At 72.7% G+C, this 56,180-nt stretch carries 48 protein-coding genes, 1 tRNA gene and 1 pseudogene (2 of these 50 cut by a window edge); 28 read left to right on the top strand and 22 right to left on the bottom strand.

Features of this window, described 5'->3' with window-relative positions; genetic code table 11:
• Together galE and idi are read left to right on the top strand one after the other, a co-directional pair.
• Window positions 1–722: the 3' portion of a UDP-glucose 4-epimerase GalE gene (gene galE / locus AAC944_RS30865; protein WP_030620750.1), read on the top strand. The gene continues 289 nt to the left of window position 1, outside the view; the window shows 722 of its 1,011 coding nt (coding positions 290–1,011); its start codon lies beyond the left edge, outside the window; the stop codon is at window positions 720–722.
• A 124-nt stretch (window positions 723–846) separates the two neighbouring features.
• On the top strand, window positions 847–1,458 hold the full coding sequence (gene idi, locus AAC944_RS30860) for an isopentenyl-diphosphate Delta-isomerase (protein ID WP_030620747.1): 612 nt from the start codon (window positions 847–849) through the stop codon (window positions 1,456–1,458).
• Here the strand turns inward: idi and AAC944_RS30855 are convergent.
• The 3 genes from AAC944_RS30855 to AAC944_RS30845 all read right to left on the bottom strand — a co-directional run bounded on the left by AAC944_RS30855 (window position 1,433) and on the right by AAC944_RS30845 (window position 4,007).
• The gene (locus AAC944_RS30855) at window positions 1,433–1,930 is read right to left on the bottom strand and encodes an ATP-binding protein (RefSeq protein WP_030620746.1); all 498 of its coding nucleotides are present in this window, start codon (window positions 1,928–1,930) and stop codon (window positions 1,433–1,435) included. The two genes, idi and AAC944_RS30855, sit on opposite strands and share 26 nt — an antisense overlap.
• A 278-nt stretch (window positions 1,931–2,208) precedes the next feature.
• Window positions 2,209–2,282, bottom strand: a tRNA-Met gene (locus tag AAC944_RS30850).
• A 72-nt stretch (window positions 2,283–2,354) separates the two neighbouring features.
• Window positions 2,355–4,007 (bottom strand): ABC-F family ATP-binding cassette domain-containing protein, encoded by a 1,653-nt coding sequence (locus AAC944_RS30845; RefSeq protein ID WP_030620744.1) that lies wholly within the window; start codon window positions 4,005–4,007, stop codon window positions 2,355–2,357.
• Window positions 4,008–4,166: 159 nt separating this feature from the next.
• Here AAC944_RS30845 and AAC944_RS30840 point away from each other — a divergent pair, with 159 nt between their 5' ends.
• Entirely contained in the window at window positions 4,167–4,934 is a 768-nt protein-coding gene (locus AAC944_RS30840) for an enoyl-CoA hydratase/isomerase family protein (protein ID WP_030620742.1), read from the top strand.
• A gap of 54 nt (window positions 4,935–4,988) precedes the next feature.
• On the opposite strand, the gene AAC944_RS30835 is transcribed toward AAC944_RS30840, so the two are convergent.
• Window positions 4,989–5,633 (bottom strand): DJ-1/PfpI family protein, encoded by a 645-nt coding sequence (locus AAC944_RS30835; RefSeq protein ID WP_030620739.1) that lies wholly within the window; start codon window positions 5,631–5,633, stop codon window positions 4,989–4,991.
• A gap of 14 nt (window positions 5,634–5,647) precedes the next feature.
• Window positions 5,648–6,631: a GlxA family transcriptional regulator gene (locus tag AAC944_RS30830; protein WP_030620736.1), complete on the bottom strand. Its 984-nt coding sequence runs from the start codon at window positions 6,629–6,631 to the stop codon at window positions 5,648–5,650.
• Between the two features lie 141 nt (window positions 6,632–6,772).
• On the opposite strand from AAC944_RS30830, the gene AAC944_RS30825 reads away from it, so the two are divergent.
• Both AAC944_RS30825 and AAC944_RS30820 read left to right on the top strand, forming a co-directional pair.
• Complete coding sequence (locus tag AAC944_RS30825; RefSeq protein WP_030620733.1) at window positions 6,773–7,657, top strand: SCO6745 family protein; 885 nt, start codon at window positions 6,773–6,775, stop codon at window positions 7,655–7,657.
• Between the two features lie 216 nt (window positions 7,658–7,873).
• On the top strand, window positions 7,874–10,276 hold the full coding sequence (locus AAC944_RS30820; RefSeq protein ID WP_037772915.1) for a Tex family protein: 2,403 nt from the start codon (window positions 7,874–7,876) through the stop codon (window positions 10,274–10,276).
• 200 nt (window positions 10,277–10,476) lie between these two features.
• On the opposite strand, the gene AAC944_RS30815 is transcribed toward AAC944_RS30820, so the two are convergent.
• Window positions 10,477–11,058, bottom strand: a complete 582-nt coding sequence (locus tag AAC944_RS30815) for a MarR family winged helix-turn-helix transcriptional regulator (protein ID WP_030620729.1) — start codon at window positions 11,056–11,058, stop codon at window positions 10,477–10,479.
• Between the two features lie 67 nt (window positions 11,059–11,125).
• On the opposite strand from AAC944_RS30815, the gene AAC944_RS30810 reads away from it, so the two are divergent.
• Complete coding sequence (locus AAC944_RS30810) at window positions 11,126–11,845, top strand: SDR family NAD(P)-dependent oxidoreductase (RefSeq protein ID WP_030620726.1); 720 nt, start codon at window positions 11,126–11,128, stop codon at window positions 11,843–11,845.
• Between the two features lie 227 nt (window positions 11,846–12,072).
• Here AAC944_RS30810 and AAC944_RS30805 read toward each other — a convergent pair whose 3' ends face one another.
• A complete protein-coding gene (locus AAC944_RS30805) occupies window positions 12,073–14,175 on the bottom strand; it encodes an FUSC family protein (RefSeq protein WP_030620723.1) in 2,103 nt (700 codons plus the stop codon).
• Window positions 14,176–14,363: 188 nt separating this feature from the next.
• Here AAC944_RS30805 and AAC944_RS30800 point away from each other — a divergent pair, with 188 nt between their 5' ends.
• Complete coding sequence (locus tag AAC944_RS30800; RefSeq protein WP_030620719.1) at window positions 14,364–15,314, top strand: FAD-dependent oxidoreductase; 951 nt, start codon at window positions 14,364–14,366, stop codon at window positions 15,312–15,314.
• A 97-nt stretch (window positions 15,315–15,411) separates the two neighbouring features.
• On the opposite strand, the gene AAC944_RS30795 is transcribed toward AAC944_RS30800, so the two are convergent.
• From AAC944_RS30795 to AAC944_RS30785, 3 genes are all read right to left on the bottom strand, one after another.
• Complete coding sequence (locus AAC944_RS30795) at window positions 15,412–17,124, bottom strand: BCCT family transporter (RefSeq protein ID WP_030620716.1); 1,713 nt, start codon at window positions 17,122–17,124, stop codon at window positions 15,412–15,414.
• Window positions 17,125–17,226: 102 nt separating this feature from the next.
• Window positions 17,227–18,540 (bottom strand): M14 family metallopeptidase, encoded by a 1,314-nt coding sequence (locus AAC944_RS30790; RefSeq protein ID WP_037772885.1) that lies wholly within the window; start codon window positions 18,538–18,540, stop codon window positions 17,227–17,229.
• Window positions 18,541–18,620: 80 nt separating this feature from the next.
• Window positions 18,621–20,714 (bottom strand): Xaa-Pro dipeptidyl-peptidase, encoded by a 2,094-nt coding sequence (locus tag AAC944_RS30785; protein WP_078888814.1) that lies wholly within the window; start codon window positions 20,712–20,714, stop codon window positions 18,621–18,623.
• Between the two features lie 131 nt (window positions 20,715–20,845).
• Here AAC944_RS30785 and AAC944_RS30780 point away from each other — a divergent pair, with 131 nt between their 5' ends.
• Window positions 20,846–22,372 carry a M1 family metallopeptidase gene (locus AAC944_RS30780; RefSeq protein WP_030620708.1) on the top strand — a complete coding sequence of 509 codons (1,527 nt, stop codon included), beginning with the start codon at window positions 20,846–20,848 and terminating at the stop codon, window positions 22,370–22,372.
• Window positions 22,373–22,464: 92 nt separating this feature from the next.
• Window positions 22,465–23,460, top strand: a complete 996-nt coding sequence (gene sph, locus AAC944_RS30775) for a sphingomyelin phosphodiesterase (RefSeq protein ID WP_030620705.1) — start codon at window positions 22,465–22,467, stop codon at window positions 23,458–23,460.
• 92 nt (window positions 23,461–23,552) lie between these two features.
• Here sph and AAC944_RS30770 read toward each other — a convergent pair whose 3' ends face one another.
• Window positions 23,553–24,950, bottom strand: coding sequence for an amino acid permease (locus tag AAC944_RS30770; protein ID WP_438272840.1), 1,398 nt, complete (start codon window positions 24,948–24,950; stop codon window positions 23,553–23,555).
• Between the two features lie 338 nt (window positions 24,951–25,288).
• Here AAC944_RS30770 and AAC944_RS30765 point away from each other — a divergent pair, with 338 nt between their 5' ends.
• On the top strand, window positions 25,289–26,017 hold the full coding sequence (locus AAC944_RS30765; protein WP_030620699.1) for a MerR family transcriptional regulator: 729 nt from the start codon (window positions 25,289–25,291) through the stop codon (window positions 26,015–26,017).
• 40 nt (window positions 26,018–26,057) lie between these two features.
• Here the strand turns inward: AAC944_RS30765 and AAC944_RS30760 are convergent, their stop codons facing one another.
• From AAC944_RS30760 to AAC944_RS30745, 4 genes and pseudogenes are all read right to left on the bottom strand, one after another.
• On the bottom strand, window positions 26,058–28,229 hold the full coding sequence (locus AAC944_RS30760) for a 3-hydroxyacyl-CoA dehydrogenase NAD-binding domain-containing protein (protein ID WP_030620696.1): 2,172 nt from the start codon (window positions 28,227–28,229) through the stop codon (window positions 26,058–26,060).
• A 33-nt stretch (window positions 28,230–28,262) separates the two neighbouring features.
• Window positions 28,263–29,477, bottom strand: a complete 1,215-nt coding sequence (locus AAC944_RS30755; RefSeq protein ID WP_030620693.1) for an acetyl-CoA C-acetyltransferase — start codon at window positions 29,475–29,477, stop codon at window positions 28,263–28,265.
• A 72-nt stretch (window positions 29,478–29,549) separates the two neighbouring features.
• On the bottom strand, window positions 29,550–30,692 hold the full coding sequence (locus tag AAC944_RS30750) for an acyl-CoA dehydrogenase family protein (protein ID WP_030620691.1): 1,143 nt from the start codon (window positions 30,690–30,692) through the stop codon (window positions 29,550–29,552).
• Between the two features lie 323 nt (window positions 30,693–31,015).
• Window positions 31,016–32,146 (bottom strand): annotated as a pseudogene (locus AAC944_RS30745) (CaiB/BaiF CoA transferase family protein); the annotation flags it as partial.
• A gap of 319 nt (window positions 32,147–32,465) precedes the next feature.
• Between AAC944_RS30745 and AAC944_RS30740 the strand changes: the two are divergent.
• Window positions 32,466–33,209 carry an MgtC/SapB family protein gene (locus AAC944_RS30740; protein WP_030620685.1) on the top strand — a complete coding sequence of 248 codons (744 nt, stop codon included), beginning with the start codon at window positions 32,466–32,468 and terminating at the stop codon, window positions 33,207–33,209.
• A 34-nt stretch (window positions 33,210–33,243) separates the two neighbouring features.
• On the opposite strand, the gene AAC944_RS30735 is transcribed toward AAC944_RS30740, so the two are convergent.
• Complete coding sequence (locus AAC944_RS30735; RefSeq protein ID WP_030620683.1) at window positions 33,244–34,173, bottom strand: dihydrodipicolinate synthase family protein; 930 nt, start codon at window positions 34,171–34,173, stop codon at window positions 33,244–33,246.
• A gap of 168 nt (window positions 34,174–34,341) precedes the next feature.
• Between AAC944_RS30735 and AAC944_RS30730 the strand changes: the two genes are divergently transcribed.
• Window positions 34,342–35,526: a saccharopine dehydrogenase family protein gene (locus tag AAC944_RS30730; protein WP_030620681.1), complete on the top strand. Its 1,185-nt coding sequence runs from the start codon at window positions 34,342–34,344 to the stop codon at window positions 35,524–35,526.
• Between the two features lie 77 nt (window positions 35,527–35,603).
• Here the strand turns inward: AAC944_RS30730 and AAC944_RS30725 are convergent, their stop codons facing one another.
• A complete protein-coding gene (locus AAC944_RS30725) occupies window positions 35,604–36,308 on the bottom strand; it encodes an endonuclease V (protein WP_030620679.1) in 705 nt (234 codons plus the stop codon).
• Window positions 36,309–36,376: 68 nt separating this feature from the next.
• On the opposite strand from AAC944_RS30725, the gene AAC944_RS30720 reads away from it, so the two are divergent.
• A complete protein-coding gene (locus AAC944_RS30720) occupies window positions 36,377–37,777 on the top strand; it encodes a carboxylesterase family protein (protein ID WP_368396537.1) in 1,401 nt (466 codons plus the stop codon).
• 75 nt (window positions 37,778–37,852) lie between these two features.
• On the opposite strand, the gene AAC944_RS30715 is transcribed toward AAC944_RS30720, so the two are convergent.
• Together AAC944_RS30715 and AAC944_RS30710 are read right to left on the bottom strand one after the other, a co-directional pair.
• On the bottom strand, window positions 37,853–39,226 hold the full coding sequence (locus tag AAC944_RS30715) for a cryptochrome/photolyase family protein (RefSeq protein WP_030620674.1): 1,374 nt from the start codon (window positions 39,224–39,226) through the stop codon (window positions 37,853–37,855).
• A gap of 242 nt (window positions 39,227–39,468) precedes the next feature.
• On the bottom strand, window positions 39,469–40,614 hold the full coding sequence (locus AAC944_RS30710; RefSeq protein ID WP_030620671.1) for a DUF5954 family protein: 1,146 nt from the start codon (window positions 40,612–40,614) through the stop codon (window positions 39,469–39,471).
• Between the two features lie 251 nt (window positions 40,615–40,865).
• Here AAC944_RS30710 and AAC944_RS30705 point away from each other — a divergent pair, with 251 nt between their 5' ends.
• A complete protein-coding gene (locus tag AAC944_RS30705; protein WP_051872163.1) occupies window positions 40,866–41,603 on the top strand; it encodes a response regulator in 738 nt (245 codons plus the stop codon).
• 184 nt (window positions 41,604–41,787) lie between these two features.
• On the top strand, window positions 41,788–42,294 hold the full coding sequence (locus AAC944_RS30700) for a flavodoxin domain-containing protein (protein WP_368396534.1): 507 nt from the start codon (window positions 41,788–41,790) through the stop codon (window positions 42,292–42,294).
• Between the two features lie 69 nt (window positions 42,295–42,363).
• Here AAC944_RS30700 and AAC944_RS30695 read toward each other — a convergent pair whose 3' ends face one another.
• Entirely contained in the window at window positions 42,364–42,564 is a 201-nt protein-coding gene (locus AAC944_RS30695) for a hypothetical protein (protein WP_368396532.1), read from the bottom strand.
• A gap of 194 nt (window positions 42,565–42,758) precedes the next feature.
• Here AAC944_RS30695 and AAC944_RS30690 point away from each other — a divergent pair, with 194 nt between their 5' ends.
• From AAC944_RS30690 to AAC944_RS30675, 4 genes are all read left to right on the top strand, one after another.
• Window positions 42,759–43,058, top strand: coding sequence for a YciI family protein (locus AAC944_RS30690; protein ID WP_030620660.1), 300 nt, complete (start codon window positions 42,759–42,761; stop codon window positions 43,056–43,058).
• Between the two features lie 235 nt (window positions 43,059–43,293).
• Window positions 43,294–44,199: an SIS domain-containing protein gene (locus AAC944_RS30685; protein WP_030620658.1), complete on the top strand. Its 906-nt coding sequence runs from the start codon at window positions 43,294–43,296 to the stop codon at window positions 44,197–44,199.
• A 371-nt stretch (window positions 44,200–44,570) separates the two neighbouring features.
• Window positions 44,571–45,452, top strand: a complete 882-nt coding sequence (locus AAC944_RS30680) for a class II fructose-bisphosphate aldolase (RefSeq protein WP_030620655.1) — start codon at window positions 44,571–44,573, stop codon at window positions 45,450–45,452.
• Window positions 45,453–45,498: 46 nt separating this feature from the next.
• On the top strand, window positions 45,499–46,311 hold the full coding sequence (locus tag AAC944_RS30675; RefSeq protein ID WP_030620652.1) for a DeoR/GlpR family DNA-binding transcription regulator: 813 nt from the start codon (window positions 45,499–45,501) through the stop codon (window positions 46,309–46,311).
• A 141-nt stretch (window positions 46,312–46,452) separates the two neighbouring features.
• On the opposite strand, the gene AAC944_RS30670 is transcribed toward AAC944_RS30675, so the two are convergent.
• Window positions 46,453–47,235, bottom strand: coding sequence for an SDR family oxidoreductase (locus tag AAC944_RS30670; protein ID WP_030620649.1), 783 nt, complete (start codon window positions 47,233–47,235; stop codon window positions 46,453–46,455).
• Window positions 47,236–47,468: 233 nt separating this feature from the next.
• Between AAC944_RS30670 and AAC944_RS30665 the strand changes: the two genes are divergently transcribed.
• The 4 genes from AAC944_RS30665 (at window position 47,469) to AAC944_RS30650 (ending at window position 51,515) form a co-directional block, all read left to right on the top strand.
• Window positions 47,469–48,071, top strand: coding sequence for a TetR/AcrR family transcriptional regulator (locus tag AAC944_RS30665; RefSeq protein ID WP_030620646.1), 603 nt, complete (start codon window positions 47,469–47,471; stop codon window positions 48,069–48,071).
• A gap of 295 nt (window positions 48,072–48,366) precedes the next feature.
• Complete coding sequence (locus AAC944_RS30660; RefSeq protein WP_030620644.1) at window positions 48,367–48,687, top strand: hypothetical protein; 321 nt, start codon at window positions 48,367–48,369, stop codon at window positions 48,685–48,687.
• Between the two features lie 326 nt (window positions 48,688–49,013).
• Entirely contained in the window at window positions 49,014–50,792 is a 1,779-nt protein-coding gene (locus AAC944_RS30655; protein ID WP_030620641.1) for an FUSC family protein, read from the top strand.
• A gap of 216 nt (window positions 50,793–51,008) precedes the next feature.
• A complete protein-coding gene (locus AAC944_RS30650) occupies window positions 51,009–51,515 on the top strand; it encodes a MarR family winged helix-turn-helix transcriptional regulator (RefSeq protein WP_030620639.1) in 507 nt (168 codons plus the stop codon).
• A gap of 101 nt (window positions 51,516–51,616) precedes the next feature.
• Here AAC944_RS30650 and AAC944_RS30645 read toward each other — a convergent pair whose 3' ends face one another.
• Entirely contained in the window at window positions 51,617–52,660 is a 1,044-nt protein-coding gene (locus tag AAC944_RS30645) for a WD40/YVTN/BNR-like repeat-containing protein (RefSeq protein WP_368396531.1), read from the bottom strand.
• 325 nt (window positions 52,661–52,985) lie between these two features.
• On the opposite strand from AAC944_RS30645, the gene AAC944_RS30640 reads away from it, so the two are divergent.
• The 5 genes from AAC944_RS30640 to AAC944_RS30620 form a co-directional block, all read left to right on the top strand.
• Entirely contained in the window at window positions 52,986–53,231 is a 246-nt protein-coding gene (locus AAC944_RS30640; RefSeq protein ID WP_030620632.1) for a DUF2630 family protein, read from the top strand.
• A gap of 350 nt (window positions 53,232–53,581) precedes the next feature.
• On the top strand, window positions 53,582–53,995 hold the full coding sequence (ssgD, locus tag AAC944_RS30635; RefSeq protein ID WP_030620630.1) for a spore wall synthesis regulator SsgD: 414 nt from the start codon (window positions 53,582–53,584) through the stop codon (window positions 53,993–53,995).
• A gap of 280 nt (window positions 53,996–54,275) precedes the next feature.
• Window positions 54,276–54,683, top strand: a complete 408-nt coding sequence (gene ssgD, locus AAC944_RS30630; RefSeq protein ID WP_030620627.1) for a spore wall synthesis regulator SsgD — start codon at window positions 54,276–54,278, stop codon at window positions 54,681–54,683.
• Window positions 54,684–54,827: 144 nt separating this feature from the next.
• Complete coding sequence (locus AAC944_RS30625; protein WP_030620624.1) at window positions 54,828–55,535, top strand: response regulator; 708 nt, start codon at window positions 54,828–54,830, stop codon at window positions 55,533–55,535.
• On the top strand, window positions 55,532–56,180 hold the 5' end (the start) of the coding sequence (locus tag AAC944_RS30620) for an ATP-binding protein (protein ID WP_030620621.1). The gene runs 893 nt beyond the window's last position; 649 of the gene's 1,542 nt are visible here — the first part of the coding sequence; its start codon is at window positions 55,532–55,534; its stop codon lies off the right edge, out of view. Before AAC944_RS30625 ends, AAC944_RS30620 begins: the two co-directional genes overlap by 4 nt.

The following is a 56,180-nucleotide window of genomic DNA, read 5'->3' as shown; positions in this document are numbered from 1 at the left end:
TGACCGTGCTGCTGGAGGCGGTGGCGGCGGCCGGCGTGCGCCGCTTCGTCCTCTCCTCCTCGGCCGCGGTGTACGGCATGCCGGATGTGGACCTGGTCACCGAGGACACCCCGTGTCTGCCGATGAACCCGTACGGCGAGACCAAGCTCGCGGGCGAGTGGCTGGTGCGCGCCGCGGGCCGCGCGCACGGCATCTCCACCGCCTGCCTGCGCTATTTCAACGTGGCGGGCGCCGCGGCGCCGGAACTGGCGGACGTGGGCGTCTTCAACATCATTCCGATGATGTTCGAAAAGGTCACCGCCGGTGAGCCGCCGCGGATCTTCGGCGACGACTACGACACCCCCGACGGCACCTGCATCCGCGACTACATCCACGTCGAGGACCTGGCCGAGGCACACCTCGCCGCGGCCCGGCGGCTCACCGGTCAGGAGAACCCCGGGGACCTCACGCTCAACGTCGGCACCGGCCGGGGCGTCTCCGTACGGGAGATGGCCGACCTGGTGCTCGGGGTCAGCGGCCGCGGTGACCTGACGCCCGTCGTCGAGGGGCGGCGGGCCGGTGACCCGGCCCGGGTGGTCGCCTCCTGCGAGCGGGCCACGGAGGAGCTGGGCTGGCGCGCCCGGCACGGCATCGAGGCGATGGTCACCTCTGCCTGGGAGGGCTGGTGCCGGCGCCATCCGGAGGCTCGTGGGGCGGCAGCAGGAGGCGCACGGTCTGCATGAGACGGCGCGCGGCGACTGCTGTGCGCCGCCTGTTCTGCCACGCCGCACACAGGGCGCCACTCTGCCACTGATACGGGCGCTACTAGGGCAGACTGAACGTCGAGACCGACCGAGAAGGATGGGCATGCCGATCACACCTGCTAACGGACAGACCGCCGGAACCACGGCGGTGACCGCGCCGGACGCGGCCGCGGAGCCGATCATGCTGGAGCTGGTGGACGAGGCCGGTAGAACGATCGGTACGGAGGAGAAGCTCACCGCTCATCAGGCGCCCGGGCAGCTGCACCGCGCGTTCTCGGTCTTCCTCTTCGACGAGCAGGGCCGGCTGCTGCTGCAGCGCCGGGCGCTGGGGAAGTACCACTCCCCCGGTGTGTGGTCCAACACCGCCTGCGGGCATCCGTACCCGGGCGAGAAGCCCTTCGCGGCCGCGGCCCGGCGCACCGCCGAGGAGCTGGGCGTCGCCCCGTCGCTCCTCGGCGAGGCCGGCACCGTGCGCTACAACCACCCGGACCCGGAATCCGGGCTGGTCGAGCAGGAGTACAACCACCTCTTCGTGGGCCTGGTCCGGGACACGCCGGAGCCGGACCCCGAGGAGGTCGGGGAGTACGCCTTCGTGACGCCGGACGAGCTGGTCCGGCGCCACTCCGAGGCGCCGTTCTCGGTGTGGTTCATGACCGTCCTGGACGCGGCGCGCCCGGCGATCCGTGAGCTCACAGGGGAGAAGGCGGGCTGGTAGGCGCGGGCACACGGGCGAGCGGCAATTCGGCCCATACGACCTTGCCGCCGCTCGCCGTGTGCTCCACGCCGCTCTTCCCGCCGGCCTCGGCAGTGATCATTTTGATCAGCCAGAGGCCACGGCCGCCGAGGTCCCCCTCGTCGGCCTCCATCGCCTTGGGGCGGTACGGGTGGTTGTCCTCGACGGCGACCCGCACCCAGTCCGCGCCGACCGCCAGCTCGACGGTGATCTGCGGGGAGAGCAGTGCCGCGTGCTGCACCGCGTTGGTGACCAGCTCAGAAGTGATCAGTAGCAGGCCGTCCACGACGTCGGGCCCCGCCGGCACGCGCTGGTCGCCGAGCAGATCCCGTACCGCGTGCCGCGCCTGTGGCACCGACGACTCCAGTGCCGGAGCGGTGAACCTCCAGACACCTTCGTACGCGAGCGGGGCCGTCAGCTCCTCGGGGGGTTCTGCTGGGGGTCCGGAAGGCATCCTCACCCTTCGAGTGTTGGGAATCCTGCTGTCCGGACTGGCCTGCTGACAAAAAGTCAGCACTTATCGACAGCTTCCGACCGCTTTTCTGTGCGTCGATCACCCTGGAGATCGACTCTGACCCCTTTGTTCTTGTTTGAAGAACTGCCGGGAAGAGATGCGTTTCTCCCGCTTCGCCCCGGGTCGGCCGGCCCGGGCGACTTCTCGGGAACCGGCCGCACACACGCCAGAGGCCCCTTCCTGGAGGAAGGGGCCTCTGGCACGCACTGTTGCGTCAGTAGCGGGGACAGGATTTGAACCTGCGACCTCTGGGTTATGAGCCCAGCGAGCTACCGAGCTGCTCCACCCCGCGTCGGTGAACACCACCTTACGGGTTCCGTCCGGCAGGGCCAAATCCATTACCGGCCGGACCGGCGGCTTCCAGTCAGCGCTCGGTGACCCGGCCCGCCGCGACCTCGATCCGCCGGGTGGTGCGCACCGCCTCCAGCAGCCGGCGGTCATGGCTGACCAGCAGCAGCGTGCCGTTGTACGACGCGAGGGCGGACTCCAGCTGCTCGATCGCCGGCAGGTCGAGGTGGTTGGTCGGCTCGTCCAGCACGAGGAGGTTCACGCCGCGGCCCTGCAGGAGGGCGAGCGCCGCCCGGGTCCGCTCACCCGGCGACAGCGTCCCCACCGGGCGCAGCACGTGCCCGGCCTTCAGCCCGAACTTCGCCAGCAGCGTCCGCACGTCCGCGGGCGCCATCCCGGGGACCGCGCGGCGGAAGGCGTCCACGAGCGGTTCACCGGCCGCGTCCGGGTGCTGGAAGAGCTGGCCGCGGGCCTGCTCGATCTCCCCGACGACCACCCCTGGGCCCAGGTACGCCCGGCCCTCGTCCAGCGGGAGCCGGCCGAGCAGCGCGCCGAGGAGGGTGGACTTGCCGGAGCCGTTCGGGCCGGTGATCGCCACCCGGTCCGCCCAGTCGATCTGCAGGTCCACCGGGCCGAAGCGGAAGTCCCCGCGGTCCAGGCGCGCGCCGCGCAGCGTGCCGACCACGGCGCCGGAGCGCGGTGCCGCCGCGATCTCCATCCGCAGCTCCCACTCCTTGCGCGGCTCCTCGACGACCTCCAGCCGGTCGATCATGCGCTGCGTCTGCTTCGCCTTGGCGGCCTGCTTCTCGGTCGCCTCCACGCGGCCCTTGCGGCCGATCTTGTCGTTGTCGGGCGCCTTCCGGCGGGCGTTCCTGACGCCCTTCTCCATCCAGTTGCGCTGGAGGTGGGCGCGGGCCTCCAGGGACGCCTTGGTCTCGGCGTACTCCTCGTACTCCTCGCGGGCGTGCCGCCGCGCCCGCTCGCGCTCCTCCAGATACGCGGCGTACCCGCCGCCGTAGGTGTTCACCTGCTGCTGCGCGAGGTCCAGCTCCACCACCCGGTCCACGGTCCGGGTCAGGAACTCGCGGTCGTGGCTGACCAGGACGGTCCCGGCGCGCAGTCCCGTGACGAAGCGCTCCAGCCGCTCCAGGCCGTCCAGGTCCAGGTCGTTGGTCGGTTCGTCGAGCAGGAACACGTCGTAGCGGGAGAGCAGGAGGGAGGCGAGCGAGGCGCGGGCCGCCTGGCCGCCCGAGAGCGAGGTCATCGGCTGGTCCAGGCCGACCGCCAGGCCCAGCTGGGCGGCGGTCTCCTCGGCCCGCTCGTCCAGGTCGGCGGCGCCGAGCGCGAGCCAGCGCTCCAGGGCGGCGGCGTACGCGTCGTCCGCGCCCGGCTTCTCCTCGACCAGCGCCTGGGTGGCCTCGTCCAGGGCGGCCTGGGCCGCGGCCACGCCGGTGCGGCGGGCGAGGAAGGCACGGACGGACTCGCCCGGGCGGCGCTCGGGCTCCTGCGGGAGGTGGCCGACGGTGGCGGTGGCGGGGCTGAGCCGTACCTCGCCCTCCTGCGGGGCGTCCGTCCCGGCGAACAGCCGCAGCAGCGTGGACTTCCCCGCCCCGTTGGCACCGACCAGCCCGGTCACCTCCCCCGGCGCGACGACGAGGTCGAGCCCGGAGAAGAGCGTGCGCTCTCCGTGCCCGGCGGCGAGATTCTTGGCGACGAGGGTGGCAGACATCAGACCGACGATCGTAGCCGGGGCCGGGTCGGGCGGTCGCGAGAATTTTCGAGGCCGCCGCCCCGGCATGCACGCTTCCGGAACCCCGCGGCCCGCGTGGCCGTGATCACGGGCTCCGGGCCGGGACGCGGCCCTCGGCGCGGTTCTACGATCCCCACCATGAACCCTGGGCTCAGCACGCGTGTCAGCGGCGGTACCGCGACCGTCACGATCAGCAACCCCGCCAAGCGGAACGCCATGACGGGCGACATGTGGCGGGCGGTCCCGGAGCTGGTGGACCGGCTGGCCGCTGACCGGTCCGTACGCGTACTGGTGCTGACCGGCGAGGGGAACACCTTCTGCGCGGGGGCCGACATCGGGTCGCTGCGGGAGTCGGGCGACGAGAACCGCGGGCTCGCACAGGCCGCCGAGGAGGCGCTCGCCGCCTTCCCCAAGCCATCGCTGGCCGCGGTCCGCGGTTACTGCGTGGGCGGCGGCAGCCAGCTGGCGGCCGCCTGCGACCTGCGGTTCGCCGAGGAAGGCGCGCTCTTCGGCATCACGCCGGCGAAGCTGGGGATCGTCTACCCGGCCGCCGCCACCCGGCGCCTGGTCCGGCTCGTGGGCCCGGCGACCGCCAAGTACCTGCTCTTCTCGGGCGAGTTGATCGACTGCGCCCGGGCGCTGCGGACCGGGCTGGTGGACGAGGTACTGCCGGAGGGTGAACTGGACAAGCGGGTCGCCGACTTCTCGGCGGTGCTGGCGAGCCGGTCGCAGCTGACCCAGGCGGCGGCGAAGGAATTCGCCGACAACCTGGCGGACGCGGACACGGACACGGGTGCGGAGCGGAGCGCGTACTGGGAGGAGCAGGCGCGCGGCAGCGGCGACACGGCCGAGGGCGTCGCCGCCTTCCTGGAGCGCCGGGCGCCGCGCTTCGAGTGGACGGTGTGAGTCACCCTCCCGGCGCCGGGCCCACGGAGGGGCGGCGGTCGCCGGGAGGAGCCGTCACGAGGTGCCCTTCAGGAGGGAGCGGCCGCGGTCGCGCAGTGCCGCCACGATCGCTGCGGGCGCCTTCTCCGGCGAGCCGCTGTCGTACGGCGGCTGCGGGTCGTACTCGACGGCCAGCTGCACGGTCTGCGCGAGCTCGTCGCCCTGGAGCCGGCCCAGCAGCGTCAGGCCCATGTCGATGCCGGACGAGACGCCGGCCGCCGTGACGTACTTGCCGTCGAGGACGACCCGCTCCCCCGTGGGCTCGGCGCCGTACTCCTTGAGCTGGTCCAGCGCCAGCCAGTGGGACGTGGCGCGGCGGCCCGTCAGCAGTCCGGCGGCGGCCAGCAGCAGCGAGCCGGTGCACACGGAGGTCGTCCAGGTGGTGGCGGCGTCGGCGGCGCGCAGCCATTCGTGGAGCGGGCCGTCGGCCATCAGGTCGCTCTGGCCGGGGCCGCCGGGCACGACCAGGATGTCGGGCGCGGTGACCTCCTCCAGGGTCGCGTCGGCGACCATCGCGAGGCTGCCGCTGTCGTTGCGTACGGGCCCGGTGCGCTCGGCGACGAAGACCGTCTCCGCGCCGGGCAGCCGCCCGAGCGTGTCGTACGGGCCGACGGCGTCCAGCGCCGTGAAGCGGTCGTAGAGCAGGATCGCGATCTGCATGGGATGGCCTTTCGTCAGCGGGACGCCGACGGCTGAGGGGCCGTCGGGCAGTGCGGCCGGAACCGGCGCCGGTACTCCGCCGGGCCGGTGCCGAGGGTGCGCAGGAAGGCCCGGCGCATGCTTTCGGGGGTGCCGTAACCGCAGCGGCGGGCGATGCGTTCGATGCCGTTCGTGGTGTCCTCCAGGAGCCGGCGGGCGGCCTCCAGCCGGACCCTGTCGACATAACGACCTGGCGTCATACCGACTTCGTCGCGGAAAGCGCGTGCGAAGTGGCGCGGCGAGAGCCCGGACCGGGCCGCGAGCGCCTCGACGGACAGGTCGGCGGCCGGATGCTCGGTGATCCAGTGCTGCAGCTCGCGCAGCGGCGGGCGCTCCGCGGTCTGCGCGGCGAGCTGGGCGCTGAACTGCGTCTGGTTGCCGGGCCTGCGCAGGTAGACGACGAGGTGGCGGGCCACGGTCAGCGCGACGTCCCGGCCCAGGTCCTCCTCCACCAGCGCCAGCGCGAGGTCGATGCCCGCGGTGACGCCGGCGGAGGTCGCCAGGTCGCCCGCCCGGATGAAGATCGGCTCGGGGTCGACGTCGACGCGGGGGAAGCGGCTCGCCAGCGTGTCGCACATCGCCCAGTGCGTGGTGGCGCGGCGGCCGTCCAGCAGCCCGGCCGCGGCCAGCAGGAACGCACCGGTGCAGACCGAGACCTTGCGGCGGGCCCGCGGCGCGTGCGTGCGCAGCCAGTCGACGAGCCGCGGGTCGGGGTCGCGGGTGCCCTGCCCGCCGGGCACGAGGAGGGTGTCCGGCGGCGCCACGTCGGGCAGCGCCAGGTCCGGGGTGATCCGCAGCCCGCTGGAGCTGCGGACGGGGCCGCCGTCGAGCGTGGCGGTACGGACCCGGTAGGCGCCGGGCGTGCGGTACGCCGCGCCCGTGAAGACCTCCAGCGGGCCGGTGACGTCCAGGCTCTGGACGTCGTCGAAGAGGACGACCAGTACGTCGTGCGGGGGCATGGCCCCATCGTGGGCCGGACGGGGAGCGGCGGCAATGACGCTTTCCCCACCTTTCCTGCCACCGCGTGCCGTCGCGGTCTTCCGGGCCGCCTTCCCGTCCCCGGCCTACCAGACATACCGACGGGTCGGTAACGTGCTGCCATGACCACCACCCCTCAGGACAGCACCGCACTGCCCGACCGCGCCGGACGCCGTTGTCACAACGTCGTCAACCCGCTGCACTCCACGGTGTACTTCGCCCCCGACTTCCCCGCCGAGATGGCGAAGCTCGGCATCGAGGACCGCAGCGCCGCCTACTTCCTCGGCAGGGCCGCCGCCATGGGCCCGGTGGGCCCCGGTGTCATCGCCGCGACGTTCTACAACTTCAAGTACGAGCTGATCGCCCGGCACATCCCGGACGCCTGGTCGGTCGTCACGCCGGAGCAGGTGCTCGACGCGCGGCTGCGCGCGGCCGACAGCACGCTGCGCCGGCTGCTGGGCGACGAGCTGGTGGAGTCCGGCAAGATGGCCGAGGCGGCCCGGCTCGCGCTGCGCGCCGCCGAGGCCTGCTCCCGGCACGCGCGCCCGCTCTACGCCGCCCACGCCGATCTCCCGGTCCCCGAGGCGCCGCACCTGGCGTACTGGCACGCCGCGACGCTGCTGCGTGAGCACCGCGGCGACGGCCACCTCATCGCGCTCGCCGACGCGGGCCTCGGCCCCCTGGAGGCGCTGGCCTCGCACACCGCCAGCGGCCGCGGCATGAGCACCAAGTGGATCCTGGCGACCCGCGGCTGGTCGGCCGAGGAGTGGCAGAAGGCGCGCGAGGAGCTGCGCGACCGCGGCCTTCTGGACGCCGATTTCGGCCTGACCGAGGCCGGTACGAAGCTCCGCGCCGACCTGGAGGACGCCACCGACCGGCTGGACGCGGCCCCGTACGAGCACCTCGGTGCCGAGGGCGTGGCCCGGCTGACCGAGCTGGCCACGGAGTTCACCACCACCGCTGTCGGCAACGGGGCGTTCCCCGCCGACCTGTTCGGCGCGGGCTGAGCCGCCGCCTCCGGGGGCGAGCCGCCCGCCCCCGGAGGCCGTGCCTCTTGTCACACCTGTGCGGTCCTGCCCGGGTCACGCGACAGGCCGTACCGCGACCCTGCACAATGCAGGCTCAAGCACAGCGCGAGAAGGCAGGTCGGGAGCATCGTGACGGCAACCACCGAGTCCACCGGACCCACCCAGGCCCCCGGGGCCGCCGGGGCCCTCGGGTCCATCGAGAGCAGGATCGCCGGGGAGCTCGGCGTGCAGGAGCGGCAGGTGAAGGCCGCGGTCGAACTGCTCGACGGCGGCTCGACCGTGCCGTTCATCGCCCGGTACCGCAAGGAAGCGACGGAGATGCTCGACGACGCGCAGCTGCGCGCGTTGGAGGAGCGGCTGCGCTACCTGCGGGAGCTGGAGGAGCGCCGGACGGCGATCCTGGAGTCCGTACGGTCCCAGGGGAAGCTGGACGCGGCGCTGGAGGCGCAGATCCGGAGCGCGGAGTCCAAGGCGCGTCTGGAGGACATCTACCTGCCGTTCAAGCCCAAGCGGCGGACGAAGGCCCAGATCGCCCGTGAGGCCGGTCTGGAGCCGCTCGCGGACGGCCTCCTGAGCGACCCGTCCGTGGAGCCGCAGGCGGCCGCCGCGGCGTTCGTGGACGCGGACAAGGGCGTGGCCGATCCGGCCGCGGCCCTCGAAGGCGCGCGGGCCATCCTCACGGAGCGGTTCAGTGAGGACGCCGATCTCATCGGCGAGCTGCGCGAGCGGATGTGGACCCGCGGGCAGGTGGCCTCGAAGGTCCGCGAGGGCAAGGAGGAGGCGGGTGCGAAGTTCGCCGACTACTTCGACTTCGCCGAGCCGTTCACGGAACTGCCCTCGCACCGCGTCCTGGCCCTGTTCCGCGGCGAGAAGGAGGAGACCCTCGACCTCTCGCTGGAACCGGAGACCGAGCCGTCCGAGGGCCGCACGTCGTACGAGCAGAGCATCGCGCAGCGCTTCGGCATCGCCGACCGCGGCCGCCCGGCCGACGGCTGGCTGCTGGACACCGTGCGCTGGGCCTGGCGCACCCGCGTCCTGGTCCACCTCGGCATCGACCTGCGGCTGCGGCTGCGCCAGGCCGCCGAGGACGAGGCGGTACGGGTCTTCGCCGCCAACCTCCGCGACCTGCTGCTGGCGGCGCCGGCCGGCACCCGCGCCACGATGGGCCTGGACCCCGGCTTCCGCACGGGCGTGAAGGTCGCCGTCGTGGACGCGACCGGCAAGGTGGCCGCGACCGACACGATCTACCCGCACGTGCCGCAGCAGAAGTGGGACGCCGCGCTGGCCACTCTGGCGAAGCTCGCCCGTGAGCACAACGTGGAGCTCATCGCGATCGGCAACGGTACGGCGTCGCGCGAGACGGACAAGCTGGCCGCCGACCTGATCGCGGCCCAGCCGGAGCTGAAGCTGACGAAGGTGATGGTCTCCGAGGCGGGCGCCTCGGTGTACTCCGCCTCCGCCTTCGCCTCCCAGGAGCTGCCCGACCTGGACGTGTCGCTGCGCGGCGCGGTCTCGATCGCGCGCCGCCTCCAGGACCCGCTGGCCGAACTGGTCAAGATCGACCCCAAGTCGATCGGTGTCGGCCAGTACCAGCACGACCTGTCCGAGGTGAAGCTCTCGCGCTCCCTCGACGCGGTCGTCGAGGACTGCGTGAACGGCGTCGGCGTGGACGTCAACACCGCCTCGGCGCCGCTGCTCTCCCGGGTCTCCGGCATCGGCTCGGGCCTGGCCGAGAACATCGTGGCGCACCGCGACGCCAACGGCCCGTTCCGTACCCGCAAGGCGCTCAAGGACGTGGCGCGGCTGGGCCCGAAGGCGTACGAGCAGTGCGCGGGCTTCCTCCGTATCCGCGGCGGCGACGACCCGCTGGACGCCTCCAGCGTGCACCCCGAGGCCTACCCCGTGGTGCGACGGATCGTCACTGCGGCGGGCAACGACGTGCCCTCGCTGATCGGCAACACCGCCGTGCTGCGCACCCTGAAGCCGGCCGACTTCGTGGACGACTCCTTCGGCCTGCCGACCGTGACGGACATCCTGAGCGAGCTGGAGAAGCCGGGGCGCGACCCGCGGCCCGAGTTCAGGACGGCCACCTTCAAGGAGGGCGTCGAGAAGATCGGCGACCTGCGGGCCGGGATGCTCCTGGAGGGCGTCGTCACGAACGTCGCCGCCTTCGGGGCGTTCGTGGACATCGGCGTCCACCAGGACGGTCTCGTCCACGTCTCGGCGATGTCGAAGACGTTCGTGAAGGACCCGCGGGACGTGGTGAAGCCGGGCGACATCGTGCGCGTGAAGGTGCTCGACGTCGACATCCCGCGCAAGCGAATCTCGCTGACGCTCCGGCTGGACGACGACCACAGCGCCGGTGCCCAGAGCGGGCAGGGCGGCCGTGGCGGGCGGCGCGAGGAGCGCGGCGGCGGCAACCGCGGCGGCACCCCGCGGCAGCGTCAGGGCGGCCAGGGCGGCAACCAGGGGCGGCGCGACGGCGGCAACGGCCGCGGCGGACGCGGTGGCGGCCGGGACGCGGCCCCCGCGAACGGCGCGATGGCCGACGCCCTGCGCCGCGCGGGCCTGCTCGGCAAGGACGGCGGCGGGCGCTGAACCCGTAGGCGGCGGGCGCTGAACCCGTGGACGGCGGGCGCTGAACCCGTGGACGGCGGGCGCTGAACCCGTGGACGGCGGGCACTGAACCCGTGGACGGCGGGCGGTCGGGGCATACGTACGCTCCGACCGCCCGCCCCGTATGTCGCGCCCGCGCGTCCAGCCCGCGCCGCGCCCGTGGGCAGGCGCGGTGACCGGCGTCAGTCCTCGCCGACGTGCGTCAGCCGGTCGTCCCCGAGGCGGTGCTGGACGTCCTGGAGGAGGTCGCGGAGCAGCTCCGTCAGCCGTTCCTGCCGCTCCGGCGACAGCCCGTCGAGCAACTCGGCCTCCCGGTGGAGCACCTGGTCCACGGTCGCCTCGACGACCTCGTGTCCGGTCGCGGTCAGCGTGACCTCGACGGTGCGCGGACGCCCCTGCGCGGGCCCGCGGGACACCAGGTTCTCCCGTTCGGCACGGGCCACCCGCTGTGAGACGGCGCCGGCCGTGATCATGCTGCGGCGGCCGATCTCGCGGGTGCTGAGGGTGTAGGGCGGGCCGCTCCGCCGCAGCACGCTGAGCAGGTCCAGGGTGGCGGTGTCCACCCCGGCGGCGGCGAGGGTGCGGCGGCGGTCGTCGCCGAAGAGCTTGGCCAGCTGCCAGATGCTCGTGACGATGCCGATGGAGGACACGGGCGTACCCGGGCGCTCGCGCTCCCAAGCGGCGGCGATGTCGCGTACGGGGTCGGACGGAACCCTGCCCTCCTGCCGGCCGTCCTCGGTCGGCGTCTCGTTCTCCCTTGCCACGGCGCCCCTTCCTCCTGCTACGTTTAGCTCTAAATTTAGCTCTGAATGACTGTGAGGAGTTCAGCTTATGACACGCAACGTCCTGGTCACGGGCGGCAGCACGGGCATCGGCTGCGCGATCGCGCAGCACTTCGCCGAGCAGGGGGAGACGGTCGTCGTCACCGGCCGCCGCCCCGGTCCGCTCAAGGAGGCGGCGGACCGTACCGGCGCGCGGGCCGTGGTCTGCGACCACACCGATCCCGACGCGCTCACCCGGTTGCTCACCGAGCTGCCCGACAGCATCGACGTGCTGGTCAACAACGCGGGCGGAAACACCGACTTCGACACCGACGCGTCGTCGGACCTGGCGTCGTACGCCCGGGACTTCCGCGCCAACCTCGACGCCAACCTGGTCAGCGCCGCGCTGACGACGAAGGCCGTGGAGGAACGGCTCGCCGAGGGCGGCGCGGTGGTGCACATCGGGTCGATCGCCGCTGCCCGCGGAGGTGGTTCGTACGGCGCGGCCAAGGCCGGGCTGGCGACGTGGAACATCGATCTGGCCGGCGCCCTGGGGGCGCGCGGGATCACCGCCAACGTGGTCGCGCCCGGCTACATCGCCGGCACCGAGTTCTTCCGGGACCGGCTCACCGACGAGCGGCGTACCCAGCTGGTGACGGAGACCGCCGTCGCCCGGCCCGGCTCCCCCGCCGACGTGGCGGGCGCGGTGGCGTTCCTCGCCTCCCCGGCGGCGCGGCACATCACGGGACAGGTACTGCACGTCAACGGCGGCGCGCTCACCACCCGATAAGGCCGACGCAACGCGCTCGCCACCCGATGGGGAGACGGGCACCGCGCCCGATACGGGGACAGGCACCGCGCCCGATGAGGCACGGGGCGCGGCGCCTCGATGAGGCGACGGGCGCGGCACCCCAGGGGCGTGAGGAACGCGCATACCCGAAGAGGCGAGCGGGGCCGCCCCGGTGAAGCGAGCGGCGCCGCACCTCGTAGGCCTCGGGCGCCGCGTCCCCGTACGCCTCAGACCGCCCCCGCGTACCCCCGCAAGCGGTCCAGTTCGGACGCCACGTCGCTGAGGGTGGCGCAGTCCGGTGCGGAGTCCAGGGTGGGCGGTGCCAGCGGGCGGGGGCGGTGGCGGCGCGGTGCGTCCAGCGCCGCCGCCATGTCCGTCAGCACCGCGCACAGCCGCTGGGCGTCCTCCTCGCTGGGCCGCTGCGCCCCCTGGTCCAGCCGGACGGCCGCCGCGGTGGTCGCGTCCACGATGCGCTCGGCGGCCTTGACGACGGTCGGCCAGTCGGGGGCGCCGCTGCGGTGCGCCAGCAGCTCGGCCGCCGCGGTCTCGGCGGCCGTACGCGCCTCGCCCAGCGCCCGGTACGCGGCCCGGCGGAGGGCCAGCCGCTCCCCCGTGTCCGTACCGGGCTCGGTGGCGAGCACCTGCCGCAGATACTCCTCCGTGCAGCGCAGCGCGGCGCCCACGCGCGGCCCGACCCGGCGGCGGGGATCGGCCAGCCGCGGCAGATGACCGACGACGAGCACGATGAGGCAGGCGATCGAGGTGTCGACGATCCGCTCGGGCGCCGCCTCCGGCGCGCCGCTGACGTGGACGAACGACAGGACCATCAGCGTGATGGCCACGGTCTGCAGGGCGAAGTGCCGGGTCGCGAACGGCAGCAGCGCGCCGCCCGCCGTGGCCATCACCACCGGCCACCACGCGCCGGGCAGCACCAGCCCGGCGGCGGCGAAGACCAGCACGCCGCAGGCGGTACCGGCGAACCGGTTGACCGTACGGGAGAACAGCGGTCCGAGGTCGGGCTTGACGAGGAACGTCGCGGTGGCGGGCAGCCAGTACCAGTGCTCGGCACGCAGCGCGAGCGCCATGGCGGTGCAGGCCGCGATGCAGAGGCCGACCCGCAGCCCGTAGTCGCGCCCGGCCGGCCCGAAGACGCGGCGGCCGGGACCGCGGCGCCACGCGAACACGCCCGCGACGCCCCGCGCGAAGGAGGCCCAGCGTCCGGTGTCGAAGGCCGCGCGCGACCCGGAGGAGGCCCAGGCACCGCTCTCCTCCGGTGCCGTGCGCTCGCCGGTGTCCGCGTCCTCCTCCGCAGGCGCGCCGGGCCCCCCGAGGGCCGGGCGCACCCCCCGGAGGAGCCGCTCGTCCGCCGCTCCCGCAGGGCTCCCGCCGGCCGGCGGCTGGGTACGGGCGAAGACCACCGCCGCGTCCAGCAGCGCCCGGTCGAAGGCGCTGCGCGCGGGCGTGGAGCTCTCGGGCGCCGGCAGCCGGCCGGGCGGCCGCCCGGTCCGCAGTGCGGTGGCGAGGGCCCGCGGCCCCTCGGTCACCCGGGCGGGCAGCGGCTTCGCCTCCCAGAGCAGGGCGACGCTGGCCTCGCACAGCGTGGTGGCGGCGGCGAAGCGCTCGATGAGCCGGCGTTCGTCCGTGCGGGGCCTGCGGCGCAGCAACCGGCGCAGCCGCATGGCCTCGTCGGCCCGGTCCAGGGCCGTGGTCAGCCGGCGCCTGGCCGGTTCGGCGCCCGGCGTGCCGACCGCGGTCAGCGCCTCGGCCAGCGCGTCGAAGACGGTGGCGACGGCCGCGCGCTCGCCGCTGAGCGAGCCGCCCGGCGGCCGGGGCGAGCGCAGCACCAGCCGCAGCAGGAGCAGCCAGCCGGCGCCGACCAGCGTCAGCAGGGCCTTGGTCCACGGCTCCAGCTGGGGCAGCGGCATGCCCGCACCGAGGATCGCGGCGGCGAGCATCTGCATGCCGGCGGTGGAGCGTACGGGCCCGGCGACGCTGCCGGCGCCGGAGACGAAACCGATGCCGAAGAGGGCGAGCACCAGCCACCAGCCGACGCCCGACAGCGAGGCGCCGACGAGCATGCCCAGGGCCACGGCCAGCGCGGGCAGCCCGATGTGCAGGATGCCCTTGCGCCGGGTGCCCGGCCGGTCGTTGACGCCGGCGAGCATCGAGCCCAGACCCGCGAGCACCCCTGCGGCCGGGTGGCCGGTGGCGACGCCGGCGCCCAGCAGCGGTCCGGCGCACAGCGCCCCTCTGACCACCGCGGCCCAGGGGACGGGCAGCCGCTGCCAGCGGAAGGGGTGGGCGAGCCAGACGGGTACGGCGCGGGGCATGGGCCTCCTCGAGTCGGCTGCGTACGAATGGGGCGAGGTTTCGCCGCGTACGGGTGCGGACGGTCCGTGGGGCGTCGTCGGCCGACGGTGTGCTGCTACCAGCCTAAGGTCCCGGTTTGTCCTGGTCACTGCCAGAGGGTTAACCCAAGATCACAAAATGCCGTACGGGCTCCGGATACGGTCCTCGTATGACGAACGACGTGATCGTGATCGGGGCCGGGGTCACCGGGCTGACCTGCGCCGTCCGGCTCGCCGAGGCGGGCCGGACGGTACGGGTGCGCAGCCGGGACCGGGCGGAGGGAACGACGTCCTCGGTGGCGGGCGGGCTGTGCTGGCCGTACCGCATCCTCCCGGAGGAGTCCGCTGTCGCATGGTCGGTGCGCGGCTACGAGGCGCTGAGCGAGCTCGCCGGGACCGACGGCACGGGCGTGCGGATGGCGACGGGCACGATGGCGGCGGCGTCGGTACCGGAGCGCTGGCGGACGGCCGTACCGGGGCTGCGCGCCGCGCGCCCCGAGGAGCTGCCCGCCGGCATATCCGAGGGTCTGCGGGCCCGTACCCCTCTGGTGGCGATGGACGCGCACCTCGCGTACCTGGAGCGGCGGCTGGCCGCGGCCGGGGGCACGGTGGAGCGGCGTCCGGCCGGCTCCCTGGAGGCCCTCGCGCGGGAGGCCGGAGCGGTGGTGAACTGCTCGGGCCTGGGCGCCCGGGAGCTGGTGCCCGACCCGTCCGTGCGCCCCGTACAGGGCCAGCTCGTGGTCGTCGAGAACCCCGGCGTCGAGGAGTGGTTCGTCGATGCCGACGGCCACGCGGACACCACGACGTACGTGCTGCCGCAGCCGTACGGTGTGGTGCTCGGCGGGACCGCCGTGGAGGGCGCGTGGTCCACCGAGCCCGATCCGGCGGTCGCCGACGCGATCGTGGCGCGCTGTGCCCGCATCCACCCCGCGCTGGCCGAGGCGCGGATCCTCGCGCACCGGGTGGGGCTGCGTCCGGCCCGGCCCGCGGTGCGCCTGGAGGCCGAGCGGCTGCCCGGTGGCGGTCTGCTCGTGCACAACTACGGGCACGGCGGCGCGGGCGTCACCGTGGCGTGGGGCTGCGCGGACGAGGTGGTGCGGCTGCTGGACGCGGCGGCCTGAGCCTCCCCGGACGCGCCGGAGCGGAGGGCCGTGGCGGCCCTCCGCTCCGGTGACGCGGACGGCGGTGGCACGGGCACCGCCGGCGCGTCCGCGCGGTTCAGTCCTTCCCCGTGCCCGCCGGCCCGGGTCCGTCCTTGTCCGTGACGACCGTCGCCTCCTGTCCCGAACCGCCGTTGGCCGGTCCGATCCGGATCTCGAAGTCGCCCTCGTACTTCTCGTGTCCGGCCACGACCGCGGCCTCGATGACCTCCTCGCCGATCTGCCCGCGGACGATGAGCGGGTCGCTCCGCAGGTCCTTCAGCAACGCCCAGCACATCATGATCATGACTAGTGTGAACGGTGCGGCCACCAGGATCGTGAGGTTCTGCAGACCCGTGAGCGCGTCGCCGCTGCCGCCGCCGATGAGCAGCATGATCGCGGCCACCGCGCCGGTGACCGTGCCCCAGAAGATCACGACGGGCCGGGTCGGCTCCATCGTGCCCTTCTGCGACAGGGTGCCCATGACGATGGACGCGGCGTCCGCGCCGGACACGAAGAAGATGCCGACCAGGATCATGACAAGCACGCTCATGAGCGTGGCGACCGGGTACTGGTGCAGCACGTCGAAGAGCTGGCCCTCCACGGAGGAGGCGTCCGACAGCTTCTTGTGCTCCTTCAGGAACATCGCGGACTGCCCGAAGATCGCGAACCAGATGAGGCTCACGACGCTGGGCACCAGGATGACGCCGCCGACGAACTGACGGATCGTCCGGCCCCGGCTGATGCGCGCGATGAACATGCCCACGAAGGGCGTCCAGGAGATCCACCACGCCCAGTAGAAGACCGTCCAGCTGCGCAGCCAGGCGTCGACGCCCTCACCGCTGCTGGCGCCCGTACGGCCGGCCATCTGCGGCAGTTCGTCGAAGAACGTGGCCACACCGGTGGGCACCATGTTCAGGATGAGGATGGTCGGCCCCGCGACGAACACGAAGACGGCCAGGATCAGCGCCAGCACCATGTTGATGTTGGACAGCCACTGGATGCCCTTGGCGATGCCGGAGACCGCGGAGAGGATGAAGGCGATCGTCAGCACGGTGATGATGACGACCAGCAGGGTCGTGCTGACGCTCTCCTTCCAGCCGAGCACCTTGATGCCGCTGCCGATCTGCAGCGCCCCCAGACCCAGCGAGGCGGCCGAGCCGAAGAGCGTCGCGAAGATCGCGAGGATGTCGATGACCCGGCCGCCCGCGCCGTTGGCCCGCCGCTTCCCGATCAGCGGGGTGAACACGGCACTTATGGTCTGTCTGCGGCCCCGCCGGAAGGTGCTGTAGGCGATGCCGAGACCGACCACCGCGTAGATCGCCCACGGGTGCAGCGTCCAGTGGAACAGCGTGGTGGCCATCGCCGTGTCCATGGCCTGCGCGGCGTCCCGGGGGTGGGTGCCCGGCGGATGGGTCGTGAAGTGCCCCAGCGGCTCGCTCACGCCGTAGAACATCAGGCCGATGCCCATGCCGGCGCTGAACATCATCGCGATCCAGGAGACCGTGCGGAACTCGGGCTGTTCGCCCTCCCTTCCGAGGGTGATGCGCCCGTACTTGCTGATGGCCAGCCAGATCGCGAAGATCACAAAGCCGGACGCGGCCAGGACGAAGGCCCATCCGCCGTTCTTGATGAGCCAGTCGAGCATCGTGCTCGATGCGTTCTCGAGTGACTTGGTGGAGGTGGCACCCCAGACGATGAAGGCCAGGGTGAGCAGTGCCGTGACGCCGAAGACCACACGGTCGGTCCGGGCGGGGCGGGCACGTTGCGACTCCGTGGGCAGGTCGATCAGGGGCGTCGCCCCGCTCCCGCCCTCCGGTTCGTTCTCTCTGTCCGTCACGTGGTGACCTTTCGATGGGCTGGATTTCCCCTAGCCATTACCCCTTACCACGCTTCAACACCTGGATGAGGGCTTCGCGACCGTAAGGTGATCTGCGGACCGCCCGTCCAGCAGCAGGGGCACCAGCGCCCTCAGGGGCTGCCGCAGCCGGACGAAAGCACCCGCACCGTCGCGTTCCACCCGCACCCCGTGAAGCGCCAGCTCGTCCCCGGCTTCCGCGTACGCCTCGCCGTCCAGCCGGTAGCCGCACGGCGGGTCCTGGATGACCTCCTCGTCGGTTGCCGGGTCGTTGTCGGCACCGCCGAGGTACACAGGTCCGCGGTCGGCGTAGCCCGCCAGCCGCGCCGTGGTGGTGGCCGTCTCGATCCGGCCACGGCGCTCCCCGAGGAAGGCGAAGGCGCCCTTCAGCCCGGCGAGCTGGGACTCCACCCGGCGCCGGTTGTTGACGGCGGGGTCGTCCTTCTCGGCCTGGGTGAGCGGCGTGGTACGGGTCTCGACGAGCAGGCCGACGGAGTTCTTCACCCCCGACGTGTTGCGCAGGATGCGCGCCTGGCCGTCCCCCGCCACCTGCTTGACCGGCTCCCCGGTCTCCGGGTCGGTCCAGATGCCGTAGATGCCGGTGCTGAAGCCGCTGTCCTCGACGGTGGGGCGTACGTACCGCTCGGACAGCGTGCCGGCCTCTTCGTGCACCGCGTGCGCGGTATTGAGGTTGCGCGGCCACAGGGACAGCAGATCCTTGTCGTAGTACGGCGGGGTGGCACCGTACTCGTGCAGGTCGTACACGGTGTCCGGACGGTAGTCGCGGATCACGCGGGCCATGGTGCGGGCCTCGGCCGTCTTCAGGGCGAGGTGGTCGCGGTTGATGTCCACGCCGTCGGAGTTGCCGCGGGTGTTCGCGGCGCGGCCGTCGGGGTTGGCGGTAGGGATCACCAGGACGCTGGTACGGGCCAGGAAGCGGCGGGTCGCGTCGTCGGTGGCGTAGGCGAGGTCACGGACGGTGGACAGGCACGCCTCGCGGCCCGAGGGCTCGTTGCCGTGCTGGGAGCAGATCAGCAGGACGGAGTTGCCGTGCCGTACACGGTCGGCGGAGGGGGGCTGTGCGGCGCCGATGCGGACGAGCTGGAGCGGCCGGCCCTGCTTCGTCGAGCCGATGCGGTCGACGCGCAGGCGCGCGCTCTCCCGGTCGGCGCGGGCGAGGAGGTCCTGTTCCTCGGCCTGGGTGGTCCAGCGGGCGCCGTCGCTCTCCTCGAAGCCGGTACGCGGCCCTTCCTGGGCGGCGGCGACGGCCGGGGCCGGGCCGGCGAGGAAGGTCGCGGTGAGCGCCGTGGTGACGGCGCCGAGCAGCACGGTGCGGAATCTGTACCTCACGAAGCGGTGTCTCCCTTGAGCGGTTCGGACACGGTTCTCCGGGGCGGGCCGTCCCTGTGCGGTGCGGCCCGCCCCGAGGGTCAGCGGGCGGCCGGCACGGGACGGCCCGGGCGCGGCGCCTCCAGGCCGTCGAGCGGCCCCGCCCCGGTGCGCGGTGCGCGCGGCTCCCCGGAGAGGGCGTGCGCGGCACCCGTGAGGGGCAGCTCGGCCTTGGTGCGGGACAGGTCGAGAGTGAGGGTCGGCCTCGTGGACGGCGGGTCGATGAGCCCGGCGTCGGTGCCCCCGACGATCAGCGCGAGCCGGTGCCCGGCGGGTACGACGTGGTCGGTAGCGGCCAGGTCCAGGGTGATCGTGTACGGCTTCCCGGGTGTCAGCCGGCGGCCCTTGTCGGGATCGGCGTACGTACCGAGGTCGGCCCAGCCGCGGCTGAGGACGGTCTGCTGCACCTTCGCGGTGTCGGCCGCGGTCTCCTTGTAGCAGGCGCTGTCACCGTCCCGGCTCGCGCCCCAGCAGGTGCGCCGGTCCAGTGTCACGATGCCTTCGCCCGGGCCCGTGTAGTCGCGGATGGCGGCGGGCCCGAGGTCGGCCAGGACGGCCGAGAGGTGGGCCGTGCCGGTGGAGGGCGTGGCGGTCACGGTGACCTGTCCAGCGCCGGAGAGGCGCAGCGGTGCGGCCAGCGGCGCGGTACTGAACGCGACCTTGGCCGCGGTCGGTTCGTCGGCGTGCGCCGCCCAGTCGGTCTCGCTCAGCTTCGGGTCGTCGGTGAAGGTCTCGGTGGCACCGGACGGCGCCGGCCTGGTCCCGAGCACCCCGACACCGGGCTGCTCGCCCTTGCCGGGCCGCAGGGTCGTACGGACGGCCGTGCCGGCCGCGGGCCAGACGCGGTCCGTCGACCACTTCCCCGGGGCGCGTTCGACGTCGGCCATCGGAGCGCGGTCGATGCCGTTCTCGTAGCCCAACAGGTAGTGGTCGAACCACCGGTGCAGCGTCGGCACCCAGTCGGCCCGCCGGAAGTCGAAGGGGTCGACGTGGCCGGTCTGCGAGAGCCAGATCTTTCGCTCGACGCCGTGCTTCGCGAGCGCGTCCCACCACTGCCCGAAGTGCTTGGTGCGGACATTGAGGTCCTGCATGCCGTGCACCACGAAGACACTCGCCTTCACCTTGTGCGCGTCCTTCACGTAGTCGCGCGCGTCCCACAGGCCGGTCCGGTCGCCGCTTCGGGGGGCGCCGTCGACGAGCTCCTTCTGTACGGCGGCGCACCGCGTACGGGCCGCGGGGCTCTCGACGTGGTCGGACAGCCACTCGGGGCCGGAGTCGTAGAGCGGGGCGCCCTGGGAGAAGTAGTAGTCGTACCAGGAGGAGATGGCGCCGATGGGCACGATGGTCCTGAGGTTCGGCACGCCGGTGGCGGCCACGCCGTTGGCCACGGTGCCGTCGTAGCTCTTGCCGATCATGCCGGTCCTGCCGTTGGACCAGCCCGCGATGACCCGTTTCCCGCCCGTGGGGGCGTCGTAGGCGCGGGCACGGCCGGCCAGCCAGTCCACGACGGCCTTGGCGGACTGCACGTCGGAACGGCCGCCGACGTCCACGCAGCCGTCGGAGCGGTTGGTGCCGGCCAGGTCGACCAGGACCGTCGCGTAACCGCGCGGCACGAAGTAGTTGTCGTAGAAGAGCGGGAACTGCACGGGGCGGCCGTCGGCGTCGTAGGTCTTCTTCTGGCTCTCGTTGCCGCGGCCGCAGCAGGAGTAGTACGGGCTCGCGTCCATGATCACGGGTATCCGGCGGCCCTGCTCGGCCGGTCCGCGCGGCCGGACGATGTCGACGGCGACCCGGTCGGTCCTGCCGTCCGAGTCGCCGTCCAGCTTCGTGTCCACCCACACCGATTCGCGGATGGCGCGGTCGTAGGAGTAGACGGGTCTGCTCTCCCCGGGGACTGCGGCCCGCGGCCCTCCGGGTGCGGCGGCCCGCGGCCCTTCGGGGGCGGCCTGCGCGGTGCCTCCGGGCGGCAGCAGCACGGCCAGGAGAGCGGCGGTGGCCGCCACGACGAACGCTTGCCACGGTATGCGGCCCAGCCGCGTGCGTATGGTCACCCGCCGGACCGTAGCGCGGGGTCCTGGGGACGCGTAAGGGTGTGGCGGGGACGGAAGTGACCATGACGGCCTGATGTCGGTCATGTGTCAGATATGGCCATGCACCTGACGTGAGACGCGCCAGTACATAGGGTCGGAGGCGACCCCGACCAGGGGCGGCACCACCCCCCACGAAGGCCGGAACCTTCCGGCCTCACCGACGAGTTGGAGGACTCGTGCGTCACAGACTCCTCGTGCCGGGCGCGGCCGCGCTCAGCCTGCTGCTGGCGATCCCGGCATCGGCTGCCGACTACTCCCCCGGCGCGCCCGGTGCGGGCGACTCCTACTACCCCGAGAGCGGCAACGGCGGGTACGACGTCTCGCACTACGACCTGCGCCTGAAGTACCAGCCGAAGACGGACCTGCTGGAGGGCACCGCGACGCTGCTCGCGAAGACCACCCAGGACCTCTCCCGCTTCAACCTCGACTTCGGCCTGAAGGTCAGCGAGGTACGCGTCAACGGCAAGAAGGCGGCCTTCAAGGCCTCCGGCAAGCACGAGCTGGAGGTGACGCCGGCCGCGCCGCTGCCCAAGGGCAAGGACGTCAGCGTCGTCGTGCGGTACGCGGGCAAGCCCTCCGAGCTGAAGATCGACGGCTTCACGGCGTGGGCCCGCACCCCCGACGGCGGCGTGGTCGCGCAGGAGCCGGACGCGGCGGTGTGGTGGTACCCGAGCAACGACCACCCCACCGACAAGGCCACGTACGACATCTCGGTGGCCGTGCCGGACGGCACCCAGGCACTCAGCAACGGCGTCCTGCTCTCGCAGTCCTCCAAGCTCGGCTGGACGCGCTACAACTGGCGCTCGGACAAGCCGCAGGCGACGTACCTGACGACGCTCGCGGTCGGCAAGTTCGACATCACCAAGGACACCACGGCGAACGGCCTGCCGGTCATCAACGCCGTCAGCAAGGACCTCGGCAGCAACGAGGGCGCCGCGAAGGCCAGCATCGAGCGCACCACCGAGGTCGCGGAGTGGCTGGAGACCGTCTTCGGCCCGTACCCCTTCAACGCGCTCGGCGGGTACGTGCCGAACGTCCCGGCGGGCTACGCGCTGGAGACCCAGACCCGCCCGTTCTACGGCAAGAAGGCGTTCGACGCGGGCACCAACGTCTCCGTCGTCGTGCACGAGCTGGCCCACCAGTGGTACGGCGACAGCGTGTCCCTGAAGGACTGGAAGGACATCTGGGTCAACGAGGGCTTCGCGCGCTACAGCCAGTGGCTGTGGTCGGAGAAGGAGGGCGAGGGCACCGCGCAGGAGCTGGCGGACTACGTCTACGACCGGCACCCGGCCGACGACGCCTTCTGGACGGTGAAGCCGGGCGACCCGGGCCCGGAGAACCAGTTCGACATAGCGGTCTACGACCGGGGCGCGCTGGCCCTCCAGGCGCTGCGCAACAAGCTCGGCGACAAGACCTTCTTCTCGATCCTCAAGTCCTGGCCGACGGCGAACAAGTACGGCAACGCCTCGGTCGCCGACTTCGTGAAGTTCGCCGAGGAGAAGTCCGGCAAGCCGCTCGCCGGCTTCTTCGACACCTGGCTGTACCAGGCCGCCAAGCCGTCGGCACCGGCGGCGAAGGGCGCGTCCGTAGCGGCCGCGAAGACCGCGGCGAAGCAGCCGAAGTCCTGGAAGTCCATCGCGGCGACGAACGACGTCCACGCACACGGAGACGTCCACACGCAGGACGGGCACCGGCCGGAGTAGATCTTCCCGTCGGCCGGCGGTTACCAGAAGGTAATCGCGCCTGATTGGATGTGCGGCGCCGGATCAACCCCACACCCCCACAGGGAGATTCAGTGCCGCACTCCAAGCAGCGACGCGCACGGGCCGCCGCCGTCGTGGCCACCGCGCTCGCCGTCGCGTCGTCGCCGCTCCTCATGGCCGCCACCGCGGCGGCCGCACCGGCCCCGACAGCGGACGCCCCCGCCCTCAAGGTCCTCACGTACAACGCCTTCCTGTTCAGCAAGACGCTGTACCCCAATTGGGGCCAGGACCACCGCGCCAAGGAGATACCGGCCGCGGACTTCTTCCAGGGCAAGGACGTCGTCGTCCTCCAGGAGGCGTTCGACAACTCCTCCTCCGAAGCCCTCAAGGCGAACGCCGCGGCGGCCTACCCGTACCAGACCCCGGTGCTGGGCCGCGGCAAGGACGGCTGGGATGCCACCGGCGGCGCGTACTCCTCGCTCACCCCGGAGGACGGGGGCGTCACCGTCCTCAGCAAGTGGCCGGTGCTCCGCAAGGAGCAGTACGTCTACAAGGACGCCTGCGGCTCGGACTACTGGTCCAACAAGGGCTTCGTCTACGCCGTACTGAACGTGAACGGCACGAAGGTGCATGTCGTCGGCACCCACACGCAGTCCACGGACCCCGGCTGCGGCGCGGGCGAGGCCGCCGCGACGCGCGCGAAGCAGCTCAAGGAGCTGGACGCCTTCCTCGACGCCCGGCACATCCCGGCGGGCGAGCAGGTCATGGTGGCGGGCGACCTCAATGTCGACTCACGGAGCGCGGAGTACGCGACGATGCTGGACGACGCCGGCCTCGTGGCCGCCGATGCCCGCACCGGGCACCCGTACTCCTTCGACACCCAGGAGAACTCCGTCGCCAGGGACCGCTACCCCACCGATCCCCGTGAGGACCTGGACCACGTCCTGCACCGCACCGGCCATGCCCGCCCGGCCGACTGGCGCAACGAGGTCGTCAAGGAGCAGTCCGCGCCCTGGACCGTCACCAGTGGCGGCAGGACCTACACGTACACGAACCTCTCCGACCACTACCCGGTGACGACGGGCTGAGCCAGGCTCCGCCGACGACGAACCGGCGCGGGCGGCCTCTCCAGGCCGCCCGCGCCGGTTCTGCGAGCAGGTGTCCTCGCCGGTGCCGCGGGTCAGCGGCGCGGGCCCGGCACCTTCGGCGCCTCAGGCGCGGACGGGCCCTCCAGGCCACCGCCCGAAGCGCGTTCCGCGGCGATGCGGTTGACGCGGCCACGGACGACGAACCAGCCGGCGATCAGGGCTACGGCGATCACCGGGGCCAGCATGACCGTGTCCCGGCCGACGCCGCCGTCGAACCACATCAGGACGATGACGCCGAGCAGGAACGCGATGGTGACGATGTCGGTGACCGGAGTGCCCGGGAGCCGGAACGTGGGGCGCTGCAGGACGCCCTCCTTGGTCCGGCGGACGAACACCATGTGGCAGATCATGATCACGCACCAGGTGCTGATGACCCCGAGCGCCGCGATGTTGATCACGATCTCGAAGGCCTTGCCCGGCACGACGTAGTTCAGCACGACGCCCAGCACGCACACCGCCGAGGTGAGCAGGATGCCGCCGTACGGCACCTGGTGGCGGTTCATCCGGCCGGTGAACTTCGGCGCGGAGCCGGCCGCCGCCATCGAGCGCAGGATGCGGCCCGTGGAGTACAGGCCGGAGTTCAGGCTGGACATGGCGGCGGTGAGCACGACGAGGTTCATCACGTCGCCCGCGGCCGGCACGCCGACGTTGGAGAGCACGGTGACGAAGGGGCTCTCGCCGCCGGTGTACTTGTCCCACGGCATCAGCAGCGTCAGCAGCACGACCGAGCCGACGTAGAAGATGCCCACCCGCCACATGATCGAGTTGACGGCCTTCGGGACGACCTTGTGCGGCTCGCTGGTCTCGCCCGCGGTGACGCCGACCATCTCGACGGCGGAGTACGCGAAGACGACGCCCTGGAGGACGACCACGACGGGCAGCAGGCCGGTCGGGAAGAGGCCGCCGTTGTCGCTGATCAGGTCGAAACCGGGAGTGTGGCCGCTCACCGGGTGCTGGGTGGCCAGCAGGAAGATGCCGATCAGCATGAAGACCACCAGGGCGGCGACCTTGATGATCGCGAACCAGAACTCCAGCTCGCCGAAGATCTTCACCGAGATCAGGTTCACGGCGAGCACGACCGCGAGCGCGATCAGCGCCATCACCCACTGCGGCACGTCGGTGAAGAGGCTCCAGTAGTGCGTGTAGAGCGCGATGGCGGTGATGTCGGCGATACCGGTGGTCGACCAGTTCACGACGTACATCCAGCCCGCCACGTAGGCGCCCTTCTCGCCCAGGAACTCACGGGCGTAGGAGACGAAGGAGCCGGAGGAGGGGCGGTGCAGCACCATCTCGCCCAGCGCGCGCACGACGAAGAACGCGAAGAGACCGCAGACGGCGTAGGCGATGGCGAGCGCGGGGCCCGCGGCCGCCAGCCGGCCGCCGGCACCGAGGAACAGGCCGGTGCCGATCGCGCCGCCGATGGCGATCATGTTGATGTGCCGGGCCTTCAGGCCCTTGTTGTATCCGGCGTCGCCCGCGTCGTGCGGGGCGGTGCCGTTCCCCCCGTCCGGCGGCCGGTAGGCGTCTTCCTGGACGGTATGCGTGCTCACGGGTGGGTCATCTCGCTTTCGGGAGGGCGATGGAGCCACGGTCGGCTGCTGCGGATCGCGCGAGCCGGGCCGACGGCACACCTTCCCCGAAGGACGGCCATCCGTCTGTGAAAGAGATCACATACCGTCTCCAGGGTTTCCCGCCGGCGCCCGCCACAGGGGGCCGCTCCCGCGTACGGAGTGGTGACAATTGTGGTGAGACAGCAATACTGTCCAACATGATGGAGTCCGCTGCCGACCAGAGCCTGACCGTCGACGAGCTGGCCGCCCGGGCCGGTGTCACGGTCCGCACGATCCGGTTCTACAGCACCCGCGGGCTGCTCCCGCCGCCCGAGATCGGCCCGCGCCGCGTCGGCCGGTACGGCCCGGACCACCTCTCGCGGCTGGCGCTGATCGAGGAGCTCCAGCACCAGGGCATGACCCTGTCGGCCATCGAGCGCTATCTGGAGCAGCTGCCGCCGGACCTCAGCGCCCAGGACCTGGCCATCCACCGCGCCCTCGTGGCCAGCTGGCTCCCGGACCGGGCCGAGGAACAGACGCTGGCCCAGCTGGAGCGGCGGGTGGGCCGCTCGCTGACGGAGCAGGACCTGGACCGGCTGGCGGCGATGAGCGTGCTGGTGCGGACGGCCGAGCCGGGCGTCCTCCAGGTCGACCCGGGCCTGCTCCAGCTGGGCGTGCGGCTGCTGGACGTACCGGTCGCACTGGAGACCATCATCGCGGCCCGTACGGTCGTCATGGAGCACACCCGCTCGGCGGCCCGGGAGCTGAGCCGGCTGTTCCGGGACGAGGTGGGGGCGGCGCAGGAGGACGACGGCCCGGACGCCGCCGAGGTGGCGCGGCGCAAGTCGCTCTCCGCCCACATGCAGCCGCTGGTGGTGCAGGCCCTGGTCACGGCCTTCCAGCGGTCGATGAAGGAAGAGCTGCGGAAGTGGTTCGGCGGGGAGTGAGCGGGAAGGGGCGGGCCCCGCAGCGCCCGCCCCGGTGCCGTCAGTCGCTGAAGGCCTCCCCCTTCTCGGCCTTCTCCAGCAGCAGCGGGGAGGGCGCGAACCGCTCCCCGTAGGCCGCCTGGAGCTCCTTGGCGCGGGCCACGAAGCCGGCGACGCCGCCCTCGTAACCGTTGATGTACTGCATCACGCCGCCGGTCCAGCCGGGGAAGCCGATGCCGAAGATCGAGCCGATGTTGGCGTCGGCGACGGAGGTGAGGACGCCCTCCTCGAAGAGGCGCACGGTGTCCAGCGCCTCGGAGAAGAGCATCCGCTCCTGCATGTCCTTGAACGGGATCGAGGCGTCGGGCTTCGTGTAGTGCTCGCGCAGCCCCGGCCACAGCCCGGCCCGCTTGCCGTCCTCGCCGTACTCGTAGAAGCCGGCGCCGCCGCTGCGGCCCGGCCGCCCGAACTCGTCCACCATGCGGTCGATCAGCGCGTCGGCGGGGTGCGGCGTCCAGCTGCCGCCCGCCTCCTCGATCGCCTTGCGGGTCTCGTCGCGGATCTTCCGCGGCAGGGTGAGGGTCAGCTCGTCCATCAGGGAGAGCACCTTGGCCGGGTAGCCGGCCTGGCCCGCGGCCTGCTCGACGGAGGCCGGGTCGATGCCCTCGGCCACCATCGCCACGCCCTCGTTGATGAAGTGGCCGATGACGCGGGAGGTGAAGAAGCCGCGGCTGTCGTTCACCACGATCGGGGTCTTGCGGATCTGGCGTACCAGGTCGAAGGCGCGGGCCAGCGCCTCGTCGCCGGTCTCCTTCCCCTTGATGATCTCGACCAGCGGCATCTTGTCGACCGGCGAGAAGAAGTGCAGGCCGATGAAGTCCCGCTGCCGCTGGACGCCTTCGGCGAGGCCGGTGATCGGGAGGGTGGAGGTGTTGGAGCAGAGCAGCGCGTCCGGCGCGACGATGCCCTCGATCTCCTGGAACACCTTGTGCTTGAGCTTGGTGTCCTCGAACACCGCCTCGATGACCGCGTCGCAGCCGGTCAGGTCCTGCGGGTCGGCGGTCGGGGTGATCCGGGCCAGCAGTTCGTCCCGCTTCTGCTCGGTCGTCCGGCCCTTGGCCAGCGCCTTGGCGAGCAGCCCTGCGCTGTACGCCTTGCCCTTCTCGGCCGCCTCCTGGGAGACGTCCTTGAGCACGACCTCGATGCCCGCACGGGCGCAGCTGTACGCGATGCCCGCGCCCATCATGCCGGCGCCGAGCACCGCGACCTTGGTGACCTTGCGCTCCTCGATGCCCTTCGGGCGGTTGGCACCGGAGTTGACGGCCTGGAGGTCGAAGAAGAAGGCCTGGATCATGTTCTTGGAGGTCTGGCCGGTGACCAGCTCCACGAAGTAGCGCGCCTCGATGGTCTGCGCGGTCTCGAAGTCGACCTGGGAGCCCTCGACGGCGGCCGCGAGGATGTTGCGCGGGGCCGGGTACGGTGCGCCGTTCAGCTGCTTCTTGAGGTTGGCGGGGAACGCCGGGAGGTTCGCGGCGAACTTGGGGTTGGCGGGCGTGCCGCCGGGGATCCGGTATCCCTTGACGTCCCAGGGCTGCTGCGACTCGGGGTTCGCGTCGATGAAAGCCCGCGCCTTGGAGATCAGCTCCTCGGGACTCTCGGCGACCTCGTGGATCAGCCCGTTGTCCTTCGCCCGCGTAGCGTTGTACTGCGTGCCCTGGAGGAGGACCTTCAGGAGCGCGTCGGCGATGCCGAGCAGCCGTACGGTACGGACGACGCCGCCGCCGGCCGGGAGCAGGCCGAGGGTGACCTCGGGCAGGCCGATCTTGGTGCCGGGGGTGTCGAGCGCGACGCGGTGGTGGCAGGCGAGCGCGATCTCGTAACCGCCGCCCAGCGCCGCGCCGTTGATGGCCGCGACGACCGGCTTGCCGAGCGTCTCGATGCGCCGCAGGTCGCGCTTGATGCCCTGGCCCGCCTCGAAGGCGCGCTGGGCGTGCTCGGGGGTGACGGCGATCAGGTCGCGCAGGTCGCCGCCGGCGAAGAAGGTCTTCTTCGCGGAGGTGAAGATGATGCCGCGGACGCTGTCCTGCTCGGCCTCCAGGCGGTCGGCGACCGCGGCGAGGGAGGTCTTGAAGGCCTCGTTCATGGTGTTCGCGGACTGGTTCGGGTCGTCGAGGACGAGGGTGACGACGCCGGTCTCGTCCTGCTCCCAGCGGATGGTGCTGGCTTCACTCATGGTGCGTTCTCCGTAAGGGGTCGGGACGGACGGTCAGAGGCGCTCGATGACGGTGGCGATGCCCATGCCGCCGCCGACGCAGAGGGTGGCCAGGCCGTAGCGCTTGTCCTGGCGCTCCAGCTCGTCGATCAGGGTGCCGAGGATCATCGCGCCGGTGGCGCCGAGCGGGTGACCCATGGCGATGGCGCCGCCGTTGACGTTGACCTTGTCCAGGCTCAGGCCCATGTCCTGCACGAAGCGCAGCACGACGGCGGCGAACGCCTCGTTGATCTCGACCAGGTCGATGTCGTCGATGGTCAGGCCGGCCTTGCCGAGCGCCTTGCGGGAGGCGGGCGCGGGCCCGGTGAGCATGATGGTCGGCTCGGAGCCGGAGACGGCGGCGGAGAGGATCCGGGCGCGGGGGGTCAGGCCGTAGCGCTCGCCGACCTCCTTGGAGCCGATGGCGACCAGGGCCGCGCCGTCCACGATGCCGGAGGAGTTGCCCGCGTGGTGGACGTGGTCGATCTTCTCGACCCAGTGGTACTTCTGCAGCGCCACCGCGTCGAACCCGCCCATGTCGCCGATGGCGGCGAAGGACGGCTTGAGGGCGGCGAGCGAGTCGGCGGTGGTGCCGGGGCGCATGTGCTCGTCGTGGTCCAGGACGGTCAGCCCGTTGCGGTCCCTGACCGGTACGACGGACCGCTCGAAGCGGCCGTCCTTCCAGGCCGCGGCGGCCCGCTCCTGGGACAGCGCGGCGTACTCGTCGACGTCGCGGCGGCTCCAGCCGCCGATCGTGGCGATCAGGTCGGCGCCGATGCCCTGCGGGACGAAGTTGGTGTCGAAGTTGGTCATCGGGTCGTTGAACCAGGCGCCGCCGTCCGAGGCCATCGGCACCCGGGACATCGACTCCACACCGCCGGCCAGGACCAGGTCCTCCCAGCCGGACCGGACCTTGGCGGCGGCCATGTTGACGGCCTCCAGACCGGAGGCGCAGAAGCGGTTCTCCTGTACGCCGGCGACGGTGTCGGGCAGTCCGGCGGCGATCGCCGCGATACGGGCGATGTCGGAGCCCTGGTCGCCGACCGGGCCCACGACGCCGAGCACGATGTCGTCGACGGCGGCCGGGTCCAGGTCGGGGAAGCGCCGGCGCACCTCGTGGATCAGGCCGGTGACCAGGTCGACCGGCTTGGTGCCGTGCAGCGCGCCGGAGGCCTTGCCGCGGCCGCGCGGGGTGCGGATCGCGTCGTACACGTACGCTTCGGAAGTCACGGTGTGGAGCCTTTCGGGAAGATGAGGGTGAGCCGTGCGTAACAGAGGGTCGGGGCCGGGCCGGTGCCACCGTCAGCCGAGCAGCGAGCGGCCGATGATCTCCTTCATGATCTCTGTGGTGCCGCCGTAGATCGTCTGGATGCGGCCGTCGGTGAACGCCTTGGCGACGCGGTACTCGTTCATGTAGCCGTACCCGCCGTGCAGTTGCAGACAACGGTCGGCCACCCGCTTCTGCAGCTCGGTGGCCCACCACTTGGCCATCGAGGCGTGTACGGCATCCAGTTGCCCGTCCGAGTGGTCCACAATGCAGCGGTCCAGGAACGTCCGGGTGACGGCACACTCGGTGGCCATCTCGGCGATCTCGAACCGGACGTGCTGGAGCTTGGCGAGCGGCCGCCCGAACGCCTCGCGCTCCTTGACGTACTGGGTGGTGATCTCCAGCAGGTGCTCGGCCGCGGCGATGCCGGCGACGGCGATGCCCATCCGCTCCTGCGCGAGGTTGGTCATCAGGTGGATGAACGCGCCGTTCAGCTCGCCGAGCAGGTTCTCCTTGGGCACGCGCACGTCATTGAAGAACAGCTCGGCGGTGTCCTGGGCCTTCTGCCCGATCTTGTCGAGGTTGCGGCCCCGCTCGAAGCCCTCCATACCGCGCTCGACGACCAGCAGGCTGAGTCCGTGAGCGCCCCCTTCGGGGGTCGTCCTGGCGACCACGACGACCAGGTCGGCCAGGATGCCGTTGGAGATGAAGGTCTTCGAGCCGTTCAGCACCCAGTGGTCGCCGCGGTCCTCGGCGGCGGTTCTTATGCCCTGGAGGTCGGAGCCCGCGCCCGGCTCGGTCATCGCGATGGCCGTGATGATCTCGCCGCTGCAGAAGCCGGGCAGCCAGCGCCGTTTCTGCTCCTCGGTGGCCAGCGAGGTGAGGTACGGCCCGATGATGTCGTTGTGCAGGCCGATGGCCAGGCCAGGGGCGCCGGCCCGGGTGAACTCCTCGGCCAGTACCGCGCTGTAGCGGAAGTCCGCGTTGCCCCCGCCGCCGTACTCCTCGGGGACCGCGAGCCCCAGCAGCCCCTGACGGCCGGCGGCGCGCCATGCCTCCCGGCTGACCACGCCGTCCTTCTCCCACTGCTCGTAGTGCGGCTCGACCTCCTTCCTGAGGAAGGTGCGCACGGTCTCGCGGAAGGCGTCGTGGTCCTCGGTGAAGATCTGGCGCTGCATCTGCGCCACTTGCTGGGTCATCGCTGCGGGCCTTCCTCGGCGCCGGCTCCGGGCCGGTTCTCGGGGTGTGCGGTGGTCAGGCCCTCGGGGCCGGCGGTGGCCGGGCCTTCGGGGGGCGCGGTGGTCAGGCCTTCGGGGCGCGCGGTGGCCGGGGCTTCGGGGCGCGGGGTGGCCGGGCCTTCGGAGCCAGCGGCGGTCGGGCCCTCGGGGCCAGTGGTGGCCGGGGCTTCGGGGCGCGCGGTGGTCAGGGCCTCGGGGCCAGCGGTGGTCAGGCCCTCGGGGCGCGCGGTGGCTGGGCCTTCGGAGCCAGCGGCGGTCGGGGCTTCGGGGCGCGCGGTGGTCAGGGACGGGACGTTCCAGTCGCGGGCCACCGCGTCGGTGTCCGCACCGGGCAGGGCAGGGCCGCCGCGCACCGCGCCCGGCGTACGGGAGAAGCGCGGCGCGGGCGCGGGCTGGGTACGGCCGGCGTGCTCGACGAACGTGCCGCGGGCCGCGAGGTGGGGGTGCCCGGGCGCCTCGCGCAGCGACAGGACGGGCGCCACGCAGGCGTCGGACCCGTCGAAGACGGCCGTCCACTCCTCGCGGGTGCGGGTACGGAACCGGTCGGCGATGGCCGTACGCAGCTCGCCCCACCTGGCGAGGTCCTCCCTCGGGGGCACCTCGTCCGCGATGCCGAGCAGCCGCAGGAACTCGGCGTAGAACCGCTGCTCCAGCGCGCCGACGGCCATGTGGCCGCCGTCGGCCGTCTCGTACGTGCCGTAGAAGGGCGCCCCGCCGTCCAGGAGGTTGGCGGCGCGCCGGTCCTGCCAGGCGCCGGCCTCCAGCATGCCGCGGATCATGGTGGTGAGGTGCGCGGTGCCGTCGACGATCGCGGCGTCCACGACCTGTCCGCTGCCGCCTTCGGTACGCGCGTGCCGGAGCGCGGCCAGGATGCCGATGACGAGGTAGAGCGAGCCGCCGGCGTAGTCGCCGAGGAGGTTGGCGGGGGCGACGGGCGGGCCGTCGGCGGTGCCGGTCATGCCGAGCGCGCCGGTGAGCGCGATGTAGCCGATGTCGTGGCCCGCGGTGTCGGCGAGCGGGCCGTCCTGGCCCCAGCCGGTCATCCGCCCGTAGACGAGCCGGGAATTGCGGGCCAGGCACGCCTCCGGGCCGACGCCCAGCCGTTCGGCGACGCCCGGCCGGTAGCCTTCGATGAGCGCATCGGCCCGCTCGGCCAGGTCCAGCACCTGGCCCGGCCCGTCCGGGGACTTCAGGTCGACCAGCACCGAACGCTTGCCGCGGTTGGTGAGGTCGTGCGCCGGGTCGATGCTGATGCCGGAGCCGCCGGGGCGGTCCACGCGCACGACGTCGGCGCCGAGGTCGGCGAGGAGCATCGCGGCGAACGGGCCCGGCCCGATACCGGCGAGTTCCACCACGCGCACTCCGCTCAGCGGGCCGTTCCCTGTCTGCGCCATCGAGCCCCCAGGTCAAGAGCGGTTCCTTGTGACACCAACGCTGTAACACTCGTGATGTTAAGAACGTGTTCCACTTTCCACAAGCCCTGCCGGGAGGTTCGGGAGACGGTGCGGGAGTGTCGGGGCGGCACTTCCACCGACAGCCACCGCCCCACCCCCGAAGCGTGGTGCGGGGCTTCACGGGCGGCTTCACGGGCGGCTTCACGAGGGTCTTTGCGAGGGTCTTCGCGGGGGTCTTTGCGGGGTCTTTGCGGGGGTCTTCGCGGACGGCGCGGCCCGCCGCCATTGCCTGTCGGCCGGCCTTGGTGACAATGGCCGGATGCCTTCCACCCACCTCGCCGCCGCACTGTTCGACCCCGGCACCGGCCAGGGCTGGCGCCAGATCGCCGAGCTGTCCATCGCGCTGCTGCTGTCCTCCCTGATCGGGCTGGAACGCGAGGCGCGGCAGAAGAGTGCGGGCCTGCGCACCCACACCCTCGTAGGCGTCGGCAGCGCGCTCTTCATGGAGGTGTCGATCCACGGCTTCGGGGCGGTCACGGGCATCGACGGCATCGGGCTCGACCCGTCCCGGGTCGCCGCGCAGGTCGTCTCGGGCATCGGCTTCATCGGCGGCGGCCTGATCTTCGTGAAGAAGGACGCCGTACGCGGGCTGACCACGGCCGCCACCGTCTGGCTGACCTGTGCCATCGGTATGGCCTGCGGCGGCGGGCTGCCACTGCTCGCGCTCGCCTCGACGGCCGTGCACTTCCTCGTCGTCCGCGGCTTCCCCAAGGTCACCGACCGGATGACGCTGGCACCGTCCGTCGAGAGCTTCGAACTCCGGCTCGCCTACCGGGCGCAGCGCGGCCTTCTGGGGCGGATGCTGGAGATGTGCACCGGCCACGGCTTCCAGGTGACCGACGTCCAGGTCGAGACCGACCCCGAAGCCCCCGACCGCGTGCCCTCCGAAGTACTGCTCCGCCTGGAAGGCAGCGCCTCAGCACATGAACTGGTGGAACGCCTCGCCCAACTGGAGGGCGTCCGCGGCATCACACTGGGCCGGGAGTCGGACCGCACGGAGTGAGCCCGCGGGCCGCGGGCGCGCCCCACGGGGCTGCCTAGAGCAGCTCCGCGTCCTCCAGCAGGCGGCGGACGGTCTTCACGGCCGCCGGGCCGAGCGGCAGCTGGGGCGCTGCGGTGGCCGGGCAGTCGATGACGCCCAGGAGGTGCAGCGCCGCCTTGAAGGCGCCGAGCGCGGAGGAACTGCGTCCCATGATGTTCTCGTCGCCGGCGTCGGTGAGGGCGAAGAGCGCCGCCAGCCGGTCCTGTTCCGCCGCGGCCTCCCGCCACCGCCCGGCGCTCGCGTGCTCGTACAGCCGCAGATAGCCCTCCGGGTCGACGTTGCCGAGCCCGGGGACGACACCGTGCGCGCCGGCCAGCAGGGCGCCGTCCACGGCCAGTTCCGATCCGGTCAGCACGGAGAAGCCGCCGCTCAGCTCCCGTACCCGCACCAGCAGGCGGCGCAGCGCCCCGTCGTCCCCGCTGCTGTCCTTCAGCCCGGCCAGCACGTCGTCGGCGGCCAGCGACAGCAACAGGTCGGCAGGGAGCTTGGTGTGCGCCGACGCCGGGATGTCGTACGCGAACAGCGGTACGCCCAGCGCCGTCCGCAGCCGCGTGAAGTGCTCGGTGATCTCGGCCGGGTGGGTGCGCGTGAAGAACGGCGCGGTGGCCACGACGGCGTCGGCGCCCAGCGCCTCGGCGGCACGGGCGTGCTCCAGCACCCGGGCGGTCGTCATGTCGATGGCCCCGGCCAGTACCGGGACGCGTCCCGCAGCGGTCTCGACGACCGTGTCCAGGGCCGTGCACCGCTGCGCGTCCGTGAGGTACGCCGCCTCGCCGCTGGACCCGAGTGCGAAGAGGCCGTGCACCCCCGCGTCGACCAGCCGGGTGGTGAGCGCGGCCAGCGACCGGGTGTCGACCTCACCGTCCGGGGTGAGCGGGGTGCACAGGGGCGGTACGACACCGCGGAGGAGCGCTGGGAGGGACATGCGGCGATCCTGCCACCGTGCCGGGTGACGCGGCGCCCGCAGGGACGTGTTGACGCCACGTACAACTCGTCCCTAGCGTGCGATGCTTACCGACGCGATCACGCTGACCGTGAACACGCGCGCACATCGAACGAGCACATCGAGCAAGCACACCGAAGGGGCCGCAGCATGGGACGACAGGGCGACGCGGGGCGGACGTACGACGTCGTCCTCTTCGGCGCGACGGGCTTCGCGGGCCGGCTCACCGCCGCCTACCTGGCCGCGCACGCCCCTGAAGGCTGCCGCTGGGCGCTGGCCGGGCGCGACAAGGCCAAGCTGGAGCGGCTCCGTGCCGATCTGGCGGCCGATCACCCGGCCTGCGCCGAGCTGCCGCTGCTGCACGCCGACGCCGCCGACCCCGAGTCGCTGCGCACCGTGGCCGCCGCCACCCGGGTGCTGGCCACCACCGTCGGCCCGTACCTGACGTACGGGGAGCCCCTGGTGGCGGCCTGCGCCGAGGCGGGCACGGACTATCTGGACCTCACCGGTGAGTCGGAGTTCATCGACCGGATGTACGTCCGCCACCACGAGACGGCGCGCGCTTCGGGCGCGCGCCTGGTGCACGCCAGCGGTTTCGACTCCGTCCCGCACGACCTCGGTGCGCTCTACACGGTAGGGCTGCTGCCCGAAGGTGTACCGCTGCGGGTGGCCGGCATCGTCCGCACGAACGCCACCTTCTCCGGCGGCACCCTGGCCTCCGCGCTCACGGTCATGTCGCGGCCGCTCGGCATGGTGCGCGCCGCCCGGGAGCGGGAGCGCATGGAGCCGCGCCCGGCGGGCCGCACGGTGCGCGCCACCGCCGGCCCGCCCACCCGTGAGCAGGGCGTCTGGGGCGTTCCGCTGCCGACCCTCGACCCGCAGGTGATCGCCCGCTCCGCGGCGGCCCTCGAACGGTACGGGCCGGACTTCCGCTACCGCCACTACGCCGGCGTCAAGCGGCTTCCCGTGGCGGTCGGCGGCGCGTTGGGCGCGGGCACCGCGTTCGGGCTGGCTCAGCTCCCGCCCGCGCGCCGGTGGCTGTCGGGGCGGCTCGCGCCGGGGCAGGGCCCGGACGAGGAGCGCCGCGCCGGCAGCTGGTTCAAGATCCGCTTCGTGGGTGAGGGCGGCGGCCGCCGGGTCGTCACCGAGGTGTCGGGCGGCGACCCCGGGTACGACGAGACGGCGAAGATGCTCGCCGAGTCGGCTCTCTGCCTGGCGTACGACGCACTCCCGGAGACCGCGGGCCAGGTGACGACGGCGGTCGCGATGGGGGAAGCGCTCACGGACCGGCTGAGGCGGGCGGGGCTGCGCTTCCGGGTGGTGGAGCAGGACTGACCCGAAGGGGGCGGGTGCCGCGCGCCTTCGGGCGCGCGGGCGCATGCCCTGGAAGGCGCGCGTACTCGGGCACCGCCTCAGGCCTCCGCGAGGGCCCGACGGCACAGCGCGTCGGCGGCCCGGGTGGTCTCCGGCTGCCGGTACGACGCCGCCAGCCGCAGCGTGTGGGCGCAGGCGCGGTCCAGGCCGACGCGGTGGCCCACGGACACGAAGACCGGCTTCACGCCCGGCTGTGTCCGCAGGGCCCGGCCGACCTCCTCGCCGCCGTCCAGCAGTGGCGAGGTGGCGCCACGCTCCGGGCCCGGCGCCTCGTACGTGAAGGTGAACGGGTTCTTCGCGACGCCGATCACGGGCAGCCCGGTGAGTACCCCGAGGTGGCAGGCGAGCCCGAAGCGCCGTGGGTGGGCGAGCCCGTAACCGTCACAGACCACCAGGTCCGGGACGCGCGCGAGCCGGTCGAGCGCGTCGAGCACGGTCGGGATCTCCCGGAAGGCCAGCAGCCCGGGGACGTACGGGAAGGACACCGGGCCGACCGCCGTCGCCTCGTCCACGACGCGGAGCGTACGGGCGTCCAGCGCGACCGCGGCGGCGGCGACGACGCCCCGCTCATCGTCGTACGCCACGTCCACCCCGGCCACCGTGCCCGCGAACCCGGGCTCGGGCCCGGGGTCGTCCAGGATCACGTGGCGGCGCAGCCGGTCCTGGGCCGCGCGGGCCGTGGCCTCGTCGGCGGGCCAGTTGCGCAGTTCGTCGTCGCGGGAGACGGTTCCGTCGATCGTCATGGTCCCGCCCACGCTACCGGGCCCCCGTGGCGAGGTGAGCGACGGACCCGTGGACAGGAGGAGCAGCGATGACGATGCCCGAAGAAGCGCGGCCGGTGGTGGGCACACACAGGGGCGCGGTGCGCGGCATACAGGAAGCGCCGACTCCCGCCTCCGGGGAGGCCGCGGTACCGGTCGCGGCCTTCCGGGGCATCCCGTACGCGGCCTCTCCCGTGGGCGAGCGGCGGTTCGCCGCGCCCCTCCCCCACCCCGGGTGGTCCGGTGTCCGCGACGCGGCGCGCTCCGGGCCTTCGGCGCCGCAGGCCGCTTCGCGGCTGGAGGCCGTGATGGGGCCGCGCGCCGCGGACTGGGACGAGGAGGGCTGCCTGAACCTCAACGTGTGGACACCGGCCGCGGCACTGGCTCCCGGAGCGCCGGCCCGGGCGGTACTCGTGTGGTTCCACGGCGGCGGCTGGACGAGCGGTTCGGGCGGCTGGGACTGGTACGACGGCGCCCGGCTCGCCGCGCTCGGCGACATCGTCGTGGTCACCGCCAACTACCGGCTGGGCCCGCTGGGCTTCCTCCACCTGCCCGCCATCGGTGCCGCGAACCTGGGCAACCAGGACCAGGCCGCCGTGCTGCGCTGGGTACGGGACACCGTGGCGGCGTTCGGCGGCAACCCCGGGCGCGTCACCGTCGGCGGCCAGTCGGCAGGCGCGTACGCGGCCCTCTCCCTCGCCCTCGCACCGGACACCGGCGGCCTGGTGCACCGGGTCATCGCCCAGTCGGGGCCGTGGGGGCTGCACCCGCAGAACCCGGCGGACGCCGCGGAGAGCACCGCCGCGTACCTGCGCATCCTCGGTATCGAGCCCGAGGGCGACCCGGCCGCCCTCGGTACGGCGCTGCGCACGCTGCCGGCGGAGCAGTTGGTCACCGCGTACGGGCAACTGGCAGCCATGTCCACCCCTCCGGGCGAGGTGGCGCCGCCGATGTATCCGGTACTCGGCGGGCCCGGCGTGCCGCGCGCCTGGCAGGAGGCCGTCGCCGACGGCGCGCTGGGCGACAAGGAGCTGCTGATCGGCGCCACGGAGGACGAGATGACGGCGTTCCTGGCGTTCGGCGGAGCGGACCGGTCCCGCGTCGGCCCGCTCACCGACCGGCTCTTCGGCGACGGCATCGGCGAGATCGCCGCGCTCCGCGCCGCCCAGGGCGTCCCGGCCTACGTGTACCGCTTCACCCGCCGCCCGGATCCCGACCCGCACGGCCTCGGGGCGACGCACTGTGCCGAGCTGCCTTTTCTCTTCGGCACGTTCGACGCGTACCCCGAAGCGCCCATGCTCGGCCCCGTGGACGCCGACGACCGCGCGCTGGCCCGCGCCTTCGGTGGCGCCCTCGCCGCCTTCACCGCCACCGGCTCCCCCGACGTCCCCGGGACCAGCCCCTGGGGCCCGTGGCTCGCCGGCCCGTCTCAGGAAGTCAAGCGCTTCTGAGGACGGCACTTCAAGGACGGCGCTCGCGTACTTCCAGGGGCAGCGCATGCGCACCTTCAGAAGCGGGGCCGGCGGTCACTCCTTGCCACGCGCGTGCCGGAAGCGCGCCAGGCCGTCCGCGAGGTCGAGCAGCGGGTCGGGGTAGTCGTACCGCGCGCGCTCGCGGGCCGGCAGCTTCCACGGCTCGTGCACCGCGGCCCCCTCGATCCCCGCGAGCTCGGGCACCCAGCGGCGTACGTAGGCGCCGTCCGGGTCGTACCGCTTGCCCTGGGTGACGGGGTTGAAGACCCGGTTGGGCCGGGAATCCGTGCCGGTGCCGGCCACCCACTGCCAGTTGAGCTGGTTGTTGGCCAGGTCCCCGTCGACCAGCAGGCGGAGGAAGTGCCGGGCGCCCACCCGCCAGTCCACGTACAGCGTCTTGGCCAGGAAGCTCGCGGTGAGCAGCCGCCCGCGGTTGTGCATCCAGCCCTCGTGGGCCAGCTGGCGCATGGCGGCGTCGACGACCGGATAGCCCGTCCGCCCCTGCTGCCAGGCCTCGACCTCCGCCCGCGCCGCCTCCTCGGTGCGCCACCGGTCGTGCTTGGTCCGGTAGTCGTGCGCCGCCGCCTCGGGCCGGGCGGCCAGCACCTGATGGTGGAAATCCCGCCAGCACAGCTGCCGTACGAAGGCCTCCGCTCCGGGGCTGCCCTTCTTGCGCGCCCGGTGCACCGCCTCCGCCGCCGACACCGTCCCGAAGTGCAGGTGCGGGGAGAGCCGGGAGGTCGCGTCGCCCGCGAGGTCGTCGTGCCGGTCCGCGTAGTCCGCCAGACCGCCGCGTCCCCAGGCGGCCAGCCGCGCACGCCCTTCGGTCTCGCCGCCGCTCGTCAGGCCCGCCGAGACGTCCCGCAGCGCCGCCCGGGAAGGAATCTCCTCGGAGCCGACGCCGTCCGGCACGCGGACGGTCCGCGGCGCGCCGAGCGGCTTGCGCAGCCGCTCCTGCTCCCACCGCCTGGCGTACGCGCCGAAGACCGCGAAGTGGTCCTTCGCCTGCGGGACGACCGCGCCGGGCGGTACGGCCGTCACGACTCCGTCGTGCACGTGCAGCCGCCTGCCGTCGGCGGCCAGCGCCGTGCGCAACCGGTCCTCCCGGCGCTGCGCGTAGCCGCTGACGTCGGCCGACATGTACACATCGTCGGCGCCCGCCTCCGCGGCGACCGCGCACACGGCCTCGGCCACCTCGCCCGAGCGCACCACCAGCCGGCCGCCGCGGTCCCGCAGCGCCGCGTCCAGGTCGGCGAGGCAGTCGGCGAGGAACGCGGTGCGGTTGGGTGTGCCGAACCCGGCCGCCGCGATGGCGTCGTCCCGTACGAACAGCGGCACGACCTCCCGTGCCCGTTCCAAGGCCGCGCGCAGCGTCGGCTGGTCGTGCAGCCGCAGGTCGGCGGTGAACAGGGCGACGGACACGGTCATGGCATCACTCCGGGGCGGGACAGGCCGGACACGTACGGGCCGGGGCGGACGGGTAACGGGCCGGGACGGGGCAGGCAACGGGCCGGGCGCTCCGGCCGCCGGTGGCTCGTCCGTGCCCACGATGCCCTGCCGCTCCCCGGCCACCGTGACGGAGCAGGCCCGGACCGGTCCTGCGGCCGGAGTTTCACCGGTTCGGCGGTGGCACACGGCCGGGTGTCCGCGGCCGGCCGCGCCTCGGCGGGTCAGGCCTCCCCGAGCAGTTTCCGGCGCCTGAGGGCCTCCTCCTCGAAGCGGCGGGCCAGTTCCTGGGTCTGCTCGTCCAGTTCCAGCGGCTCGTCCTCGTCGTCGTCCAGCAGCCCCTGCGCACGCAGCTGTTCGGCGTGCACACCGGGCGGCGGGTCCGGGTCGGGGTCGGACGGCCGCGGCCCCTCGGGCCCATCGGCCCCGATGCGCACCAGACGCTCGACACGCACCGTACGGAAGCGGCGCCCCGCCACCTCCAGTTCGTCGGCGCGCTCCGCGTCCAGACGGTCCGCGGCGCGGGCGTACTCCCGCTGCGCCTCAGGGCCGAGCCCCAGCTGCCACGGCATCATGACGCGCAGGGCGAGCGCCAGCCCGTCGCGGGAGTCCTGCGGTGTGGTGGAGATGCCGCTGGACTCCGGCCGCCAGCGCCCTTCCTCGTACTCGGCGGTCATGAACGTGGCCGGCAGGAGCACGCCTCCCGGATGCGTCTCCGCGGCCCGCAGAGCGTCGGCACGGACTTCCGGAGGCACCGAGTCCTTCGGGCGGAGGCCGCCCAGCAGCTCCAGCTTGAGGATGCCCTCGGACATGCCGGTGGCGTTGACCGGGTCGACGACGAAACCCGCCGTGGGGTCCGGCACTTCACGCGCCCGCCCCACCTCTCCCGGGTCGAGGTCCGTGGGGCGCGGCGGCTCGGGCCCGTCCGGCCCCGTGCGGATGAACCGCTCCGCGCGCACCACGCGGTACCGGTCGCCCCGTACGGTCAGCTCGTCCAGCGGCTCCCGGTCCATCCGCTCCACGGCCCATGCCGCCGCCTCCCGCGCCACGCCGTCACCGGCCCGCTCGGCTTCCCGCGCCAGCATCCGGAAGTGCGACCCGAGGCTGTCACGGGCGTCCTGGGGCGTGAGCCCGCAGAAGTACGGGTGCAGCTCCCAGCCGCCTTCCTCGCGCTCCCGCGCGACACCGAAGACCGGCCCGCCGGCGAAGCGGATGTCCGGGTACGTGTCACGCGCCCGCCACGCCTCCACGTCCGCCAGCGCGGCGACCGGCTGCTCCAGGGCTGTCACTCTGATCGTCCGGTACGCCGGAACGTCGTCCTGCCGGGCAGTACGGTCGCCGGAATCACCATGATCGCCTTGCTCAGCCATGCGCACAGCATGCTCACGCGGCGCAGCCCTACGCAGCCGAACCCGCCCGATTCACCGGACCGGGTAACCGGCCCTGTAGGAGACCACGGTGGCCCCTCAGGGCGAGCGGACCTCCGGCCCCGAAGAGGCTTGTCCGGCCATGGTGGTGGGCGCGGCGGTGCACGAGGCTGATAGGGGACGGGGCGGGGTGGAGGGACGGCCGGGGGGAGACCATGGAACGGACGACGACGGAGCCGGGGACGGCCGAGGGCATGGGCGCGGCATCCGATGGCGGGGGGCTCACCGGAAGGCCACCCGTACGGATCTTCCTGCTGGACGACCACGAAGTCGTCCGCCGGGGTCTGCGCGATCTCCTGGCCGCCGAGCCGGACATGACCGTGGTGGGTGACGCGGCCGACGCCCGTCAGGCCCTGGCCCGCGCCCCAGCGCTGCGGCCGCACGTCGCGGTGCTCGACGTACGCCTCGGCTCCAGCGGCGACGGCGGGGACCACGAAGGCATCGGTGTGTGCCGGGAGTTGCGCGTCGCGCTCCCCGGACTGGCCTGCCTGATACTCACCTCCTTCGATGACGACGAGGCCCTGTTCGACGCCATCATGGCGGGCGCCGCCGGCTACGTGCTCAAACAGATCAGAGGCTCCGACCTGGTGACGGCCGTACGGACCGTGGCTACGGGACAGTCGATGCTGGACCCCGGGGCCACCGCCCGCGTACTGGCCCGTGTCCGAGGGCCGGACGCCCCCTCCGGCCCGCCCGAACTGGCCCGTCTCTCCCCACGGGAGCGGCAGATCCTCGACCTCGTAGGGGAGGGCCTGACCAACCGCCAGATCGCCGAGCGGCTCTACCTCGCCGAGAAGACCGTGAAGAACCGGGTCTCCACGATCCTGACCAAGCTCAAGGTCCGCCGCCGCATCCAGGCGGCGGTCATCGCCGAGCGCGCACGGGGCCGCGAGGAGCCGCCACCCGGCTTCCGGCAACTCCGCACCCCGTAGTACCAGTAGCCGAGAGGGCCGGTCGCCCGGTCAACGCCCCGGTCGGCCCTTCAGGTTCACCGGTCGCCTCTGAGGGGGCCACCCGTCGTCCCCGAAGGGGCACCCGTTCGGCCGGCACACCGCACCGCGCCCGCCGAGCACCACTACAGCGGCGCAGAACAGGCGCAGAACATCAGGGAATCCCATGGCCATGGCCAAGTACCGCGTCCTGATCGCCTACGGAAGCAAGGCCGAGTTCACCCAGGCCATCGCGGAGGAGATAGCCGCCGCGCTCCGTGAGGACGGCTTCGACACCGAAGTGCGCCCCGCGGCGGAGATCGTCAGCGTGGGCCCGTACGACGCCGTCGTCCTCGGTGGCGAACTGCACGGGAACCGCTGGCACCGCGACGCCCGCCGCTTCGCCCGCCGGCACTCCGCGCAACTGCGCTCCCGCCCGGTGTGGGCCTTCAGCGGCGGCACCCCGGACGCGTCGGAGGGCGACGGCTCCGACGTACCCCCTGTTCCCGGCGCACGCCGGGCCATGGACCGGGCCGGCGCCCACGGGCACATCACGGTCGGCGGCCGCCCTGACCGTCTCCCCCGCGGCCTGTTCACCCGCTCGACAGCCGCTGAGGACTTCCCGGACGACCACCGGACCATGACCCGGGTCCGCGACTGGGCTCATCACATCGCGAACGAAGTGCGCCACTGAGGAAGAAGCGCGCCGCTGACGACGGTGTGAATGGCCGCAGGTGAATGAAGGGGGACGCCGACGGCGGCGTCAGACCCGCCCGCCTCCGAAGAGTCCGCTGAGGACGTCACCGGCGAACTCCAGCCCCGCCTGCTCCCGCGGGGTCAGCTGCTCCGGCTGCTCTTGCGAGGTCAGCTGCTCCGGCTCGTCAGCGGGTGCCGCGACGGCGGACCCGGTGGCGAGCAGTCCGGCGGCGAAGAGGGCGGTGAGCATGACAGTGAATCGACGCATCATGGCTGTTCCTTCCCGTGCGGAAACCAGTGCGGCTCCATCTTCGGCCGCCCGCGAACCGCCCGCCACGCGACGCCCCACCCGCTGCTGCGAACGGACCACCGTCCCCGCCGTCCCCGCCGTCCCTGCCGTCCCCGCCGTTCACGCCTCGCACCGCCAACAGGCGCCTGCGGCACCTGCCATATATTGCAAGGATGTTCGTACTTGAATTGACCTACACCGCCCCTCTCGACCGCGTGGAAGCCGCGCTCGACGGGCACATCGCCTGGCTGGAGCAGCACTACGCCGCCGGGCACTTCCTCGCCTCCGGCCGCAAGGAGCCGCGCGACGGCGGCATCATCATCGCCTCGGTCGACGACCGTGCCACGGCGGAGCGGATCACCAAGGAGGACCCGTTCGTCACGGCCGGCGTGTGCGAGTACCGCATCACGGAGTTCATCGCCACCAAGACCGTCCCGGGCCTGGAGAGTTACCGCCAGCAGCTGCCGGCCTGACCGGCCGTCCGGCTCCGGCCGGGGGGTGCGACCGATCTTCGGCCGCACCCCCTTTTTTTGCGCCTCCCATCCCGCCGCTCACTCGTTCGAGGGATGGCGACCGAGCGTCGTTCTGCGTACAGTTGATTGCAGTCAAGGAAAAACTTGCAGCTTTGCGCATCGAGCGCCGACTGACGACTGAGGGATTCACGCAAGCACACAGCACCGATCGGCGGACGGAAGGGCGGGATCAGCCATGAGCGGCACGTCGCACATGGAGCAGGAGCTGAACAGCCAGCCGGAGACATGGCGCGAGGCCGCGCGCCTGGGCGGCGAGAACGGCGCCCTGCCGAAAGCCGGCCGGCGAGTAGCCGTCATCGGCTGCGGCACCTCATGGTTCATGGCGCAGTCCTACGCCGCGCTGCGCGAGGCCGCGGGTGCCGGTGTCACCGACGCCTTCCCCGCCTCCGAGGCGTTCCTCGGCGACGACCGCGGTTACGACGCCGTGGTGGCCATAACCCGCTCCGGCACCACCACGGAAGTCCTCCGCATACTCGAAGCCGTACGGGGCCGGATCCCCACGGTGACGGTGCTCGGAGCCCCGGACACCCCTGCGAGGGAGCTCTCCGACGAGACCGTCGCCCTGCCCTTCGCCGACGAACGCTCCGTGGTGCAGACGCGGTTCGCCACCACGGCCCTGGCTCTGCTCCGCGCACACCTGGGCGAAGACCTCTCCGCCGCGATAGGCGGCGCCGAGGAAGCGCTGACAGCGCCCGTCGACCAGGAATGGGTCGACGCCGAGCAGTTCTCCTTCCTCGGCACCGGCTGGACCGTCGGCCTGGCCAACGAGGCGGCGCTCAAGATGCGCGAGGCCTCGCAGAGCTGGACCGAGTCCTATCCCGCCATGGAATACCGGCACGGCCCGATATCCATCGCCGCGCCCGGCCGCGTCACCTGGCTGTTCGGTGCAGCGCCGGAGGGCCTGGCCAGGGAGGTCACGCGTACCGGCGCCCGGTTCGTGTCCCACGACCGTGACCCGCTCGCGGACCTCGTACTCATCCACCGCGTCGCGCTGGCCCGTGCCCACGCCCGCGGTCTGGACCCCGACAACCCACGCAGCCTCACCCGCTCGGTCATGCTCGACACGGCACGGGCCTCCTGACTGACTGGCGAGTGGCCTCTGGCTTCAGCTCCCCGCGCCCTGCCGCCCAGCTCTGGCCCGTGGCTCTAACCCGCAGCTCTGGCCCGTGGCTCTAACTCGCAGCTCTGGCCCGTGGCTCTAACCCGCAGCTCTGGCCCGTGGCTCTAACTCGCAGCTCTGCCCCGTGGCCCTGGCCCGTAGCTCTGGCCCGTAGCCCTGGGCGTGGTCCCAGTCCCCGCCCCCCGGCTCCGGCCCCGGCCCCGGTCCCCGAGCCGTCCCTATCGCACCCTCCCCCCTTCCCCTCCCCCACACCCAACGCACGTCGACCGCCTGTCCTCCAGCGCACGTCAACCACCCGCCCCATCCGTCCCTACGCCAGGGAGGCCGGCTCCATGCCCCTCGTCCCCACGTCAGAGATAGTCCGGGCCGCCGATGAGGCACGCGTCGGTGCGGTGTCGTTCAACGTCATTCATCTGGAGACCGCGGAGGCGCTGGTGGCCGCCGCCGAGCGGACGGGGGTTCCGCTCATCCTCCAGATCAGCGAGAACTGCATCCGGTATCACGGCAGCCTGCTTCCGATCACCCGCGCCACACTCGCGCTCGCGGAGGCCTCCCCCGCACGGATGGCGGTGCACCTGGACCACATCACCCAGCGTCGGTTCGTGTACGAGGGGGTGGAGGCCGGAGTGAGTTCGGTGATGGTCGACGCCTCCGCCCTCCCGTACGAGGAGAACGTCGCGACGACGGCGGAACTGGCCGCCTGGTGCCATGAGCGAGGAGTGTACGTCGAGGCGGAACTCGGCGAAGTGGGCGGCAAGGACGGTGTCCACGCACCGGGGGTGCGTACCGATCCGGACGAGGCGCTGGCGTACGTCACGGCCACGGAGGTGGACGCGCTCGCGGTGGCGGTCGGGTCGTCACACGCCATGCGGGAGCGTACGGCCGTACTGGACAAGGAGCTGATCGCGGCACTGCACGAGAAGCTGCCGGTGCCACTGGTGCTGCACGGTTCCTCGGGCGTACCGGACGACGAGCTGCGCCGGGCGATAGCCGCCGGCATGACGAAGATCAACATCTCGACCCATCTGGTCTCGGTCTTCACCCGTTCCATCCGGGAGACGCTGACCGCGGAGCCGGACCTGGTGGACTCACGCAAGTACCTCAAGCCCGCACGGGAAGCGGTGACCGAGGAGGCGGCCCGGCTGCTGGGGGCGCTCAGCGCGGCGACGGCACTCCCCGGTCAGTACTCCCCCGCGGCGCCGGCCTGCGGATGAGAGCACGCGATGAGGGAGGTGGTTCCGCCACGGTTAGGGTCTTCGCATGAAGCGCCATGAACGGATGAATGCCCTGCTGGAGCTGCTCGGGGAACGCGGCAGGGTGGATGTCGACGAGGCGGCGACCGCGCTCGAGGTGTCGGCCGCGACCATGCGCCGTGACATGGACGCGCTGGCCGAGCAGCAACTGCTTACCCGGACCCGTGGTGGTGCGGTACTGAGCTCCGTGGCGTACGACCTGCCCATCCGTTACAAGCACGCTCATCGCGCGGCGGAGAAGGAGGCGGTGGCACAGGCGGCGGCCAAGCTGGTCGAGCGTGGTGACGTGGTCGGGCTCAGCGGTGGTACGACCACCACGGAGATCGCCCGGGTGCTGGCGACGCGGCCGGACTTCGCGGAGGCCGGGCCGCAGCCGCATCTGACGATCGTCACGAACTCGCTCAACATCGCCAATGAACTGGCCGTACGGCCGCAGATCAAGATCGTGCTGACGGGAGGGGTGGCGCACTCGCGGTCGTTCGAGCTGGTCGGGCCGTTCAGTGAACTGGTGCTGCAGCAGATCTCCGTCGACATCGCGTTCATCGGCGCGAACGGCGTGGACCCGCGGATGGGGGCCACGGTGCACGACGAGGCCGAGGCTCGTATCAACCGCCTCATGGCCGAGCGTTCCGAGCGGGCCGTGATCGTCGCCGACTCCTCGAAGATCGGCGAACGGTGCTTCGCGCGGGTCGGCGACGCCGATGTCTTCGACACCTTCATCACCGACGACCGAGCGGAGGAAGCGGTCCGTCAGGAGTTCACCGACCGAGGCCTGCACGTCATCACCGCTCCCACCACTCCCACCGCTTCGACCGCCTAGACCGCCACGACCGCCACGATCGCCTCGACCGCTTCAAGGACTTCTGCTGCTTCGGACTGACGCACTTCTTCCGGGAGCCGGTCCGACCGGCCGGGCGTCGGGTCAGGGCGTCAGGTCAGGGCGTTGGATCAGGGCGTCGGGTCAGGGCGTGGGGTGGAGGACGGCGTCCGCGCCGCCGTCCATGAAGAGGAGCTGGCCGGTGACGTGGGTGTTCTCGGGCGAGGTGAGCCAGGTCAGGAGGGCGGCGACCTGTTCGGGGTGGGCGTGGCCGTTGAGCGGCATCGGGACGGCGGTGTCGACGACCTTGCGCATCTCGGGGTCGGCGAGCATGCCTTCGGTCATCGGGGTCAGAACGGTGCCGGGACCGACGGCGTTCAGCGGGATGCCCGCACCCGCCCAGTCGGCGGTGACCGCCGCGCGCCGTACCCAGCGGGCGACGGCGGCCTTGGAGGCCCCGTAGATGAGGTGCCCCTCGCCCCGGTCGATGGCGTGCTGCGCCGCGGCGGTCGCCGCCTGCTCGTCACCGGCCAGGGCGGCATCGACGATGGCCGGGTCGGCGGGGTGGGCCGCGGCGACGGAGGCGACGACGACCGCGCGGGGGTCGGTGCCGGCGGCGAGCAGCGGGCGCAGGCGCTCCAGTGTGACGACCGCGCCGAAGTAGTTGACCTTGACGGCGGCGGGCACGAAGTGTGCGAGACCGGCACAGGCGATGACGGCGTCGAGTCGGCCACCGGTGAGTTCCCGGGCGCGGTCGGCCAGTTGGGCGCGGCCCTGCTCCGTGGCGAGATCGGCCGCTATCCCGACACCGTCGGCGTCGGCGGCCCGGTCGGCTCCGATGACGGTGTGCCCTTCGGCGCGGAGGCGGGCCGCGGTGGCCTTGCCGATACCTGAGGCGGCTCCGGTGACGAGGTAGGCGCGGGGCATGACCGGTCTCCTTGCGGCTCGGGGACGATCTCAGGTCAGGGCTCGGGCTCCCGGGCTCGGACTCCCGGGCTCCCGGGCTCGGACTCCCGGACTCGGTGACGCGTGCGGCGGGAGGGTGGGTGAGGAGGCAACTCGCCTTGCTGACGGCCAACTTAGGTTAAGTGGCATGGCATGCCAATAAGGGGGAACGGTTGACACTGCGCTGTGAGGTGACTGCGAGGGAGCGACGTCGTATGGCAGTGAGGCGTGGGCGACCGTCGTTCAGCGAGGACCGGCGGCAGGCGACGCGGATGGTGATCGCCGAGGCGGCGGCCACGCTGTTCTCCGACCGCGGGTACGAGGCGACGACGGTCGAGGACATCGCCGCGGCGGCCGGCATCTCGTTGCGCACCTTCTACCGGTACTGCCCGGCGAAGGAGGATGCGCTCACCCCGGTTTTCACCGCCGGCGTCAGCGGCCTCGCCGACCGGCTGGCCGCGCGTCCCGTCGACGAGCCGCTGGCCGAGGCCGTCGGGGCGGCCTTGGCCGACGCGCCTTCACTGCACCGCCTGGCCGATGCGGACCGGGCCCGGCGGTTGCTCCGCGTGATGGGTTCGGTGCCGGCAGTCCGTACGCGCTGGCTGGCGGCCGGCCGGGAGCTGCAGGACCGGCTCGCGCCCGTGCTCGCCCCGCGTACCGACGGCGATCCCGACAGCATGGAGACCCGGCTGCTGGCCGCCGCGCTGATCGATGCGATCACGGTGGCGATGGAGTGCTGGGCACGGGAGGGCGAACCGGAGGGCGTCCTGGAGCTGACCGCTCGGGCGCTGCGGTATCTACGGATCGACAACCGCTGACGGTATGCGCGTGGCATATGTATTGCATAGGTGTTGCCTATGTCATGCGTGTGAGTGGTCACCTTGGCTGCGCCGGCGGCGGGGGTCACTCGCGGCACAGTGTCGCGGCACAGTGGCGGCGCGGGTCACTCGCGGCACAGTGTTGCGGCGCAGTGGGGCACCGTCGGCGATGTGCTCCCGGTGCGGGCGCCCCGCGTGCCCCCTCGGCCGCAGCGTGCTCCCTTGTACGGTGGGGCACCCCTTGTCCGGCTCGCGGAAAATGCGATAGTCAAGTGGACAGATCACGGGGGGACCCATGCGTAGATTTCTGGCCATAGCCATCACGGCGGCCATACTGAGCGGCACGTTCGGCATCGTGTCGGCCGAGTCCGCCTCGGCCGCTTCCCGGCAGCACCGGGTGCCGCAGTGCGTCAAGGTGACGAAGTACTTCACGAAGAAGCACAAGCGGTACGTCCGGCTGAAGAACCTGTGCGCCAAGCGGAGTGCCTGTTACACCGTCGTCGTTCCCTGGCGTCCCGATACGCGGGGCCGGCTGAAGAAGGGTGCGACGAAGAGCGTCCGCTACGGGACGGACCGCGATCCGCGGGCGCTGTACGTCAAGAACCGCTCCTGCTGAGCCCAGCCCACCGCCGCGCCGGGCCAGGGGCACCCCGAACCCCGGGCGCCCCGCCCCGGCCCCCGAGAACCCCGCCCCCGGACCCCGAGCCCCGGGCGCCACACCCCCAGGCCCTCGCGACGCCAATCCTTCACAGGTAAAACACCGGCTAATATTTATGTATGGGCAAGCACGCTAGACCGAGACGACTGGGACAGAGGGACACGAAGAGCACGCAGAGCACGCAGAGCACGCAGAGCACGCAGAGCGCGGCACGCACGGGAAGCACCACCAGCGTCAGCCCCGGGCAGACGATCCGGACCCGGCCGCTGCCGGTCAGGAGTACCGTGCGGCTGCGCCGGCCGCTGGAGACCCGGCACTGGCACAAGCCCGCCTTCAGTGCGGCCGCCGCCCTCGCCGTACCCGATCTGGCGTTGCTCGCCATGGACCGGATGGACCTGGTCCTCTACACCTCGGCCGGTGCGATGTGCGCGCTGTACGGGCACAGCAAGCCGTACGCCGCGCGCGCCCGTACCGTCGCCTGGGTGGTCCTGGCCATGATCGCCAGCCTCGCCGTCGGCCTGGTCAGCTCGTCCTTCATCGACCACACGCTGTTGCTGGTCCTGATCGCCTCGGCGCTGGCGGCGGTGCACAGGATGATGTGCGACGCGACCCGTATCGGGCCGCCCGGCAACCTCATCATCACCTTCATCTCGGCCTCGGCCTTCTTCGTGCCGCAGCGGCCGGACCAGATACCGTTCCATCTGCTGCTCGCCGTCGGAGGCGGGGCCGTCGCCTGGCTGGTGTGCATGGCGCCGTGGCTCGTACGGCCGGAGGGACCGCAGCGGATCGCCACCGCGCGGGCCCTGGAGGCGGCGGCCGGGCTGCTGCGTGCGGCGCCCGACGCCACCGCGGGCCCCCGCCACGCCACCGCCGCCGCGGTCAACGCCGCCTGGCAGACGATCTTCCTCGTACCGGCTCGCAGCACGGCCAAGTACACCGCCAGGGCCCGCCTGGAACGGCTGCTCCTCCAGGCCGAATCCACCCTGGCCGCCGCGGGTGCGCCCGCCGGTGGCAGCCATAGCGACGACGTGCCCGCCAGGGTCCGTACTGCGGACGTGCCCGCCGGGGTCCGTACTGCGGACGCGCCCGCCGGGGTCCGTACTGCGGACGCGCCCGCCGGGGACCGTGCCGCGGATGCCGAGCGTTTCGAGGCCTGGGCTCGGGACCTGCGGCGTGGGCGGCCGCTGCCTGAGGTGGCGCTGGACGCCGGACAGGCCGCGGAGCTGGCCGGCATCGCCGCCGACCAGGAGGGCGCCGAGCTGGATCTGCGGCATCCGTCCCCCGATCATCCACGCGGCTTCCGCGCCGTCTTCGCGCAGCTGCGGCCCGGGTCGCCGCTGTTGCCGGTCGGGGCGCGCGTCATGATCGGCTGTACGTTGGCGGGCTGGGCCTCCATGGCCATCGGGTCCGAGCACCCGTACTGGGCGGTCGTCACTGCGGCCTCCGTCTTCCAGGCGAACATCACACTCTCCTGGCAACGCGCCGTACAGCGTGCCCTGGGCAACCTGCTCGGGCTGCTGCTGTTCACCGCGCTGCTGCCGGTGATCCACACCGGACACCTCGCGATGGTGCTGCTGGTGCTCCTCTTCCAGGTGGGCGCGGAGGCGTGGATCCCCCGCAACTACTGGCTCGGCTCGGTCTGCGTGACACCGATGGCGCTGCTGCTCACCTCGTTCGGCAACGCTCTGCCCGCGAGCGTCCTGGTACGCGACCGCTGGGTGGACACGGTGGTCGGCGGGGTCATCGGGCTGGTCTGCTGCGTGCTGGTGACCAACCGGCGGGCCACCGACCGCATCGAGGCGGCGATGGGCCGCGTCGTCGCGGCCCAGGACGCGGCGGACGCGGTGCTCGCGGCGGAGCAGCCGGACGACCAGGAGGCGGGCTGGGCACGCGACCGGCTCGCCGCGGCGCTGGTCGAGCTGCGCGAGGCCGTCGAGGTGGCCTCCGGCGAGTGGTGGCAGCGCGCGCTGCCCGCCGAGCGCGTCACCCTCACCGAACGCGACGGCCACCGCACCCTCGCCCGCCTCGTCCAGCACCTCACCGCACCGACCCTGGCGGCGTGAGGGGGATCAGTGAGCCGATGGGGCAGTGAGCCGATGGGCCGGTGAGCCGATGGGCCGGTGAGCCGGTGAGGGCGTCGGCGGGCTTTGCCCGGCCAGGACGGACAGGTACCGGTCTCCGGTGGGCAGAATGAGCGAGCGCGGAAGATGCGCGCGCGGAAGAGCGGAAGTCGCGCGGGGAATGGGCGCGAGGAACGGCCGGACGAAGGAGAGCTGAGCGTGGCCGAGGACATCGTCGCAGGGGTGCTGCGGCAGTGGCAGCAGGTGCATCCCGGTCTCGACACCGGGCCGATGGCCGTGATCGGCCGGCTCAACCGCTGCTCCGCGCTGCTCCAGCAGGCGGTGGACGCGCCCCTCGTGCAGGAGGGACTGACCCGGGCCGAATTCGACATCCTCGGCACCCTTCGGCGTACCGGACGTGAGCTCACTCCGGGGCAGCTCGCCCGCGAGACCTTCGCTTCGGGGGCCGCCGTGACCAAGCGGCTGCGGCTGCTGGAGGAGCGCGGTCTGGTCGCCCGGCGGCCCGACGCCCGTGACCGCCGGGTCGCCCACCTCAGCCTCACCGACGAGGGCCGGGAGCTGATCGACCGGCTGCTGCCCGATCAGCTGTCGTTCGAGTCGAGCCTGCTGTCCGGCCTGTCCGGGGAGGAGCTGGGGCACCTCTCCACGGCCCTCTCCGACCTGCTGCTCCACCTCGAAGGCCGACTGGGCGCCCCACGGACCTGACCGCGGAACCACCGTCCGTGGAACCCAGCCACGGAACCACCGTCCACGGAACCAGCCACGGAACCACCGTCCACGGAACCGCCGCCCGCGGGACCGCGACATCAGCCGCGCAGCACCGCCGCCCGCCCCCGCTCCCCCGCCGCCCAGCAGGCCAGGTCCCGCGTGCAGCTCACGGTGTCGTACGAGCCGGTGTCGAGCGTGCGCCAGGTGCGGCCGCCGTCCGTCGTGAGGTCGGTGCCGGTCGGGCCGACCGCCAGCGCCGCGTGCCGGGAGTGGGGCAGCCAGGCCACGCCCGAGCGGTACGCGGGTGGTGGGGTGCTCGCCGTACGCCAGGTCTCGCCCGCGTCGTCGGTCACGGCGGCGGCCTCGGGGGACGGTTCACCGGGGCGGTAGTCGCCGCCGACGGCCAGGCCGTGCGCACGGCCGCGGAAGGCGAGGCCGAAAACCCCGCGCGCCGGGTCGCCGGCCGGGACCGGTGTGCCGGTGGCGTTCCACGTACGGCCGCGGTCGGCGGAGTGCAGGACGCGCGCGGTGGCCGCGCCGCCGGTGGCGAGCCATACGTCCCGGCCACCGCCGGGGCGCACCGGGGCGGCGCTCCCCGCCGTGACCAGGCACTGGCCCGAGGCCGCGAAGGACGCCTCGCCGGGCTGTGCCGCCGGCATGCCGCCCGACGGCAGCACGCGCCAGCTGCGGCCGCCGTCGCCCGTGGCGAGCATGCGGTACTTCCCGTCGACCGGGTCGCTCACCGCGAGGCCGTGCCGGGTGTCGAAGAAGGCCATGCAGTCGTAGAAGGCACGCGGATCGGTGTTGCGGAAGCTCTCCGTCCAGGTGGCGCCGCCGTCCTCGGTGCGGAAGATCCGCGACGCCTCGCCCTCGCCGATCGCCAGCACCACGGCACGCCGCCCGTCGAACGCCTCGACGTCCCGGAACTCCAGCCCCTCCGCGCCGGGCGGTGAGACGTTCCGCCAGGTCGCGCCGCCGTCGCGGGTGCGCAGCACGGTTCCTTCCGTACCGGCCAGCCAGGCGGTGCGGCGGCTGACCGCGGCGAGGCCGCGGAAACGGGCGTCCGTACCGGTGGGGCGCAGGACCCAGCCGCCGGCTCCCGGCCTCGCGGCGGCACTCGCCCCCGCTCCCGCCCCCCGCACTCGCGCTTCCGCTCCCTCCCCCGCTCCCGGGCGGGGCGGGCGGTGGTGACGCCTGCGCCGCGGCGGACGGCCCCGTGGCCGCGGCCACGGCGAGCAGCACACCGCAGACGGCGGCCGTCACAGCGGCCGAAGGGAAGGACCGACCGGTCCGCCGCACTTTTCCCATGAGTCCCCCGCTCCCCTGCCGCTGCCACGATCCCGCAGGAAGCTAGCCGCCTCCGGGAGCAGCGTCCAGGGCCCGGCCGCGCCGAATCGCGGGGCCCGGCGCCGGTTCCTAGAGTGAGCCGTAAGGCCCTGGGGCTTGTCCGCCAGTGAGGAGTGACCCATGGACCAGCAAGAGATCCTTACGCGCATTTCGGCGATGGTGGAGACCGAGCGGGCGCTGCGTGAGCGCATCGCCGCCGAGGAGACCGGCGGCGAGGAGGAGCGTGCTCAGCTGGCCGCGCTGGAACGCGCGCTCAACCAGTGCTGGGACCTGCTGCGGCAGCGGCGCGCCAAGAGCGAGTTCGGGCAGAACCCGGACGAGGCGGCCGTCCGCCCGTCGTCCCAGGTGGAGCAGTACCGGTCGTAGGACGGGCCGGACCTACGCAACGTCTACGCACGTACGGCGACAGGTGCCGTCCGTTCTGCGTACCGGATCGTGGTGCGGGTGGCCACACGCCTACCGAAAGCAGCGGAGCACACGTCGATCCGCTCCGGGCCGACGGCGCGCAGAGGGGGCCGGCCGGCGGCGGCGCGGCGCCGCTGAGCGGCCGCTGCCGTGCTGCGGAGGGGCCGGAGCGGAACCGCGGGGCGCAGTTGCCCACCCCCTCAGGAGCCCGTGACGCAGCTCACGCGGAAATCCGGTGCACTGCCGTAACGATGCCGCCGTCATAGATGTCGTAGAGGCAAGGAACCGCACCGGACACCAGGGAGCCGACGATGCCGGACATCATCGACCACGCTGTTCAGGCCGGCCTCATCGCGACGGAACCGCAGTCGCGCGCCGTCCTCGCTCGGCTGCGTTACAAGAGCAGTGATCCGTTCGCCGTGCAGGCGATCTTCCCGGCCGCGGCTTCCCTGGACGGCGCGGAGGTCCGCTGGACGTTCGGCCGGGAACTGCTGGCCGAGGGGATGCGGTCGCCGTCCGGGGACGGCGACGTGCACGCCTGGCCGTGCGGGCCGCGCCACACGATGCTGGAGTTCCACGCCGCCGAAGGCGTGGCGATGGTCCGGTTCGCCTCGGCGGATCTGCGTCGCTTCCTGTCGAGTACGTATCTGGTGGTGCCCCGGGGCAGCGAGACCCACTACCTGGACGTGGACGCCGACCTCGCGGCCCTGCTGCGCGAGGCGTGACCCTGCTGCGCGAGGCGTGAGGCGAGGAACGCGCAGCAGGAACCCGCCACCCCGGAGGAACGTTCCTCACGTGTACCTGATATCCCGTACCTGAAACATCCTCACCATCGGGTGTCCAAAGAAGGGCGCCTACCCCGCAGACGACAGGGATCACACCTGACATGACATAGATCACACACCTGTCACATGCACGGCTCACCCGGGCACAGCGTCTAACTGTGTGAGCCGTGCGCAGACCCGGCCATGCCCATGACCCGACAGCCGTAAGGGAGCAGCCGCGATGCAGAGTGCCATCGACCACGCCGTACAGGTCCGTCTGATCGCGACGGCGCCGGGGTCGCGTCCGGTACCCGCCACCCTGCACTACCACCCGGCCGATCCACTGGCCGTGCGGATGTCCTTCCCGCCGGAGATCTCGCTGGACGGCGCGGCGGTGGAGTGGACGTTCGCGCGGGAGCTCCTGTCCGAGGGGCTGCGGGGACGGTCCGGTACGGGAGACGTGCGGGTGCGTCCGCTGGGCGAGGACCGGACCGTACTGGAGCTGCACGTGGCGGACGGTGTCGCGATGGTGCAGATGAGCTCCGCCGACATCCGGCGGTTCCTCGCGCGGGCGTACGAGGCGGTGCCCGCCGGGGAGGAGCTGCTCGACGTGGACAGCGGCCTCGCCGAACTGCTCGGGGAGGGCTGAGCGGGACGCGTCGCGCGGCGGGTACGTCACCGACCGGTCGAGAGCGGCCCCTGTCGCCGGCCTGTCCGGACCAGACACTGTTACCGACCCGTCCGGACCAGACCCTGTTACCGACCCGTCAAGAAACGTACCGATACTGGTCGCATGCCACGAGTACTGCTCATCGAGGACGACGCCGCCGTACGGCACGGGGTCTCGCTCGCGCTGCGGCGGCGCGGGCACGACGTGGCGGCCGTGGCCAGCGGCGAGGAGGGGCTGACCACGCTGCCGGCCTTCCGGCCGGACATCGTGCTGCTGGATCTGATGCTGCCGGGCAAGGACGGCTTCGAGGTGTGCCGCCGCATCCGGGCCGACCGGCAGCTGCCGATCATCATGCTCACGGCGCGCGGTGACGACCTCGACGTGGTGCTCGGGCTGGAGGCCGGCGCGGACGACTACATCGTGAAGCCCGCCCGGGGCGAGGTGCTGGAGGCCCGTATCCGGGCGGTGCTGCGGCGTACGGCGCCGCCCGCGCTCGGTGAACCGGGCCCGCACGAGCCGGGTCCCGCACCGGTGGAGGCACACGGTGAACTGGTCGTGGACCGGGCCGGGCTGGTGGTGACCAAGAATGGTCAGGACCTGGCACTGGCGCCCTCGGAGATGAAGCTGCTGCTGTTCCTGTCGGCGGCGCCCGGGCAGGTGTTCAGCCGCCAGCAGCTGCTGGAGCACGTGTGGGAGCACGGCTACCACGGAGACGCGCGGCTGGTGGACGCGTGTGTGATGCGGCTCCGGACGAAGATCGAGGACACTCCGCGCAGCCCGCGGTACGTCCAGACGGTCCGCGGCTTCGGCTACCGCTTCGGCCCGCTGTGACGGGCGTCCGTGGCCGGGCCGGGCTGCGGCCGCTGCTGCGCGGCCTGCGGGCCCGGCTGGTCGTGGCGTTCCTGCTGGTCGCGGCGGTCAGTGCGCTGACCACTGCCGCGCTCACCTACCGTGAGGCCCGGAACGCGATCCTGGAACGGTCGCAGGACACCGCCATCAACGACCTGCGGGCGCAGATCAATTCGCTCGCGCCCGATCTGCCGGTGCCGCCGAGCCGGGCCGACCTGGACGAGTTCGCGCGGCAGCTGGACCGGTCCGGTAAGGCCCGGGACTGGGACGTCGAGGCGGACTACGAAGGCGTACCGGACAACGGCTCGGACGCGGCGGTCGCGGTGCCCGACGCGCTGCGCGAGTCCGTGGAGCGGCGCCACGTACCGGCGTTCCAGCGGGTCGAGCGCGACGGCGAGCCGTGGCTGCTGATCGGCATGCCGGTCACCCGGGCGCACGACCACGCCCCGTCGAAGCTCTCGGTGTACGCGCGGCTGCCGCTGCGGGCCGAGGAGGCCAACGTCGAGGAGCTGGTGAGCGCCGCGCAGCGGGGTGCGCTGCCGGTGCTGGCGCTGGCCCTCGTCCCCGCGCTGTTCGCGGCGCGTGGCGTGTTGCGGCCGGTACGCAAGCTGCGGCAGGCCGCCGGGC

This window comes from Streptomyces sclerotialus, assembly GCF_040907265.1.
GTDB classification, from domain to species: Bacteria; Actinomycetota; Actinomycetes; order Streptomycetales; family Streptomycetaceae; genus Streptomyces; species Streptomyces sclerotialus.
Note: the sequence above shows the minus strand (reverse complement) of the source record. Positions and strands in the feature narration are given on the sequence as shown.

What these genes read in the sequence shown, in the direction of transcription:
- AAC944_RS30665 (WP_030620646.1), top strand. Translation starts at nt 47,469, where the DNA reads ATGGCAGTGAGGCGTGGGCGACCGTCGTTCAGCGAGGACCGGCGGCAG.
- AAC944_RS30805 (WP_030620723.1), bottom strand. Translation starts at nt 14,175, where the DNA reads ATGCCCCGCGCCGTACCCGTCTGGCTCGCCCACCCCTTCCGCTGGCAG.
- AAC944_RS30730 (WP_030620681.1), top strand. Translation starts at nt 34,342, where the DNA reads ATGGGACGACAGGGCGACGCGGGGCGGACGTACGACGTCGTCCTCTTC.
- AAC944_RS30660 (WP_030620644.1), top strand. Translation starts at nt 48,367, where the DNA reads ATGCGTAGATTTCTGGCCATAGCCATCACGGCGGCCATACTGAGCGGC.
- AAC944_RS30680 (WP_030620655.1), top strand. Translation starts at nt 44,571, where the DNA reads ATGCCCCTCGTCCCCACGTCAGAGATAGTCCGGGCCGCCGATGAGGCA.
- AAC944_RS30740 (WP_030620685.1), top strand. Translation starts at nt 32,466, where the DNA reads ATGCCTTCCACCCACCTCGCCGCCGCACTGTTCGACCCCGGCACCGGC.
- AAC944_RS30695 (WP_368396532.1), bottom strand. Translation starts at nt 42,564, where the DNA reads ATGCGTCGATTCACTGTCATGCTCACCGCCCTCTTCGCCGCCGGACTG.
- AAC944_RS30685 (WP_030620658.1), top strand. Translation starts at nt 43,294, where the DNA reads ATGAGCGGCACGTCGCACATGGAGCAGGAGCTGAACAGCCAGCCGGAG.
- AAC944_RS30750 (WP_030620691.1), bottom strand. Translation starts at nt 30,692, where the DNA reads ATGCAGCGCCAGATCTTCACCGAGGACCACGACGCCTTCCGCGAGACC.
- AAC944_RS30770 (WP_438272840.1), bottom strand. Translation starts at nt 24,950, where the DNA reads ATGATCGCCATCGGCGGCGCGATCGGCACCGGCCTGTTCCTCGGTGCC.
- AAC944_RS30845 (WP_030620744.1), bottom strand. Translation starts at nt 4,007, where the DNA reads ATGTCTGCCACCCTCGTCGCCAAGAATCTCGCCGCCGGGCACGGAGAG.
- AAC944_RS30855 (WP_030620746.1), bottom strand. Translation starts at nt 1,930, where the DNA reads ATGCCTTCCGGACCCCCAGCAGAACCCCCCGAGGAGCTGACGGCCCCG.
- AAC944_RS30690 (WP_030620660.1), top strand. Translation starts at nt 42,759, where the DNA reads ATGTTCGTACTTGAATTGACCTACACCGCCCCTCTCGACCGCGTGGAA.
- AAC944_RS30675 (WP_030620652.1), top strand. Translation starts at nt 45,499, where the DNA reads ATGAAGCGCCATGAACGGATGAATGCCCTGCTGGAGCTGCTCGGGGAA.
- AAC944_RS30785 (WP_078888814.1), bottom strand. Translation starts at nt 20,714, where the DNA reads ATGACCGACATCAGGCCGTCATGGTCACTTCCGTCCCCGCCACACCCT.
- AAC944_RS30720 (WP_368396537.1), top strand. Translation starts at nt 36,377, where the DNA reads ATGACGATGCCCGAAGAAGCGCGGCCGGTGGTGGGCACACACAGGGGC.
- AAC944_RS30640 (WP_030620632.1), top strand. Translation starts at nt 52,986, where the DNA reads ATGGACCAGCAAGAGATCCTTACGCGCATTTCGGCGATGGTGGAGACC.
- ssgD (WP_030620630.1), top strand. Translation starts at nt 53,582, where the DNA reads ATGCCGGACATCATCGACCACGCTGTTCAGGCCGGCCTCATCGCGACG.
- AAC944_RS30725 (WP_030620679.1), bottom strand. Translation starts at nt 36,308, where the DNA reads ATGACGATCGACGGAACCGTCTCCCGCGACGACGAACTGCGCAACTGG.
- AAC944_RS30710 (WP_030620671.1), bottom strand. Translation starts at nt 40,614, where the DNA reads ATGGCTGAGCAAGGCGATCATGGTGATTCCGGCGACCGTACTGCCCGG.
- AAC944_RS30800 (WP_030620719.1), top strand. Translation starts at nt 14,364, where the DNA reads ATGACGAACGACGTGATCGTGATCGGGGCCGGGGTCACCGGGCTGACC.
- AAC944_RS30700 (WP_368396534.1), top strand. Translation starts at nt 41,788, where the DNA reads ATGGCCATGGCCAAGTACCGCGTCCTGATCGCCTACGGAAGCAAGGCC.
- ssgD (WP_030620627.1), top strand. Translation starts at nt 54,276, where the DNA reads ATGCAGAGTGCCATCGACCACGCCGTACAGGTCCGTCTGATCGCGACG.
- AAC944_RS30705 (WP_051872163.1), top strand. Translation starts at nt 40,866, where the DNA reads ATGGGCGCGGCATCCGATGGCGGGGGGCTCACCGGAAGGCCACCCGTA.
- AAC944_RS30840 (WP_030620742.1), top strand. Translation starts at nt 4,167, where the DNA reads ATGAACCCTGGGCTCAGCACGCGTGTCAGCGGCGGTACCGCGACCGTC.
- AAC944_RS30625 (WP_030620624.1), top strand. Translation starts at nt 54,828, where the DNA reads ATGCCACGAGTACTGCTCATCGAGGACGACGCCGCCGTACGGCACGGG.
- AAC944_RS30760 (WP_030620696.1), bottom strand. Translation starts at nt 28,229, where the DNA reads ATGAGTGAAGCCAGCACCATCCGCTGGGAGCAGGACGAGACCGGCGTC.
- idi (WP_030620747.1), top strand. Translation starts at nt 847, where the DNA reads ATGCCGATCACACCTGCTAACGGACAGACCGCCGGAACCACGGCGGTG.
- AAC944_RS30835 (WP_030620739.1), bottom strand. Translation starts at nt 5,633, where the DNA reads ATGCAGATCGCGATCCTGCTCTACGACCGCTTCACGGCGCTGGACGCC.
- AAC944_RS30670 (WP_030620649.1), bottom strand. Translation starts at nt 47,235, where the DNA reads ATGCCCCGCGCCTACCTCGTCACCGGAGCCGCCTCAGGTATCGGCAAG.
- AAC944_RS30765 (WP_030620699.1), top strand. Translation starts at nt 25,289, where the DNA reads ATGATGGAGTCCGCTGCCGACCAGAGCCTGACCGTCGACGAGCTGGCC.
- AAC944_RS30810 (WP_030620726.1), top strand. Translation starts at nt 11,126, where the DNA reads ATGACACGCAACGTCCTGGTCACGGGCGGCAGCACGGGCATCGGCTGC.
- AAC944_RS30825 (WP_030620733.1), top strand. Translation starts at nt 6,773, where the DNA reads ATGACCACCACCCCTCAGGACAGCACCGCACTGCCCGACCGCGCCGGA.
- AAC944_RS30735 (WP_030620683.1), bottom strand. Translation starts at nt 34,173, where the DNA reads ATGTCCCTCCCAGCGCTCCTCCGCGGTGTCGTACCGCCCCTGTGCACC.
- AAC944_RS30715 (WP_030620674.1), bottom strand. Translation starts at nt 39,226, where the DNA reads ATGACCGTGTCCGTCGCCCTGTTCACCGCCGACCTGCGGCTGCACGAC.
- AAC944_RS30830 (WP_030620736.1), bottom strand. Translation starts at nt 6,631, where the DNA reads ATGCCCCCGCACGACGTACTGGTCGTCCTCTTCGACGACGTCCAGAGC.